Origin of the sequence: Sporosarcina sp. P26b (assembly GCF_002743245.1) — a bacterium.
Classification (GTDB): domain Bacteria; phylum Bacillota; class Bacilli; order Bacillales_A; family Planococcaceae; genus Sporosarcina; species Sporosarcina ureae_C.
On the sequence record NZ_PDYW01000004.1, the window covers coordinates 1 to 57,671 of the forward strand.

At 41.7% G+C, this 57,671-nt stretch carries 64 protein-coding genes and 5 tRNA genes (1 of these 69 running past the window's edge); 15 read left to right on the forward strand and 54 right to left on the reverse strand.

Annotation, left to right across the window (positions count from 1 at the left end):
- Window positions 1-132: 132 nt before the first annotated feature.
- The 20 genes from CSV69_RS05495 to acpS all read right to left on the reverse strand — a co-directional run bounded on the left by CSV69_RS05495 (window position 133) and on the right by acpS (window position 12,296).
- Window positions 133-206: transfer RNA gene (locus CSV69_RS05495), tRNA-Gly, on the reverse strand.
- 38 nt (window positions 207-244) lie between these two features.
- Window positions 245-331, reverse strand: a tRNA-Leu gene (locus CSV69_RS05500).
- Between the two features lie 77 nt (window positions 332-408).
- Window positions 409-484, reverse strand: a tRNA-Lys gene (locus tag CSV69_RS05505).
- Window positions 485-556: 72 nt separating this feature from the next.
- Window positions 557-631 (reverse strand) — tRNA-Gln (locus CSV69_RS05510).
- A gap of 51 nt (window positions 632-682) precedes the next feature.
- Window positions 683-754 (reverse strand) — tRNA-Glu (locus CSV69_RS05515).
- A gap of 256 nt (window positions 755-1,010) precedes the next feature.
- Complete coding sequence (locus tag CSV69_RS05520; RefSeq protein WP_099692931.1) at window positions 1,011-1,463, reverse strand: SprT family protein; 453 nt, start codon at window positions 1,461-1,463, stop codon at window positions 1,011-1,013.
- 14 nt (window positions 1,464-1,477) lie between these two features.
- Window positions 1,478-3,619, reverse strand: coding sequence for a Tex family protein (locus CSV69_RS05525; protein ID WP_099626194.1), 2,142 nt, complete (start codon window positions 3,617-3,619; stop codon window positions 1,478-1,480).
- A 111-nt stretch (window positions 3,620-3,730) separates the two neighbouring features.
- Entirely contained in the window at window positions 3,731-4,327 is a 597-nt protein-coding gene (locus CSV69_RS05530) for a PP2C family serine/threonine-protein phosphatase (RefSeq protein ID WP_085427343.1), read from the reverse strand.
- On the reverse strand, window positions 4,327-5,112 hold the full coding sequence (sigB, locus tag CSV69_RS05535; protein ID WP_085427344.1) for an RNA polymerase sigma factor SigB: 786 nt from the start codon (window positions 5,110-5,112) through the stop codon (window positions 4,327-4,329). Before sigB ends, CSV69_RS05530 begins: the two co-directional genes overlap by 1 nt.
- A complete protein-coding gene (gene rsbW / locus CSV69_RS05540) occupies window positions 5,087-5,560 on the reverse strand; it encodes an anti-sigma B factor RsbW (RefSeq protein WP_085427345.1) in 474 nt (157 codons plus the stop codon). Before rsbW ends, sigB begins: the two co-directional genes overlap by 26 nt.
- Window positions 5,547-5,888 (reverse strand): STAS domain-containing protein, encoded by a 342-nt coding sequence (locus tag CSV69_RS05545; protein WP_085427346.1) that lies wholly within the window; start codon window positions 5,886-5,888, stop codon window positions 5,547-5,549. The genes rsbW and CSV69_RS05545 overlap by 14 nt, the downstream gene beginning before the upstream one ends.
- A 102-nt stretch (window positions 5,889-5,990) precedes the next feature.
- A complete protein-coding gene (locus CSV69_RS05550) occupies window positions 5,991-6,995 on the reverse strand; it encodes a PP2C family protein-serine/threonine phosphatase (protein WP_198166242.1) in 1,005 nt (334 codons plus the stop codon).
- Between the two features lie 13 nt (window positions 6,996-7,008).
- The gene (locus tag CSV69_RS05555; RefSeq protein WP_085427347.1) at window positions 7,009-7,410 is read right to left on the reverse strand and encodes an anti-sigma regulatory factor; all 402 of its coding nucleotides are present in this window, start codon (window positions 7,408-7,410) and stop codon (window positions 7,009-7,011) included.
- A gap of 2 nt (window positions 7,411-7,412) precedes the next feature.
- A complete protein-coding gene (locus CSV69_RS05560) occupies window positions 7,413-7,775 on the reverse strand; it encodes an STAS domain-containing protein (RefSeq protein WP_083034138.1) in 363 nt (120 codons plus the stop codon).
- Between the two features lies 1 nt (window position 7,776).
- The gene (locus CSV69_RS05565) at window positions 7,777-8,604 is read right to left on the reverse strand and encodes an RsbT co-antagonist protein RsbRA (RefSeq protein WP_099692932.1); all 828 of its coding nucleotides are present in this window, start codon (window positions 8,602-8,604) and stop codon (window positions 7,777-7,779) included.
- Between the two features lie 187 nt (window positions 8,605-8,791).
- Window positions 8,792-9,142, reverse strand: a complete 351-nt coding sequence (locus tag CSV69_RS05570) for a type II toxin-antitoxin system PemK/MazF family toxin (RefSeq protein WP_029054722.1) — start codon at window positions 9,140-9,142, stop codon at window positions 8,792-8,794.
- Between the two features lie 4 nt (window positions 9,143-9,146).
- Entirely contained in the window at window positions 9,147-9,452 is a 306-nt protein-coding gene (locus CSV69_RS17370; RefSeq protein ID WP_099626193.1) for a transcriptional regulator, read from the reverse strand.
- Between the two features lie 156 nt (window positions 9,453-9,608).
- Window positions 9,609-10,721 carry an alanine racemase gene (gene alr, locus CSV69_RS05580; protein WP_085427349.1) on the reverse strand — a complete coding sequence of 371 codons (1,113 nt, stop codon included), beginning with the start codon at window positions 10,719-10,721 and terminating at the stop codon, window positions 9,609-9,611.
- Between the two features lie 88 nt (window positions 10,722-10,809).
- Entirely contained in the window at window positions 10,810-11,844 is a 1,035-nt protein-coding gene (locus CSV69_RS05585) for a LolA family protein (RefSeq protein ID WP_099692933.1), read from the reverse strand.
- Between the two features lie 95 nt (window positions 11,845-11,939).
- Complete coding sequence (gene acpS / locus CSV69_RS05590) at window positions 11,940-12,296, reverse strand: holo-ACP synthase (RefSeq protein WP_099692934.1); 357 nt, start codon at window positions 12,294-12,296, stop codon at window positions 11,940-11,942.
- Between the two features lie 68 nt (window positions 12,297-12,364).
- On the opposite strand from acpS, the gene CSV69_RS05595 reads away from it, so the two are divergent.
- Window positions 12,365-12,970: a rhomboid family intramembrane serine protease gene (locus CSV69_RS05595; RefSeq protein ID WP_085427352.1), complete on the forward strand. Its 606-nt coding sequence runs from the start codon at window positions 12,365-12,367 to the stop codon at window positions 12,968-12,970.
- A gap of 192 nt (window positions 12,971-13,162) precedes the next feature.
- Here CSV69_RS05595 and CSV69_RS05600 read toward each other — a convergent pair whose 3' ends face one another.
- The 6 genes from CSV69_RS05600 to CSV69_RS05625 form a co-directional block, all read right to left on the reverse strand.
- Window positions 13,163-14,698, reverse strand: a complete 1,536-nt coding sequence (locus CSV69_RS05600) for a PH domain-containing protein (protein WP_099692935.1) — start codon at window positions 14,696-14,698, stop codon at window positions 13,163-13,165.
- Window positions 14,691-15,170: a PH domain-containing protein gene (locus CSV69_RS05605; protein WP_085427354.1), complete on the reverse strand. Its 480-nt coding sequence runs from the start codon at window positions 15,168-15,170 to the stop codon at window positions 14,691-14,693. Before CSV69_RS05605 ends, CSV69_RS05600 begins: the two co-directional genes overlap by 8 nt.
- 133 nt (window positions 15,171-15,303) lie before the next feature.
- Entirely contained in the window at window positions 15,304-16,815 is a 1,512-nt protein-coding gene (cshA, locus tag CSV69_RS05610) for a degradosome RNA helicase CshA (protein WP_099692936.1), read from the reverse strand.
- 430 nt (window positions 16,816-17,245) lie between these two features.
- Window positions 17,246-17,938 carry an alpha/beta hydrolase gene (locus CSV69_RS05615; RefSeq protein ID WP_099692937.1) on the reverse strand — a complete coding sequence of 231 codons (693 nt, stop codon included), beginning with the start codon at window positions 17,936-17,938 and terminating at the stop codon, window positions 17,246-17,248.
- Entirely contained in the window at window positions 17,935-19,305 is a 1,371-nt protein-coding gene (locus CSV69_RS05620) for a UDP-N-acetylmuramoyl-tripeptide--D-alanyl-D-alanine ligase (protein WP_233192331.1), read from the reverse strand. Before CSV69_RS05620 ends, CSV69_RS05615 begins: the two co-directional genes overlap by 4 nt.
- A 14-nt stretch (window positions 19,306-19,319) precedes the next feature.
- Entirely contained in the window at window positions 19,320-20,381 is a 1,062-nt protein-coding gene (locus CSV69_RS05625) for a D-alanine--D-alanine ligase (protein WP_085427358.1), read from the reverse strand.
- A 227-nt stretch (window positions 20,382-20,608) separates the two neighbouring features.
- Here CSV69_RS05625 and CSV69_RS05630 point away from each other — a divergent pair, with 227 nt between their 5' ends.
- Window positions 20,609-21,796, forward strand: coding sequence for an FtsW/RodA/SpoVE family cell cycle protein (locus CSV69_RS05630; protein WP_085427359.1), 1,188 nt, complete (start codon window positions 20,609-20,611; stop codon window positions 21,794-21,796).
- Window positions 21,797-21,867: 71 nt separating this feature from the next.
- Entirely contained in the window at window positions 21,868-22,212 is a 345-nt protein-coding gene (locus CSV69_RS05635) for a zinc ribbon domain-containing protein YjdM (protein WP_085427360.1), read from the forward strand.
- A gap of 67 nt (window positions 22,213-22,279) precedes the next feature.
- Here the strand turns inward: CSV69_RS05635 and CSV69_RS17005 are convergent, their stop codons facing one another.
- A complete protein-coding gene (locus CSV69_RS17005) occupies window positions 22,280-22,420 on the reverse strand; it encodes an Lmo0850 family protein (RefSeq protein ID WP_198166243.1) in 141 nt (46 codons plus the stop codon).
- A 221-nt stretch (window positions 22,421-22,641) separates the two neighbouring features.
- Between CSV69_RS17005 and CSV69_RS05640 the strand changes: the two genes are divergently transcribed.
- The 5 genes from CSV69_RS05640 (at window position 22,642) to cls (ending at window position 29,055) form a co-directional block, all read left to right on the forward strand.
- On the forward strand, window positions 22,642-22,992 hold the full coding sequence (locus CSV69_RS05640) for a metal-sensitive transcriptional regulator (RefSeq protein WP_085427361.1): 351 nt from the start codon (window positions 22,642-22,644) through the stop codon (window positions 22,990-22,992).
- A gap of 12 nt (window positions 22,993-23,004) precedes the next feature.
- On the forward strand, window positions 23,005-23,214 hold the full coding sequence (copZ, locus tag CSV69_RS05645) for a copper chaperone CopZ (RefSeq protein WP_085427362.1): 210 nt from the start codon (window positions 23,005-23,007) through the stop codon (window positions 23,212-23,214).
- Between the two features lie 20 nt (window positions 23,215-23,234).
- Window positions 23,235-25,640, forward strand: coding sequence for a heavy metal translocating P-type ATPase (locus tag CSV69_RS05650; RefSeq protein ID WP_099692939.1), 2,406 nt, complete (start codon window positions 23,235-23,237; stop codon window positions 25,638-25,640).
- 688 nt (window positions 25,641-26,328) lie between these two features.
- Window positions 26,329-27,504, forward strand: a complete 1,176-nt coding sequence (locus tag CSV69_RS05660) for an MFS transporter (RefSeq protein WP_099626186.1) — start codon at window positions 26,329-26,331, stop codon at window positions 27,502-27,504.
- A 99-nt stretch (window positions 27,505-27,603) separates the two neighbouring features.
- A complete protein-coding gene (gene cls / locus CSV69_RS05665) occupies window positions 27,604-29,055 on the forward strand; it encodes a cardiolipin synthase (RefSeq protein WP_099626185.1) in 1,452 nt (483 codons plus the stop codon).
- Between the two features lie 38 nt (window positions 29,056-29,093).
- On the opposite strand, the gene CSV69_RS05670 is transcribed toward cls, so the two are convergent.
- On the reverse strand, window positions 29,094-30,011 hold the full coding sequence (locus tag CSV69_RS05670; RefSeq protein WP_085427367.1) for a M15 family metallopeptidase: 918 nt from the start codon (window positions 30,009-30,011) through the stop codon (window positions 29,094-29,096).
- Window positions 30,012-30,182: 171 nt separating this feature from the next.
- Here CSV69_RS05670 and CSV69_RS05675 point away from each other — a divergent pair, with 171 nt between their 5' ends.
- Complete coding sequence (locus tag CSV69_RS05675; RefSeq protein ID WP_099692941.1) at window positions 30,183-31,343, forward strand: MFS transporter; 1,161 nt, start codon at window positions 30,183-30,185, stop codon at window positions 31,341-31,343.
- 37 nt (window positions 31,344-31,380) lie between these two features.
- On the opposite strand, the gene CSV69_RS05680 is transcribed toward CSV69_RS05675, so the two are convergent.
- The 4 genes from CSV69_RS05680 to CSV69_RS05695 all read right to left on the reverse strand — a co-directional run bounded on the left by CSV69_RS05680 (window position 31,381) and on the right by CSV69_RS05695 (window position 33,882).
- On the reverse strand, window positions 31,381-31,629 hold the full coding sequence (locus CSV69_RS05680) for a hypothetical protein (protein ID WP_085427369.1): 249 nt from the start codon (window positions 31,627-31,629) through the stop codon (window positions 31,381-31,383).
- 62 nt (window positions 31,630-31,691) lie between these two features.
- Window positions 31,692-32,474, reverse strand: a complete 783-nt coding sequence (gene yidC, locus CSV69_RS05685; RefSeq protein ID WP_085427370.1) for a membrane protein insertase YidC — start codon at window positions 32,472-32,474, stop codon at window positions 31,692-31,694.
- 57 nt (window positions 32,475-32,531) lie between these two features.
- The gene (locus CSV69_RS17375) at window positions 32,532-33,347 is read right to left on the reverse strand and encodes a helix-turn-helix domain-containing protein (protein WP_099692942.1); all 816 of its coding nucleotides are present in this window, start codon (window positions 33,345-33,347) and stop codon (window positions 32,532-32,534) included.
- Window positions 33,348-33,489: 142 nt separating this feature from the next.
- Complete coding sequence (locus tag CSV69_RS05695) at window positions 33,490-33,882, reverse strand: hypothetical protein (protein ID WP_232319612.1); 393 nt, start codon at window positions 33,880-33,882, stop codon at window positions 33,490-33,492.
- A gap of 273 nt (window positions 33,883-34,155) precedes the next feature.
- Here CSV69_RS05695 and CSV69_RS05700 point away from each other — a divergent pair, with 273 nt between their 5' ends.
- Window positions 34,156-34,653, forward strand: coding sequence for a GNAT family N-acetyltransferase (locus CSV69_RS05700; RefSeq protein ID WP_099626182.1), 498 nt, complete (start codon window positions 34,156-34,158; stop codon window positions 34,651-34,653).
- Between the two features lie 104 nt (window positions 34,654-34,757).
- Here CSV69_RS05700 and CSV69_RS05705 read toward each other — a convergent pair whose 3' ends face one another.
- From CSV69_RS05705 to mntR, 5 genes are all read right to left on the reverse strand, one after another.
- On the reverse strand, window positions 34,758-35,231 hold the full coding sequence (locus CSV69_RS05705) for a DUF4064 domain-containing protein (protein WP_099626251.1): 474 nt from the start codon (window positions 35,229-35,231) through the stop codon (window positions 34,758-34,760).
- Window positions 35,232-35,346: 115 nt separating this feature from the next.
- Complete coding sequence (locus tag CSV69_RS05710) at window positions 35,347-35,664, reverse strand: GNAT family N-acetyltransferase (RefSeq protein ID WP_233192332.1); 318 nt, start codon at window positions 35,662-35,664, stop codon at window positions 35,347-35,349.
- Between the two features lie 55 nt (window positions 35,665-35,719).
- Window positions 35,720-36,607, reverse strand: coding sequence for a DUF1002 domain-containing protein (locus CSV69_RS05715; protein WP_085427375.1), 888 nt, complete (start codon window positions 36,605-36,607; stop codon window positions 35,720-35,722).
- Window positions 36,608-36,670: 63 nt separating this feature from the next.
- Window positions 36,671-37,525, reverse strand: coding sequence for a CvfB family protein (locus CSV69_RS05720; RefSeq protein WP_085427376.1), 855 nt, complete (start codon window positions 37,523-37,525; stop codon window positions 36,671-36,673).
- Window positions 37,526-37,539: 14 nt separating this feature from the next.
- Window positions 37,540-37,947 carry a transcriptional regulator MntR gene (gene mntR, locus CSV69_RS05725; RefSeq protein WP_029054749.1) on the reverse strand — a complete coding sequence of 136 codons (408 nt, stop codon included), beginning with the start codon at window positions 37,945-37,947 and terminating at the stop codon, window positions 37,540-37,542.
- Window positions 37,948-38,066: 119 nt separating this feature from the next.
- Between mntR and CSV69_RS16610 the strand changes: the two genes are divergently transcribed.
- On the forward strand, window positions 38,067-38,222 hold the full coding sequence (locus CSV69_RS16610) for a lmo0937 family membrane protein (RefSeq protein WP_143560391.1): 156 nt from the start codon (window positions 38,067-38,069) through the stop codon (window positions 38,220-38,222).
- 31 nt (window positions 38,223-38,253) lie between these two features.
- Here the strand turns inward: CSV69_RS16610 and CSV69_RS05730 are convergent, their stop codons facing one another.
- The 9 genes from CSV69_RS05730 to CSV69_RS05770 form a co-directional block, all read right to left on the reverse strand.
- Window positions 38,254-39,351, reverse strand: a complete 1,098-nt coding sequence (locus CSV69_RS05730; RefSeq protein WP_099692943.1) for a GNAT family N-acetyltransferase — start codon at window positions 39,349-39,351, stop codon at window positions 38,254-38,256.
- A gap of 48 nt (window positions 39,352-39,399) precedes the next feature.
- Window positions 39,400-39,762, reverse strand: coding sequence for an ArsR/SmtB family transcription factor (locus CSV69_RS05735; RefSeq protein ID WP_232319613.1), 363 nt, complete (start codon window positions 39,760-39,762; stop codon window positions 39,400-39,402).
- Window positions 39,763-39,861: 99 nt separating this feature from the next.
- A complete protein-coding gene (mnhG, locus tag CSV69_RS05740) occupies window positions 39,862-40,227 on the reverse strand; it encodes a monovalent cation/H(+) antiporter subunit G (protein WP_085427378.1) in 366 nt (121 codons plus the stop codon).
- Complete coding sequence (locus CSV69_RS05745; RefSeq protein ID WP_085427379.1) at window positions 40,205-40,489, reverse strand: Na(+)/H(+) antiporter subunit F1; 285 nt, start codon at window positions 40,487-40,489, stop codon at window positions 40,205-40,207. The genes mnhG and CSV69_RS05745 overlap by 23 nt, the downstream gene beginning before the upstream one ends.
- The gene (locus tag CSV69_RS05750; protein ID WP_085427380.1) at window positions 40,486-40,968 is read right to left on the reverse strand and encodes a Na+/H+ antiporter subunit E; all 483 of its coding nucleotides are present in this window, start codon (window positions 40,966-40,968) and stop codon (window positions 40,486-40,488) included. Before CSV69_RS05750 ends, CSV69_RS05745 begins: the two co-directional genes overlap by 4 nt.
- Before the next feature lie 15 nt (window positions 40,969-40,983).
- On the reverse strand, window positions 40,984-42,468 hold the full coding sequence (locus CSV69_RS05755) for a Na+/H+ antiporter subunit D (RefSeq protein WP_099626255.1): 1,485 nt from the start codon (window positions 42,466-42,468) through the stop codon (window positions 40,984-40,986).
- Complete coding sequence (locus tag CSV69_RS05760) at window positions 42,461-42,793, reverse strand: Na(+)/H(+) antiporter subunit C (RefSeq protein WP_085427382.1); 333 nt, start codon at window positions 42,791-42,793, stop codon at window positions 42,461-42,463. Before CSV69_RS05760 ends, CSV69_RS05755 begins: the two co-directional genes overlap by 8 nt.
- Entirely contained in the window at window positions 42,793-43,218 is a 426-nt protein-coding gene (locus CSV69_RS05765; protein WP_085427383.1) for a Na(+)/H(+) antiporter subunit B, read from the reverse strand. Before CSV69_RS05765 ends, CSV69_RS05760 begins: the two co-directional genes overlap by 1 nt.
- The gene (locus CSV69_RS05770; protein ID WP_199170395.1) at window positions 43,205-45,619 is read right to left on the reverse strand and encodes a Na+/H+ antiporter subunit A; all 2,415 of its coding nucleotides are present in this window, start codon (window positions 45,617-45,619) and stop codon (window positions 43,205-43,207) included. The genes CSV69_RS05765 and CSV69_RS05770 overlap by 14 nt, the downstream gene beginning before the upstream one ends.
- A 287-nt stretch (window positions 45,620-45,906) precedes the next feature.
- On the opposite strand from CSV69_RS05770, the gene CSV69_RS05775 reads away from it, so the two are divergent.
- Window positions 45,907-46,581 carry an adenine nucleotide alpha hydrolase family protein gene (locus tag CSV69_RS05775; protein WP_085427384.1) on the forward strand — a complete coding sequence of 225 codons (675 nt, stop codon included), beginning with the start codon at window positions 45,907-45,909 and terminating at the stop codon, window positions 46,579-46,581.
- A 698-nt stretch (window positions 46,582-47,279) separates the two neighbouring features.
- Here CSV69_RS05775 and murB read toward each other — a convergent pair.
- Window positions 47,280-48,200, reverse strand: coding sequence for a UDP-N-acetylmuramate dehydrogenase (gene murB / locus CSV69_RS05785; protein WP_085427386.1), 921 nt, complete (start codon window positions 48,198-48,200; stop codon window positions 47,280-47,282).
- Window positions 48,201-48,366: 166 nt separating this feature from the next.
- Here murB and CSV69_RS05790 point away from each other — a divergent pair, with 166 nt between their 5' ends.
- On the forward strand, window positions 48,367-48,906 hold the full coding sequence (locus tag CSV69_RS05790; RefSeq protein WP_158232614.1) for a YceI family protein: 540 nt from the start codon (window positions 48,367-48,369) through the stop codon (window positions 48,904-48,906).
- Between the two features lie 178 nt (window positions 48,907-49,084).
- Here the strand turns inward: CSV69_RS05790 and CSV69_RS05795 are convergent, their stop codons facing one another.
- Window positions 49,085-49,795 (reverse strand): DsbA family oxidoreductase, encoded by a 711-nt coding sequence (locus CSV69_RS05795; protein ID WP_085427388.1) that lies wholly within the window; start codon window positions 49,793-49,795, stop codon window positions 49,085-49,087.
- Between the two features lie 99 nt (window positions 49,796-49,894).
- Between CSV69_RS05795 and CSV69_RS05800 the strand changes: the two genes are divergently transcribed.
- Window positions 49,895-51,274 (forward strand): FAD-dependent oxidoreductase, encoded by a 1,380-nt coding sequence (locus CSV69_RS05800; protein WP_099692945.1) that lies wholly within the window; start codon window positions 49,895-49,897, stop codon window positions 51,272-51,274.
- Window positions 51,275-51,324: 50 nt separating this feature from the next.
- Here the strand turns inward: CSV69_RS05800 and CSV69_RS05805 are convergent, their stop codons facing one another.
- The gene (locus tag CSV69_RS05805; RefSeq protein ID WP_085427390.1) at window positions 51,325-52,251 is read right to left on the reverse strand and encodes a manganese-dependent inorganic pyrophosphatase; all 927 of its coding nucleotides are present in this window, start codon (window positions 52,249-52,251) and stop codon (window positions 51,325-51,327) included.
- A 44-nt stretch (window positions 52,252-52,295) separates the two neighbouring features.
- Entirely contained in the window at window positions 52,296-52,751 is a 456-nt protein-coding gene (locus CSV69_RS05810) for an RrF2 family transcriptional regulator (protein ID WP_085427391.1), read from the reverse strand.
- Between the two features lie 214 nt (window positions 52,752-52,965).
- Here CSV69_RS05810 and hmpA point away from each other — a divergent pair, with 214 nt between their 5' ends.
- Window positions 52,966-54,153, forward strand: a complete 1,188-nt coding sequence (gene hmpA / locus CSV69_RS05815) for an NO-inducible flavohemoprotein (protein ID WP_085427392.1) — start codon at window positions 52,966-52,968, stop codon at window positions 54,151-54,153.
- Window positions 54,154-54,193: 40 nt separating this feature from the next.
- Here hmpA and CSV69_RS05820 read toward each other — a convergent pair whose 3' ends face one another.
- The 4 genes in view from CSV69_RS05820 to CSV69_RS05835 are tightly spaced (at most 51 nt apart) and all read right to left on the reverse strand, a layout consistent with a single transcriptional unit that may run on beyond the window.
- Entirely contained in the window at window positions 54,194-55,243 is a 1,050-nt protein-coding gene (locus CSV69_RS05820) for a YkvI family membrane protein (RefSeq protein ID WP_085427393.1), read from the reverse strand.
- Between the two features lie 51 nt (window positions 55,244-55,294).
- Window positions 55,295-55,891, reverse strand: a complete 597-nt coding sequence (locus CSV69_RS05825) for a DNA-3-methyladenine glycosylase (RefSeq protein ID WP_099624812.1) — start codon at window positions 55,889-55,891, stop codon at window positions 55,295-55,297.
- A gap of 21 nt (window positions 55,892-55,912) precedes the next feature.
- A complete protein-coding gene (locus CSV69_RS05830; RefSeq protein ID WP_085427395.1) occupies window positions 55,913-57,649 on the reverse strand; it encodes an ABC transporter ATP-binding protein in 1,737 nt (578 codons plus the stop codon).
- Window positions 57,650-57,669: 20 nt separating this feature from the next.
- On the reverse strand, window positions 57,670-57,671 hold a 2-nt sliver of the coding sequence (locus CSV69_RS05835; RefSeq protein WP_085427396.1) for a uracil-DNA glycosylase. The gene runs 661 nt beyond the window's last position; just 2 of its 663 coding nucleotides fall inside the window; its start codon lies off the right edge, out of view; the stop codon is cut by the window's right edge — 2 of its three bases fall inside, at window positions 57,670-57,671.

Here is a 57,671-nt window from a genome sequence, read left to right on the forward strand (position 1 = left end):
AGCTCGAGTTTCATTTGCTGGCATCAATTAAGATACTCATTTTGTTTGTGTCACTGGCAAGCCAGGCACAAACTGTATTTCGTTAACGTTTTGCTGTTCAGTTTTCAAGGTTCATTTGCTTTTAAAAAATAATGGAGCGGGTAGGGAGAATCGAACTCCCATCATCAGCTTGGAAGGCTGAGGTTTTACCACTAAACTATACCCGCGTGTAAGTTGTATTTTAAATTGTTATAGTGAGAACGTTTGGTGCGGTAAAGAGGATTTGAACCTCCACGGGGTTAACCCCCACTAGGCCCTCAACCTAGCGCGTCTGCCATTCCGCCACTACCGCTTTGTTTCAGCGACAATTACTAGTATACACCTTCAGTTTAATAAGTCAAGAACTTTATCAAAACTTTTTAAAATGAATGGTGAGCCGTACAGGATTCGAACCTGTGACCCTCTGATTAAAAGTCAGATGCTCTACCAACTGAGCTAACGGCTCGTATTATAATGAAAGGAACAAACTGTCCTACATACCTTTGATCTCTTTATCGCGTACACTACGTAATAAAAATGGCTGGGGTAGCTGGATTCGAACCAACGAGTGACGGAGTCAAAGTCCGTTGCCTTACCGCTTGGCTATACCCCATCAATGATAACCTGTTATCAAGTCTCCAGGGATTTGTTCATTTTCTAAAAGTGACCCCTACGGGATTCGAACCCGTGATACCGCCGTGAAAGGGCGGTGTCTTAACCGCTTGACCAAGGGGCCGTAATTACATTGACGCTTCATCAAGCGAATCGTTTGTTGCGCTTGTCTTAGTCGACTTTTACTATTATAGACAGGGTTCTCTTATCCGTCAACCTTTTTCATCAATCTTTTTTAAATAACTTTTCTATAGTCTATTAAACGTTGGTATAACAGCCTTTTACCATATCTACTTTATTATTAAAAAGCCGTTCACCGCTACCATATCTCAATAAATACAAAAGGTATGCAATCGCAACGATTGCATACCTTTTGCGTTTCATTTAACCTTTTCTATCTTCCCTGCACATTTCCCACAGCGATATTTCGTGCAATCCATTCTTCTGCGCCTTGGATAATCCAATCCGCAAGCCGTACAACGATATAAATGGATAATCGTACTTTTCGCTCTGCGTTCCGCAAGCGGCTTACAATGTCGAGGTGAATTTGTCTCTCTAAGTAGCTCTTTAAAGTCTGGATCCCCATGTTTATATCCCTTACCTTCTATATGAAGGTGATAATGGCAAAGTTCATGTTTAATGATCCCGATTAATTCTTCCTCATCATGAAGTTCAATAACTAACGGATTAATCTCTATAAAATGATTGCTTAACTTATAGCGACCACCCGTTGTCCGCAGTCTGCTATTAAAAATTGCTTGATGGACAAACGGTTTATAAAAGATTTCCAATGAGATTTGCTCAACCAGCTGCTGTAAATATTCTTCTGACATGCTGATTCTCTCCTTTATTTCTTAAGAGGAAGCATAGATAACGCGATACGTCCTTTTTTACGATCTACAGAGTCTATCCATACTGTAACAATATCTCCGGATGCTACTACGTCTAAAGGATGCTTTACAAAGCCATTTTTCATTTTAGATATGTGTACTAATCCATCTTCTGAAACGCCAATATCTACAAATGCACCAAAGTCCACTACGTTACGGACAGTTCCTTGTAGTTCCATACCTTCATGCACGTCTTTGATATCGAGGACATCTGCTTTCAGTAAAGGCTGAGGATAATCATCACGTGGATCGCGATTTGGACGCTGCAATGTTTGAATAATATCTTGAAGCGTGATTTCCCCTACATCCAACTGTACAGCAAGTTGTGCAATATCCACTTGTCCAAGTGCAGTTGTCGCTTCTTCAGTACCTAACTGAGACTTAGTAAGTTTCAGCTCTTTCAATACCGCTTCTGCAACTTTATAGCTCTCGGGGTGAATCCCTGTCGAGTCAAAACGTTCTTTTGATTCCGGTATACGCAAGAAGCCAATTGCCTGTTCATAAGTTTTCGCTCCTAGTCTTGGGACCTTCTTCAATTCTGTGCGTTTTGTAAACTTCCCTACTTCTTCTCTCGCTTTGACTATATTCTCCGCCACTGTTTTAGATAGGCCTGAAACATATTGCAACAACGACGATGAAGCAGTGTTGACATTAACCCCAACTCGGTTAACCGCTGTTTCTACAACAAATGAAAGTGAGTCCGTTAGATTCTTTTTTGCTACATCGTGTTGGTATTGCCCAACGCCAATAGATTCTGGATCTATTTTCACAAGTTCTGATAACGGATCTTGTAGTCGGCGCGCAATGGATACCGCACTTCTCTGTTCCACTTGTAAGTCTGGGAACTCTTCCCGCGCTTTTGCAGAAGCTGAATACACACTTGCCCCCGCTTCATTAACGATTACATACGAAACCGGCTCTTTCACTTCCTTAATTAAATCCACGATGAACTTTTCCGTTTCCCGTGACGCGGTACCATTACCGATCGCGATGATGGAAATCGGATACTTTTTAAGCAAATCCAGAATTACTTTCTTGGATGCATCTTTCTGAGGTTTCGGCGGATGCGGATAAATAACAGAGATATCTTGGAGTTTCCCTGTTTCATCTACCACGGCTAGTTTACAACCTGTTCTGAACGCTGGATCTACACCGAGTACTGTTCTACCCTTTAGCGGCGGTTGCAGTAATAGACTACGCAGATTCTCGGAAAATACATGAATAGCTTGTGTTTCAGCCTTTTCAGTCAGGGCTGTACGAACTTCTCTTTCTATTGAAGGTGCGATTAGACGTTTAAATGAATCTTCAAGCGCTTCTTTTATATAAGTTGCTGAAGTAGAAGGGTGTCTTTTAAGATACGTACGTTCTAAATCACCGATAATGCGATCTGTAGGGAAACTTACGCCTACACGCAATACATCTTCTTTCTCCCCGCGGTTAATAGCTAGAACGCGATGAGGTACGATCTTGTTAAGAGGTTCTTCATATTCATAGTAGTTTTCGAAGACTTTTCTTTCATCTTCCGCATCCTTTTTCAAGATTGCAGTTAACTTCCCAGATGCCCATGTGATTTTACGTATTTTCTCACGCATCGTTGCGTCTTCCGATACTCTTTCTGCAACGATAAACTTTGCTCCTTCTAGAGCATCTTCTATTGAATGGATTTCTTTTTCAGGATTAATATAAGTTTGCGCAACAGTCTCAATGTTCGCAGACGACTGTTGCATGAGTTGGTCAGCCAGTGGCTCTAGACCGTTTTCAATCGCAATCATTGCCTTCGTACGTCTTTTTTGTTTATAAGGGCGATATAAGTCTTCGATTCGTTGCAATACACTCGCACGCTCTATCTCAGCTTTTAACGTATCGTCCAGTTTACCTTGTTCTTCTATTAAACGAAGAACTTCTTCTTTTCGCTGTTCAAGCGATTTTATATAATGATAAGCATCTTCAATATCTTTGATCTGCACTTCATCGAGTGAACCCGTTGCTTCTTTTCTATAACGCGCAATAAAAGGTACTGTGTTGCCTTCTTCCAACAATGCGATAACGCTTGCAGTTTGGCGTTTACCAATTCCTGCTCTGCTTGCAGTTGCTTCCATAAGATCTCTTGACAATTTAACCACCCCTTCTTCTTTCCATATAATAGCATGTTTCGAAAACAGTTTCCTTCTGCAACCTTTTATTTTTTGACACAAAAAAGCCGCTTCAATTTAATGAAGCAGGCTAGCTGAGATGAATGTGGCATCATCGTTATCTTCAATTGTACCTTCAACTTTTTTGTACAATTGGTACGGAGTAGAGTTTTCTTGTAGATACTTTTTAGGACTGCGTAAGTTTACGCCATCAGAATGAAGGAAGAATCGATCATTCTTATTATAAGGATATCTTTGCGTACGCGGTGATTGTGGTCTGCCCGATAGATATCCCATGACTGGCAAAGGATAAATCATCTGACCACTTGATTGCAGGATATAGATACGGATGTTACCAACACAACTATATTCCAGGGTTTGTTGTTCGAAATACACTTTTACAATCCCAACTGCAGCACCTCGTTTATGCAACATCTTTTTATTGCAGCGGTGCAACAAATCGTCAGGTGATTCATGATGATAGAGTTTTAAGACTTGTGGAATTATTTCAGCTGATTCTTTCGCTTCTGTTCCACTACCCAAACCGTCTGCAATAGCACAAATGAAATAATCTTCTTCTGAATGAATGTAGTATGCATCCCCAGAATCTTTATTACCCTTTTTGGACTGTTGATATATATATGCCTCTACATAGTCATTCTCAAAAGTTTCCACTAATTTGCACCACCACTCGTTAAGATTACTTCTTGTAGCTTTTTAATCGCTTTACGTTGAAGACGGGAAACGTGCATTTGGGAAATATCCAGTAATTCACCAGCTTCTTTCTGGCTCATCTGATCGATATATGTATACTGGATAATCTGACGTTCCCGTTCACTTAGAACGTTTAGGGCGTTTAATACAAGCATGCGTTGATCTGTTTTTTCAAAACCGTCATCCGTCTCACCAATAATATCAAGCAGTGTGATCGTCCCGCCCTCTGAATCCGCATCCAAAGTATGGTCAATTGACAGAGCTTGATAACTTCTGCCCATTTCCATCGCTTCAAGAACTAATTCTTCGTCGGTACCTAGATATTCTGCTATTTCATAAACCATTGGTGAACGTTGAAATTCAGTCGTTAATATTTCCACGGCTGCTTTGATTTTCGGACCCAATTCCTTAATTCGGCGCGGCACGTGAACAGCCCATGTCTTATCACGAAGAAATCGTTTGATTTCCCCGATGATTGTCGGCACAGCAAACGCTTCGAAGTTACGTCCTTGCTCAGGATCGTATCTTCTAATTGCGCCTAAAAGTCCAAGCATTCCTGCTTGTACAATATCCTCATGGTGTGATTGCCCGCGTGAATATTTGCGCGCAATAGAGTGCACCAGTCGCTCATAATGCAGGACTAGTTGTGTTTGTGCATGGTCGTCATTATTCTCCTGATAGTCATGTATCCATTGAATGACCTGTTCCTTTGTTTCGTTATCACGAGAAGACTGTTGATTTGACATGGTCTTCTCCCCGCTCTCTGCCCAAATATTTGGTCATGAAAACAATGACACCCTCCCCGTGGTCAACTTTGACTTCGTCCATTAAAGTCTCCATCAAATATAGTCCTAAGCCACCTTCTCTAAGAGGTGATTCTTCATTCCAATCTTGATAGGGACCGACCTTTTTCTTCGTTTCTTCAAAATCGAAACTTTGACCATGATCCGTGACGACAATTTCTAGGCGATCTTTATAAAGGGCGCAGCCTAAAATTACTTCACCTGTTTTTTCGTCATTGTACGCGTGCTGGACAGCATTTGTTACTGCTTCACTTGCAGCAATTTTCAAATCTTCAATTTCATCGTATGTAAATCCAATGCGGCTTGCAAGCCCCGATATGGCTAATCGAGCTACACCAACGTATTGAGGTTTTGCCGGAACTTTTATTTCGATGTAATCAAACGCTTGCATTATCTTCGCCACCTTTAGACTGTTCTATCTCCATAATCTCACTAAGGCCAGTAATTTCAAACAATCGATAAAGGCGTTGGTTTAATCCTTTGATAACCAATTTTCCATTGTGCGCTTTTACTTCCTTATAAAATCCAACAAATACACCTAGACCAGTACTATCCATATAGTTGACTTCAGACAAATCCAATTCAACTTCAATTCCTTCAGCCAAGTCTAAATTAGTCAAATGCTCTTTTAGCTTTGGTGCTGTATATATATCGATTTCACCGATAACCTTAAAATTATGCACAAGATCTTTATCCACTTGCTCAACTTGTAAATTCATTTCGCCACCCCGATCGATTTCTCTATTTTCTTAGAATGTAAAGCGTAACCTAACTTGCTATACACTCCTTGTTTTATACCCATTCCCTTATTTTCTAAACCTTTATTTTGTTTTTTTCAAAATAACTAGAGTAAAGTCATCATGCAATTCATAATTCTGCATTTTAGAGAGCTCACTAAATAAATGATCTACCATGGTTTGAGCACTTTCCGCGCGTACGTCACATAGCAAATCCTGGATGACATCCATTTCTATAAATCCTTTTTCCGTTCTCGTTTCTGTTACGCCATCTGTCATGATTGCGACGAAGTCACCATTTTCAAGACGTACTGTACGTTCTTCGTACTTTGCATCTTCTTGTACTCCTAGCAATAACCCTTTGCTCTCAAGCAAACTGAAGTTATTCTCGGATGCGCGATAAAATAACGCAGGTTCATGACCAGCAGATGAATGGCGGAACACAGAGCTTTCCGTGTCATATTTTCCATAGAACATAGAAATAAACATCGTATCGGCAATACTTCGCTCCACCATTTTATTGATGAAGCTTAGCACTTCGGAAGGACTTCTCTGTTCATATCGCAAACTGTCCATCCCAAACTTGACCATGGACATATGCATAGCAGCGGACATACCCTTTCCGATAATATCTGCTACCGCTAGACATACCTCATGTGTATTATCATTCAGGAAGTAGACATAGTCCCCATTCATTTGCTTAGACGGCTTTGACGTCCAGCCTATATCTAGACCCTCGACTTGGGGGGTCGTTGTCTGCAACAACGTATTTTGTACACGAACCGCAATATCCATCTCTGTTTGAATGATTTCCTGTTTGCGAATCAAACTCTGATGTTCTTTTAGTGCTAGTCCATAATGAATCATCATTTCAATTAAAAAGTCGAACGAAACACTCACGTCAGATGGCAGATCCTTAATCAGTTGTTCAATTGACGTCTTATGAATACTGATAACATCTTCTGGCGCGATATCCTTTTCTATGAAGCTGCGGCTGAATTGCTGTCCCAAATAGAGATCTTCTTCTCCTTTGGAGTGCAGATAATTCTCCAGCATTTGTTTATACTGCTTACCCGCCTCCTGTGGCAATACCCTTCAACTCCTAGTGCAACCATTTCGTCGCTGTAATAGTGGTTCCTATGCCCACTTCTGTTTCCACACTAAAATCATCCATTAACCGTTTGACCCCTGGCATACCTGCACCCAGTCCTCCTGAAGTCGTATACCCATCTGTCATAACTTTTTGCAAATCAGAAATTCCCGGTCCATCATCGGAAGCTGTAATAATTAAGCCTACACGTGGACCTACTTGAACAGACTCTATTTCAATTCTGCCTTTTCCTGCATAAAGATATATATTCCTTGCCAATTCACTAATAGCCGTCGTAATTCTAGCTTGGTCAACTGTCCCAAAGCCAGTGCTCTTCGCCTCATTACGGCCCAATTGTCTAGCAGCAACTATATCCCATTCTGTATTGATCTCTATAGAAGACCTGTGTTCCATGGTCAGGCCTCCAATTCTCTAGTTAATTTCTCTAGCCCATTCTCTAGATCTAATGCTGTGGTTACATTCTCTAAACGTATACCTAATTCAATTAGTGTAATGGCTACAGAAGGCTGAATGCCTGTGATGACAACTTTTGCACCCATAAGACTCGTCATATGAATAACATCCCCAAGAACTTTTGCGATGAATGAATCAATGAAGTCGATTGGTGTCAAATCGATCACAACGCCGCGTGCAGATGTTTTATGCAATTGATTCAGTAAATCTTCCTGGAATTGTAAAGCTGTCTGATCATCAAGCTCCACTTGGATAGATACAATCAATGTGTCTTTTAGCTTTAGAATCGGGATTCGCATCTTCATACTACTTTTCCTCCTCCACAATTGTCCGCCCTGTCATTTCAAGCGCTTTTTGCATGCCTCTGCGTAACGTACTCGTTGTTGAGAAATCTGTCAGATTAATGCCTAGCGTGACAATAGTCTGCGCAATCTCCGGACGGATTCCGACTAGCATACATTTCGCACCGACTAAACGAACGGCATCAGCCGCTTGAATAATATGGTGTGCAACCATCGTATCTACTACTGGAACACCCGTGATATCTAGCAATACGACTTCAGCACGTTGCTTGACAACGCCCTCTAGTAGGTTCTCCATGATCAGTTTCGCACGTTCCGTATCAATCGTACCCACTAACGGCATGACAGAGATCTTGTCAAATACAGGAATCAACGAAGCCGAAAGCTCTTGCAATGCAATCTTCTGCAAAATATCTGTGCGCTCCCACTTTGTAGAGTATTCATCGATGATGCTTTCCCTTAATGGATTAATCCAGTTAGAGAAGATATTTACACCTTCGCGTAGATTGGTATCTTTCAAAATCCCCGTTTCAAAAAATAAGTTATAGACTACTGAAGAAAACGTATCAATAGCACGGTTGATAAATTTAATAGACCAACCAAAATGAATGATCTTTTCCGTGAACTCGTCCAATCGTGCCTTGTCCACTTTTTCGCGGGTAGCTAGATTGGAAGTCATAAGTTCAGTGAATTCCCTACTCGTCGTTGCCACCACCGCAGCTGGCATTAAGTCCAAAAAACGCTCATCAGCATTTTCTTTCATTTCTTCTACCCAGCGCATTGTAATTGTATCTATATTCCCGGTTATTCCTTTTCTCATGACTTCATTCATCGTTATTTGTTCCTCCCTACATCTTCAATTATCTCTATTGTATCGAATTTCTCTACAAACTACATGTTTTTACTCATTTTTTTTAAAATCAAAAAAGTAAAAACACTATAACCGGTTGGCTATAGTGTTTTTAAGCAGCCATTGGTTACTAGCACCATCTGCAATAAAAGTTATTAGAATATGTATGCTAAAATTTAATAAGCCCGAAGCTTACTTGCAATGCTTCGTCGACTTGTTTCATTAACGCATCGTCTAAGTGAGTTATTTTGTCTGTGAGCCTTGACTTGTCGATTGTGCGGACTTGCTCGAGCAGAATGACTGAATCCCGCTCGAATCCATGTCGTGCCGCCGTAATTTCGACATGTGTCGGCAATTTTGCTTTTTGTATTTGTGCAGTAATGGCTGCTACAATAACGGTGGGACTGAATCGATTACCGATATCATTTTGGATGATCAGTACCGGTCTAGTTCCACCTTGTTCAGAACCGACTACAGGTGACAAATCTGCAAAAAAGACGTCTCCGCGTTTAATTGCCAACTTTTCATCCTCCGCTGACGCAACGTTCCACGGTATGCTGAGCCTCAAATTCCGCATATAAACATTCTGCCGCTATGTTGAGGTTGATCTGCGACATTTCCACATAACCTCTAATCATGGCTTCACGCAATAAGGAAGCTTCACCATTTTCGATATGTTTCACATCTGTCATATAAACGAAATCTTCTTGCACTTGCTCCCATTGAAAGATTGCGTCTTCATTTTGCTGTTGCAATCTGGTCGAGGCTATACTAAGTATTCTTTTATCGTTTTTATCCGTACGCAAATCGAGCACCTCCGACAAACCCATCCCTTTATTTCTATATCATTTCTATCTTACCATTTATATTGGAATATGAAAAGACAAGGATTTGAGTGTTCTGACAAGAAATACTAGTTTGGTCAGTAGAATGTCGAATTGTATGGACATTGCGTCATATATTAAGCCAGATAGTTTCGACCTTTATTACGTATAGACTCTAGGTATTCGTGTGGAAAACGTTACAGCTATTTCATAGGGTATTGTGTGTAAGCGTTCAGACCATTCTTCTATAACTATTTCTTCGTTGCCTTGTTTGCCTATCAATACCACTTTTTCACCTTCAGGATATTCACAAGGTAATCGGATCATGCATTGGTCCATACAAATGGTTCCGACAATAGGTACCCTTTTACCGTCAATTAGTACTTCCTGACCATTTAACGAACGCTTCAATCCATCTGCGTAGCCTATTGGCAATGTAGCAATCCATTCTCCTTCAGCTGCTTCATACGACCCACCGTAGCTAATTTTTTCACCAGCCGTCATTCTTTTCACATATGCTACTTCAGTTTCAATCGTCAATGCCCGCTCGAGTTTAAATGGTAGTTGCTTTGCTACCGTATCGGAAGGCGGGATGCCGTATAAACCTATGCCAAAACGAACAGCATCTAGTGCATAATTAGGAAACAGTAATGCCCCTGCACTATTTGACGCGTGAACGAGACGCGGCTTTTCAGGCAAGCGATTCACAAGGTGCATAAATCGTTCAAACTGTCGCCGCGTTGGCTCCCGATCATCTTCATCAGCACGTGCAAAATGAGTAAAAACGCCATCTATAGTTAGACTAGACTGTTGAATGCATTTCACTAATTGAGCAAGTTCTTCTTCAGTTCGTACTCCAATTCTACCCATTCCACTGTCGATTTTTACATGAATTCTACATTTATTATCAAACGGTTGCTGAGCGTTTACTTGTTTTACCCAATTCGCACTTGTGACCGTTAAAATAATACGTTGTTGTGCCGCTATCGCTGCAAATGAAACTGGCGAAACCCCTAGCACAAGTATATCGGCAGTCGGTTGTGTTTTTCTGAGCGTCATCGCTTCATCTGGCGTGGCAACAGCGAACATTTCTGCTCCCGCCTGCAATGCAGCGGAAGCAGCCTCCGCTACTCCATGCCCGTAACCATCTGATTTAACGACTGCGATCAGCTTAGTTTCTTTAGGTAAATAAGAAATGAGGTGTTTTGCATTATGCTTAATAGCCGCTGTATTAATAATCGCACGTGTTGGCCGATATTCCGTTTCGTTGAACATTACTTTCCACCTCGTTATAGGATAGACTGTCGCATAAAATAATTATCTATCCAAAGGCATAGCCAAGTCAATTGATTTCAGTTGTTGATTATTTCGATTCTGTTGCTGTCATCGAGTTTGCTACAGTAATCAATTCTTCCTTGCTTAACATATCCGATGCCACAAAGAACGCCATACCATTTGCTTCCCAGTGAATCGATTGTTCTGTCAATGCCGCCACTGCAAATCCTAGATCAACAGGATCACCTTCTATGGATACAGGCATTTCATTTAATGGTTTTTCAGCTGGTTCCTGAATAACGACATACTCCTTATCCCCACTGAATGTCATGATCACACGCTGCCCATTCTCAATCTCTACACTCTTCTCTTCTGACAGTGTTGTACCTTGTAGATTTGCAACTGGATAGTAGGTTTGTTGATTTGCCTTAGCTTGGTCTTCCCCATCACCTTCTGTTGCTCCTTCATCAGTATCCGCTTTGTCACCGTCCGCTTTCGGTTTATCCATTTTCACCTTATATTCAGCAACTTTATGCTCTACACCCAATGCAATTTTATCGAACTTAATGGAGATCTTTTCTTCACCATTTTCATCGTGAATCGTCACCTTGCTTGGCAACAATGTCTTTTTATCAATATGAATCTTCTGAGTTGGTAAAAGTGACTTATGATTATTGCGTGTAGCCGTTTCAAAGATATACTCTTTTTCCTTTTCTTCCATGACCGCTGCTTTGTCTGCCTTAATATCTTCAGCAAGGGTTCCGATTAAATATCCTTGACTGTTCTGGGCAGGCCAATCACTTTGAAACTTATACGTTTTGCCTAGTGATGGTGTAATGACGAATACACCTTCTTCGTTACGAACAATCATTTGTGACTCGCCATTACCCGATTGCGTCACATTTACTTTGTAAAACTCCGGCTTGGTATGCCATACTTCTACATTGTACACCCGAGGTTCTGAACCTGTTTTGATTTCCATCGAGGCATTTAATTCATACCCTTTTGTTTCATTCCACTTATTGCTGAGCTTCTTCATGACATCTTCTTTGGAAGGCTTACCGCATCCTCCTAGTACCAACATAACTGCGACGACTGTTAATAACATAATCTTTTTCCGCATTCTTTTCATCCTTTCTCCAATCAATTCGGGTAGCTTATCTTATGAGAGGGATGAATCGAATATGCGAGCTTGTTTTAATTTCTATTTGACTGTCTTCAGGATTCTATCAAAACCACTTGCGCCGCAGCTACTGTTTGAGTATGTGTAATGCTGACGAACCCTTGAGCTAGCTGTTTACGGAAGTACAGTACAGGACGTCCGCTTGCTTCCGAAATGACTTCAATATCGAGAAAATTGCAATCTGTTCCGATTCCAGTGCCGCGAGCTTTGGAAAACGCTTCTTTCGCAGCAAAACGACCTGCCAAGTATTCTATTTTCCGGTGACCACTTAAAGTTTCATACACGTATAATTCCCTTTCAGATAGTATGCGCTCTCGAAACTTACTATTGCGACCATCCAAACGAGCTACGCGATCCAATTCCACGATGTCTAATCCAATTCCTTGAATCAAAATGAACAACTCCTTTCCCTTCAAGTTAAATACTATGTATAATCAGTAAAGAAGATTGAGGTGAAACCATGTTTATACGAACAGAAAACTTTTCACAATATGTTCGCGCCTATCCCGTCGTGACATTTTTGTTAGCCTTGAATATCGGGATATTTATCTATACACTGATTCCCGGCATTGGAGATCAACTCTTTTTACTCGGCTTGGGGGATAACTTCCTCATTGCGAATGGAGAGTATTGGCGCCTAATAACACCGATGTTTTTGCACGGCGGTTTCATGCACCTGTTATTTAACATGTTCTCGCTTTTCGTTTTCGGGCCAGAGCTTGAAAAGATTGCAGGGAAAGCACGTTTTATTACGGTGTATATGTTAGCCGGCTTGTTCGGTGATATCGCAACATACTTCGTGCAGCCTGCTGCTTATACCCATGTCGGTGCAAGTGGAGCGATTTTCGGTGTGTTCGGTGCGTTTGGTGCACTTGTGTATTACACGAAGCATGCATTCCCGCAGTTGAGACAGGTTATTTTACCGATTATCGTCATTAGTATTGTGATGACATTTGTCGGGACGAACATTAACGTGACAGCGCATATTGCTGGGCTGATCACCGGCTTCCTGATTGGGCTGAGCTTCTTCAATCCGAAGAACATCGTCAGTTGGAGAAAAAAATAGTGTGATGCAAAGTCAGATAAGGAATAGTCCTTGTCTGGCTTTTTGCATTGAAACAGAGAGTTTTACACATGTGTTGGGGGTGGGGATTTGCGTTCTAGACGGACGCGTTATGGAGGGTCCGCAATGAAAATCCCCTATCTAACACCAATGCCAGCCTTTCTAATTTCATTAAGCCACAAAAGCCAGACAGGTTTAGTTGTCTGGCTCTGTTTGTGTTTCTGGAATTTCTGGATGATATTCATACCAAGACAGGAACTTTTCCGCATCTTCCTGTGGCATGTGGCGAATCGCTGGAGCGTCGAGTGTCATGCCAGATTTGACGTTGGCAGTGATGGTTGCGACTCTTTTTCTCCGGTGGAAATAGTTCTGATCTACTTCCATCGACTGAATACGATTCTTCTCAGTGAACACCGTCTCCCGACTGATTGCGCGGAAACGCATCGTCAATTGCTTTGGCAAGATCGTGTATGCAGCTGTATTGTATTGCCAAATGCCCAGCAATCCAACTAGCGGTAAGAGCAACAATGTCAGCAAGCCATACGGGAAAAAGTTATACGAGACAATCGCTATTGGAATCAATGTCACGAGTAACTTAAAACGGTAATAAAAACGCTTACCCCTGCTTCCGATTTTCTCTTTTGGCTCACTAAAGTCTATATTTGGAAACAGCTCCTGCAACGGTTCTATAATGCGGTTTCGTTTTGCTAAAGGAAAAAGTTTGATTCGTGAACCTTCCCCTACTCCTCCCGCACTGTTGATAATGACCGCCCCATAGCCGAATAGTTGGCGTAAAGGATTTTCAGCTATAGTAATATTTTGTACACGTTTCAACGGAACAGTTACTCGCTTCTTCTCAAGCAACCCTCTCGTTATGATTAGATCATCTTTCTCAAGCATGACTTTGAAATCATAATTCGCAAGGAATGTCATCGCAACGGATAGTAGCCAAACGATCAGAAAACCGAGTACTATTAAAATCGTGATGACGAAGACGCCAATACGGATGAACGATTCTAACTCTCCAAACAACCAGTCGTACGGTATAAGTTCTTCGATTTGTGATAAAAACACGAGAGCACCGGATAAAATAACCCCAATGCCCCCTGACGTTGTCGCAAGCATGAGCAAGTCGCCTGTCGTCATAGAGAAAATCACGGGTGCTGGTTGATGCACAGTTTGAATTTCTTCTTCAGTTTCTCGAAACAACTGCCATTCCTCTTGATCAGACAAGTCAGGCATAGGTCCGATTATCTTCACTTTTTTCGCTTGTTGAATTTCACGTTCAATCTGTTCGGCTGCCTCTTTCGTGATCGCAGTCAATTCCGCTTCAGCATCTTTACCGGAAGAAGACCCCGCCGTTTCGATTTTAACCTTTACTAATTGAAATGGACGGTGAAAAATACCTTCTGTGTAATCTAAGCTTTGAATGCGGTCAAAAGGGATATAACGCTTTTTCCTGACAAACAAACCCGATACGATGCGCAGTTCTTGGTCCTCGAACCAATAGTCGAAGCGACGCCATTTCACAATACCTGATACGAGCGTAAATACGATTAATACACCGAATAGGAGTAACGTCCAATATTGGATATACCAAGGCGCTGTACTTTCTCCTTTGAAGCCATTCACAAAGACTAAAATAATGAATGGACCAATTAAATCTTTCAGTGTTTTCGCAGTCTCGACGACAGCTGTGATCCAATGAAGTTTATAGCGTTGTTCAGACATCGTCTTTCGCCACCCTTGCAAACGTCGATATCCGATTGCGCAGTTCATCCGCCTCTTCCGTTACCAATGCAGGAATGGAATGATTTGTTGCTGCAGTAGAAATCGTGATGGACGCTAGACCATATTTGCGTAGAATTGGCCCTTCTGCTGTATCCACGTGCTGAACACGCACCATCGGTATAAGCGTGCGATTGACGATGAATAAACCGTGTTGTAGCTCTATCTCCGCTTCACGCACTTCGTAACGCCAGCGTTGCCAACGTATTTTCGGAAATAAATAAATTGATAAAAATGCATACAATAGTACGACTACAGAAACGACAATCATAATCCAAACAGGCCAATCAAAAAAATACGATAAAAAACCAACGCCGACTGCGATTACCAGTATAATAACACTTTGAATCGTTCCATATAATCTCCATACCGTTAACCCTTTTCTGGAGATTTGATTTGAAGGTTGTTGCCTCACTAGATCCACCTCTTTTCGAATACCTACACATACATACGTAACAACATGAAAAATGTTTCATTTAATCGATCATATCATATTCACGACAAAAAAATCCGGGCTGCTATAATGCAGGCCCGGATTTTGTCTATTCTTATCTTTCTGAACGATTACTGCTGCTGCGTCTTGATGCGCCATCTCTTCTTGCGCCATCACGAGGCCCACTGCTACGTCTATTAGATCCGCCAGCTGAACCACCGCTTCTGCCACGTCCGCCTTGTGAACGTCCGCCGCCGCTACGATTGCCGCCTTTATAACCGCCACCTGAACGTGAAGAACCACGTGAAGGTAATGGACGCTCTTCAGAAATACTAACAGGCGTCTCATCAACGTCTTTAGTCAATGACTTAAGAGCAGCTGACAAAATTTCTTTTGCATCATATTTCTCAAGCAACTGTGCTGCTAATCCAGCATAATCTTCTGAATTGTGCTGATTGATTGTTTCTTCCAATGCTTCCACAGCATTTTTCTTCTGTTCAAGCAAAGCCTCATCAGAAGTTGGTGGACGTAAAGGAGTCATACGCTTCTTAGTCGTTTCCTCAACGATTCGAAGGTAACCCATTTCACGTGGCGTTACGAATGTAACTGCAACTCCACTTTTACCAGCACGGCCTGTACGACCGATACGGTGAACATAGCTTTCTGGGTCTTGTGGAATATCAAAGTTGTAAACGTGTGTTACGCCTGTGATATCCAATCCACGTGCAGCTACGTCTGTCGCTACAAGTACGTCGATTTTATTGTCTTTGAACTGACGCAAAACTGACATACGTTTCGCTTGTGTCAAGTCACCGTGGATTCCTTCAGCAATATAGCCGCGAATACTTAGTGCGTGAGCCAACTCATCTACCCGGCGCTTTGTGCGTCCGAATACGATAGCCAATTCAGGTTGTTGAACGTTCAACAATCTTGATAACACATCAAACTTCTCACGTTCATGAGACTTTACGAAGAACTGTTCAATGTTCTCAACAGTCATTTCTTTTGATTTGATTTTAACCATTTCTGGGTTTTTCATGAAAGTTTCTGCAATTTTACGGATCGGAGCTGGCATAGTTGCTGAGAATAGCAACGTCTGACGCTCAGCCGGTACGCTCGCAAGAATTGTATTGATATCTTCGATGAATCCCATGTTCAACATTTCATCTGCTTCATCCAAAACAAGTGTTTGAACGTGATCAAGCTTCAATGTTTTACGGTTAATATGATCCAAAATACGTCCCGGTGTACCGACTACGATATTTGGATTATTACGAAGTGCACGGATTTGACGCCCGATTTCCTGTCCGCCATAAACGGAAAGTACTTTCGCACGGCTGCCGTAGCCTACTTTGTAAATTTCTTCGGATACTTGGATTGCCAATTCACGTGTTGGTGCGATGACCAAAGCCTGAACTGCAGTGCTTTTAGGATCCAATTTCTCAATGATTGGAATACCGAATGCTGCCGTTTTACCAGTACCTGTTTGTGCTTGCCCGATTACGTCGCGGCCTTCCATACCAAAAGTGATCGTTCCCTCTTGGATAGGTGTTGCCTCTTCAAACCCCATGCGTAGCAAAGCGTTTTGTGTTGTTTCACTAATGTTCAATTCTGAAAACTTCGTCAAAATATTCAATCTCCTTTATTTCTCCATTTGACAATTGGTTACATCTGCAAATGAAAGCGCGGCAAATTCGAGCCATGTACTTTGAAAGTTGGGAGCGTTTCCGATATATCCATCTCTGGTTTATAAAAAGAATCTTCTAGAAGGATTCTTGTGGGTGCAGAGGGGTCATATCAATTACACCTATCGTAATTGCGTCCAGATTTTTATACAGCACAATGTAAAACCCGTGACATACAAGGAAAGCTCGGTCCTTGCCGAGCGGTGAAAACAGCAAATCATTGCTAGTCTGCCTACTAATCACCGTTTTATTCAAAAAAAAGTACTCTCCGTGTAGTATAACGGAAGAGTGCCGTGTAAATGTATCCAATTCCTTTCATCATTCTACCATGGCTTACACAAGACTGCAACGAATCCGCTTAAGTTCCATTAATCAGTCTTCGCCCATGAACTTCAGTACTTTTGGAAACCACACATGGCGGTCTTCGCTATAACAAATATGGTGTTTGCCATGTTCAGAATAAATCAGATGTTTTTCTTTTGATCCGAGCTGTTCGTACAGTAAATCTGCTGTGACTGCAGGAACGATACCATCTTGCTTCCCCTGCACGATACAAACAGGCGTTTTGACTTGATGGTGATACGGTCGCACTACGCGTACTACGCGCAAAAACTCTAACGCCACACGCACTGGGGTATTTGTCAGCTTATAGTTATACAGATGATAGAACGAGTCAGGAGGAAAATCCCTATGTCTTAAGGAACTTATCATGATTCTAGCGTCCTCCAATAAAATACGCGGACTAATATATTTTGCCGCAGCACTTAATAGCACAAGTTTTTTTATAGGATAGCGCAGAGCCAAATACATAGCGATCAAACCGCCCATGGAGAAGCCAACGACTATGATGTCATCCACTTCTTTTTGCAGCCTTCTTAATTCTAATTCTGCGACCATCATCCATGACTTGGCTGAGCCTTTCTGGATACCCCGGTCCATTTCATGCCCGGGTAAAACCGGCACTACTACTTTCCAATCGGTATGATTCTGTAGAAACCTTTTGAACGGAGCGACTTCAAAAGGACCGCCCGTGAATCCGTGAACGATGAGAACACCTGTCGTCACAACTGTTCCTCTGTAAGCATCGCGATGATTCGTTCTAACTTCATTCCTCTAGATCCTTTAAACAGTACTACTGTCTGCTCTGTTAGTTTCGGGCGCAATGCCTCCGCCAGCAAGTCCGTATCATTCGCTGTCCACATGACTTCTCCCGGATAATCCGTCAATTGATCAGCCAACCACTTCATGCGTGATCCAAAGAGCGCAATTCCCTTCACGTTCATTTTCTTTAAATCCTCCGCCAGTCCTTCATGATAGTGCCGTTCATCGGTGCCAAGCTCCAACATATCGCCAAGGACGAGCCATTTGTCTTCTTTGACGGACGTTTCATCTATAAAACGGAATGCCGCACGCATAGAAGTTGGCGCTGCGTTATAAGCATCATTAATAAGTAATGATCCGTTTTTTCCCACCATTGGTTGCATGCGCATATCCGTTAACAACGTTCCACTTAGTGACTCTTCGATTTGTTTTTCGCTTAGCCCCAACTCTTTTGCGATCATTACCGCGGCCAGTGCGTTTTTCACTTGATGGGACCCGTAAACAGGAATCGTAAACTGACCTTCAAGTTTACCCGTCACAGTGAATGAACTGCCTTTATCGGTAGATAAAATATGTTGCGCAGTCAAATCTGCTTGTTCATAGCCGAATGACACACTATAGAAATCCGGTTGCTGGCGTACTAGCTCTTGCAGCAATGGTTCGTCACCGTCGTACAATAGCATGCCGCCACTCGTCAAACCGTCGGTAATTTCAAACTTTGCTTTGGCAATCCCTTCACGAGAACCAAGATCTTGCATATGCGCCTCACCAATATTTGTTATGACAGCAAACTGCGGTTTAGCAAGTGTTGACAAGAAAGAGATTTCTCCAAAGCCACTCATCCCCATTTCAAGAATGGCAACTTCTGTGTCGTCTTCAATAGATAATAATGTTAACGGCAAGCCAAGCTCATTATTGAAGTTGCCTTCCGTCTTTTTCACTTTGCGATAAGGTGATAATACTCCGGCAATCAGATCTTTTGTCGACGTTTTACCATTCGATCCGGTTACTCCGATGACAGTACACGTCAATTCACTTCGGTAGCTACGGGCCATTTGCTGTAATGCGAGCTCTGAATCCTCGACGAACAACAGTGGTATATCTGCGGGCGGATTCGGTTCATCTTTCAGCCATAGTGCTGCGATTGCACCTTTCTCAATCGCCCCTTTGACGTATTGATGGCCATTTACTTGTTCCCCTCTAAAAGGGATGAACAAATCCCCTGCTTGCACATTCCGTGAATCGATGCAGACGCCTGTCACTTGTTGCGCTGCGATATGCTGTCCTTCTGCTTGAAGCCATTGCTGGATCGTTGATAGATTTCGTTTCACGATACTTCCTCCACTCAGTCCATTGTATATTGTAGTTGTTGCTTTTCTATATGACGTTCTACTGCCAGTTCAATTAGCTGATCGATTAATTCAGGATAGGTCAATCCGGATTTTTGCCACAGCAATGGGAACATACTAGTTGGCGTGAAGCCTGGTAATGTATTCACTTCATTGATCAATACTTCATCGTCTGCTGTGACGAAAAAGTCTGCGCGTACGAGCCCTGAACAGTCGAGAACTTTAAATGCACGGATCGCCATATCGTTCATATGCTCTGCGACAGTATCTGGCACTTCAGCGGGAATCGATAACTCTGTGCTTTGATCTTTGTATTTGGCTTCATAATCGTAAAAGTCAGCAACTGGACGAATTTCTCCTGCAATCGACACTTTAGGTTGATCGTTTCCAAGGACTGCCATTTCGATTTCACGTGCCACGATGCCTTGCTCAACGATAATTTTGCGATCGAACTTCAACGCTAACTCAATTGCTGTTTTAAGCGATTCACGATCGTCTGCTTTACTGATTCCGACACTCGATCCAAGGTTAGCCGGTTTGACGAACATCGGATACGATAGTTCTTGTTCCGCCTGATCTAATAATTGCTCAGCGTGTTCTTTCCACGCACTACGTATAAAGTGGACATATGCAACTTGCGCTAATCCGGCTTGAGCAAATAATTGTTTCATTACAACTTTATCCATGCCTGCTGAAGAAGCAAGCACCCCATTACCCGCGTATGGGATGTTTAAAACTTCAAATAATCCTTGTACGGTTCCGTCTTCCCCATTTGTTCCGTGAAGAAGTGGCAAAATAACGTCGGGCATATCTCCTTGTAAAAAGCTACTGATGTCATCCGACTTCGGTTGTTCACTTTTTAGACGTAATGTCTCGATCTCCGACACAGGTCCAGTCAACGGTTCACCCTTCAGCCACTCACCTTGCATCGTAATATAGATGGGTAACACCTCATACTTATCTAAATCAAGCGCTTGTGTAACCGCGCGCGCTGTGGATAGTGACACTTCATGCTCTGCGGATTTCCCGCCATATACTAAACCTAATCGTCTTTTCATGTAATCTCCTCGCATTCCGTAGTTTTCATTCATACAGTTTACCATGAACGGAGCCAATTCATGAATGAAAAGCCAACGTTCTTCATTCTTTTTACTTCTTTTTACTTCTAATAGAAACCAATCATTTCACAACTCGTCTAGTAATGGGTGTACTTCTTAAAAAGTTTTGCGATATAATAGGTGATTATAGTAAGAGAATACTAGCTTAAGAAAAGGTGAGTTCATAATTGAAGCAATCAAACAGGCTAGGTGAACGATTTGACTGGACACTTGCCTTTATCATTTTACTTTTCGCGATCATCAGTTTTTTCGTCATTGGATCTGCTCAAACCTCTGAGCAATATACACAGAACTTCGTTTTAAAACAAGTGAGGTGGTATATACTCGGTTCCTTCATCGTCGCAATGGTGATGTACTTTGAACCAGAACAGTATAAAAAGTTCGCTTGGTATTTCTATGGTTTCGGTATTTTTCTATTGGTTTTTCTTATGTTGGCGCCCGGTGGACCAGGTCAAATTGCAGAAATGCGCTACAGTGCAAAGCGATGGTTGCATTTACCTGTCATCGGAACCATTCAGCCTGCTGAGTTCATTAAAACGTTCTTTATTATTGGACTTGCCAAGATGGTCAGCACGCATAACGAACGTTCTTTAAACAGGACCTATACAACCGATTTACTGTTGCTTGGTAAAATTGCGCTAATGCTAGTCGTTCCGTTATTCCTTATCATGAAGCAACCCGACCTCGGAACTTCACTGGTATTTATATCGATTACGGCAGCTATCGTCATCGTTTCGGGTATTTCATGGAAACTGCTCGTGCCTATCTTTTCGTTGGGCGCTGCAGCCGCGGGCGGAATATTATGGATGTCATTATTCGCACAAGACTTACTCGATAAATTCGGCTTCTCACCTTATCAGTTTAAGCGAGTGTATTCATGGCTTGATCCGTACTCTTACCCGACCGACGAAGGGTATAACCTGATTACAGCAATGACAGCAATAGGCTCAGGAGAACTGACAGGAAAAGGGTTTCTAGAGCGCGTCGTTTACATCCCCGAGAATCATACCGACTTCATCTTCAGTGTAATAGGTGAAGAATACGGTTTTATCGGTGCATGTTTAGTCATCACCTTGTATTTCATTTTAATTTATCATTTAACAAAAGTAGCCCTTTCACTACATGATCCGTTTAGCGTATATGTATGTACGGGTATCATTGCGATGATTGCGTTCCATGTGTTCGAAAACATCGGCATGAATATTCAACTATTGCCGATTACAGGAATCCCATTGCCGTTCATCAGTTACGGAGGAAGTTCCTTATTCAGCAATATGCTGGCCATCGGTTTAATCTTTAGTATGAAGTTCCATCAGCGGACCTATTTATTCGATGCGGATGACGATGATTTGTAATGAATGAATGCCACGCCCCCTTTTCGAGCAGTCACAAATTGTGTAGACTGTATAGGAATGGGGGTTTTTTTATGTCAACTTTACCAAATTGTCCAAAATGCCAATCGGAATATACGTACGAAGATGGAAACCTTCTTGTTTGTCCGGAATGTGCATACGAGTGGACTCCAGGGTCAGTGGAAGAATCCGACTCATTAGAAACGCCAGAGATCAAGGATGCTAATGGCAATGTGTTGCAGGATGGAGATTCTGTAACAGTCATCAAAGATTTAAAAGTAAAAGGAAGTTCCAATCCACTGAAAATGGGAACGAAAGTAAAAAGTATCCGTTTAGTAGAGGGCGACCACAATATCGATTGTAAAATTGATGGATTTGGCGCTATGCAACTAAAATCGGAGTTTGTGAAGAAAATTTAACACTTCACCTAACGCGAAAAGCTCACCCTCGAATATTCGAGGGTGAGCTTTTCGTATGATCTGATGTTTAGTTGGTTTGAACAGGCGGTACTTGTACTGCAGGCGTCAACGCTTGCAACATATCGCTTCTAGATTTTGTGAGTTTTGCGGAAACACCAAGCTTTGCCAAATTGGAAATAATCTTCTTGAAATCCATCTCTTTAGCCACTTCTTCCACCTCAACCTTCTGGGTTAATTATATAGACGTTTTATCACTTATGAAGTTCTCGATTTTTTAAAAAATTATTGATTACTTATATCATACCACTTTACTTGCATTTTAAATCTTTCATTTATGTTACATTTTCACTTTTTTTGCAAGTTTTAAACCTTTTTTCAAAAAACAGATGTTTTGACATACCCCCCATACGTATATTACGATGAAAATATATGAAAGGTGGTGGACAACCAGTGACATTATTACCCGAAGACCCTTTGCTAGAAGAAGTAGAAGTTTCCTGCCGCAAGAGTCATCATTCAGAAGAAATTAAGACGAACTTGACGCATCGTTTAAACCGTATCGAAGGCCAGATCCGTGGCATTAAGGGAATGGTAGAGCGCGATGTCTATTGTGATGATATTATTACCCAGCTGTCCGCTACACAATCTGCTTTGAATAGTGTCGCCAATGTTTTATTGGACGGACACTTAAAAGGCTGTGTCAAAACCAGATTAGCTGAAGGGGACGAAGAAGTATTAGATGAACTGGTCAAAACCATAGCTAAATTAATTAGAAAATAGGAGGAATCATACATGACAGAAACAACATTGAAAGTATCAGGAATGACATGCAACCATTGTGTACAAGCAGTTGAAGGTGCTTTAACAGAATTAGCAGGAGTAGAACGTGCTTTGGTTGATTTAAAAGCCAATAACGTAGTAGTTCAGTACGATGAATCAGCGTTAAACGTAGCTCAGATGACAGAAGCAATTGAAGATCAAGGATATGACGTCGAAGCGTAACGAAAGAGGTGTCCTGCATCATGAGTGAACAAAAATCAGAATTCGCTATTACTGGTATGACGTGTGCAGCTTGTGCTAATCGCATTGAAAAAGGTCTACAACGATTAGAAGGCGTATCTACTGCTAACGTGAATTTTGCGACAGAAAAAGCAGCTGTTACATTTGATTCCGAACAAATCGGATTAACTGACGTAGAAGAACGAATTCGCAAGCTAGGTTATGATGTGCTGATGGAAGAGGTAAATCTTAATATTAGTGGCATGACATGCGCGGCTTGTTCCGCACGGATTGAAAAAGTATTGTCACGTACGTCTGGCATTCAATCCGCTTCCGTCAACTTAGCACTTGAAACAGCTCATGTAAGCTATGACCCTGCCGCTTTAGATTTGACGGATATTTTACAAAAGATAAAAAAGATCGGTTATGAAGCGGCACCTCGTTCAGAGGAATCCGCTGAACAAACTGATCATCGGCAGAAAGAGATAGATGAAAAGACGCGCAAGCTGATTATTTCCGCTATCCTGTCCTTGCCGCTTTTGTGGACGATGTTCGCACACTTTTCCTTCACTTCTTGGATGTATGTGCCGGAAATATTTATGAACCCTTATTTCCAATGGGCATTAGCTACACCCGTACAGTTTTGGATTGGGGCTACGTTCTATAAAGGCGCGTATGCTGCGCTACGTAATGGCAGTGCCAATATGGACGTACTGGTTGTACTCGGTACGTCTGCCGCCTATTTCTATTCGGTCTATCTTGTATTGACCGGTTTTGCACTAGAACATGGGTTGTATTTCGAAACAAGTGCCGTGTTAATCACATTGATTTTATTAGGTAAAGTATTCGAAGCACGCGCTAAAGGTCGTTCATCAGATGCAATAAAAAATCTGATGAAGTTGCAACCACAAGTGGCTATTTTAGAACGCGATGGTGAAGTCATCGAAATACCTATTCACGAAGTAGCTCACGGAGATATTCTAGTTATTCGTCCTGGAGCTTCTATTCCAGTGGACGGAATTATCTTGTCAGGAGCTTCCGCAGTGGATGAGTCGATGCTAACAGGCGAAAGCTTACCTGTTGACAAACAAAACGGTGATGAAGTATTCGCCGCTACAGTGAATGCTAACGGTTCATTACGCGTAGAAGCATCGAACGTAGGTAAAGACACGATGCTATCAACGATCATTCGGGTCGTAGAAGAAGCACAAGGATCAAAAGCACCCATCCAACGACTGGCTGACCGAATTTCCGGCGTGTTTGTACCTGTCGTTGTCGGAATTGCGATCATTACGTTTCTCATCTGGTATTTCGTAGTCGCACCTGGTGATTTCGAAGCTTCTCTAACAAGCATGATTGCCGTACTGGTCATCGCATGTCCGTGTGCACTAGGTCTCGCTACTCCTACTTCTATAATGGCTGGTTCAGGACGAGCTGCAGAAGAAGGCGTGTTATTTAAAACAGCTGAAGCAATGGAGCAGACCCGTTCTATTGATACGATTGTATTCGATAAAACAGGTACGATCACAAAAGGTCTTCCAGAACTGACAGATTTCCATATTCGCGATGAAAAACAGCGACTGTCTTTGTTATCACTTGCTGCGGCTTCCGAAAGTGACTCTGAGCACCCTGTTGCAAAAGCTATTACATCTTATGGATTGGAGCAACTTTCTACATTACCAACGATTGATTCATTCGAAGCGATTCCAGGTTACGGAATTCGTACAGTGATTGATGGACAGACTGTTTTACTCGGTACAAAGAATCTACTCTCTCGCTATGATGTGGATTTTGATCCGACAATTGCTTCTGTAGAACAAATGGAAGGCGATGGAAAGACGGTTATGTTCATGGCGTTAGACGGTGTACATGAAGCGGTCATTGCCGTTGCTGATACGATAAAGGAAACATCTAGTCAGGCCATTGCTGAGCTACGGGCTATGGGTCTCGATGTCATCATGTTGACTGGCGATCAGCAAATGACGGCACAGGCTATTGCGAATACGGCTGGAATCGATCATGTAATTGCAGGCGTATTGCCGGACCGTAAAGCAGAAGTCATTCGTTCGTTACAGGCTGAAGGAAAGCGTGTCGCGATGGTCGGTGACGGTATTAACGATGCACCTGCCCTCGCAGTTGCCGATATCGGTATGGCGATGGGTACTGGAACAGCGGTCGCGATGGAAGCGGCTGACGTGACGTTGATGCATGGTGATTTATTGCGCGTTGTGGATACAGTGAAGATGAGTGGGTTGACGGTCCGGAACATTAAGCAGAACTTGTTCTGGGCACTTGCGTATAACTCGATCGGCATTCCAATTGCCGCAGCCGGTCTGCTAGCACCATGGCTAGCAGGCGCTGCGATGGCATTCAGTTCGGTGTCAGTCGTGTTGAACGCCTTACGTCTACAGCGTGTGAAGTTGCATTAAAATTATTAGGCTACCCCAGAAGTCGGAACATACGACTTTCTGGGGTAGTCTTTTTTGTTTTTGAAGTGAAGGTTAAATAAGCTAAACAGATAGGCTGGCAGGAGTGTTGGGGTGGGGATTTGTAATGTAAATAGATGATACCTTTTGTTGCTCATTAAAATAAGTATTGTAATCGATTTTGAACTGTAGAACTTGAATCTAAAGAAGTTAAAACAAAACAATAATTCACACACTACCTACAGTGAGTGATCTAAGTACCTGCACTATAAAAGTAGGATGGAAGCGGAAGTTGGGGGCGAAGTGCAAAGATGTGCTCCTAACGCTGCGCTTTTACTCGCAAAAGCCGTTCTTCGTTACGGCTCTTCCCCGCAGGATCAGCCCGATCAGGTGAGACAACTAAGAGAGCGCAGCGAACAGTTGGCTCACCGCGGGCCCATGGGAAAGCGTCCCCCAACTGGAGCTTCCATCCCGAACCACTCACAAACTCACTCACTACTCCTAAGACTTTGACTTTGACTTTGACTTTGACTTTGAATTTGAATTTGAATTTGACTTTAAATATTTCAAAAACCATCTACAATCTGCTTCCGTCCCCTCACGTATACCAATTCCCTCACTCCTACTTGAACGCTCCCCCTTTTCATCGTACGATAAGAAAGAAACTATTCAGACAGAAAGCAGGTTACATATGAAGAAAACGATCTTATTATTGATGTCCGTCCAGTTCTTCGTTTACCTCGGATTCGGCATCATCATCCCTATTTTACCCGAAGTCATCCTAGCTGAAGGCTTTTCAGAAGTGCATGTCGGTGGTCTGCTGACGATCTATGCCTTGTCCTCATTCTTCACCGCGCCATTATGGGGCGCGCTGTCTGATCGTACAGGTAGAAAAAAACTGATAATGATCGGCTTGCTCGGTTTTAGCGTAAGCTTCTTCTTATTCGCAGCGTTTATGCACCATATAGTTCTGCTCTATGTTTCGCGCGTAGTAGGAGGTATCTTCTCAGGTGCGTTATATACCGCAGTGACTGGGTTTGTTGCTGATATCACGACAGAAGAGAATCGGAATAAGTACATGGGTCTACTCGGCATGTCAATCGGTCTCGGATTCATTTTCGGACCAGCAATTGGGGGTATTCTTGGTGACGTCCATTTACAACTACCATTCTTCGCTTCCGGTTCATTGACTCTGCTATTAACCGTGTACGCTATGATTATCCTCAAAGAGCCTGACCGTCATAGTGAAGGGAATAAACGAGCTATTATCCCAAAAGGTGCTTCTACCTTATGGACGTATCGTATTCGCTATCTATTCATCACATCATTCATCATCACGTTTTTACTTGCTGGCGTCGAAGCGACATTCCAGCTGTTTCAAATCGATAAAATTCAAATTACACCATTGCAACTTGGCTATTTATTTATGGCAAGTGGTCTTGTGGATGCCGCCATTCAAGGTGGTGTGGTACGACGGGTGAAGAATGGTACAGAAACTTCGTGGATTATTGTCGCGCAAGTCGTTACAGCAATCGGCCTAATACTCATTCCATTTTCCACGAGTTTACTATGGGCAGGTTTTGCAATGAGTGTATTCACTGCCGGTAACGCGCTTGTCAGAACAGTACTCGTGTCACTCACAACTAAAGAATCGGGCGGTATGTATGGAACTGCCGCGGGTCTCTCCTACTCTATGGATAATATGGGGCGAATTATTGGTCCGTTGTTATTTACATGGGTATTCACCTTGCAAGCAGGTAATATGTACTTTATTTCTGCAATTATCGCCTTACTCTCTATAATCTTAGTATTTATTTTCCGTAAATCAACACGGTCTTTACGAAGCACTGCAGAACCTGCTGCTTGATACCATACGGATGGAATTTTATCTTGCTATGTAAACAGGTTATTTTTTCACAACTCCGTTATACTAAAGGAATAGTATATATCCCGTGGGAGGAAGCTTATGACGCAAGTGATTAGTTTGATTATCACAAGTACGTTGGTTATTAATATATTTCTAGCGGTCGCTTTGATATTTTTAGAGCGTCGAGATCCTACCAGTACTTGGGCATGGCTTCTCGTGCTATTCTTTATTCCAATTTTAGGCTTTGTTATTTATTTATTACTCGGTCGACAATTGCGACAGAAGCACTTATTCCGCTGGGAAGGCAGGAATAAAATCGGTATTGAAAAGCTGATTAATTATCAACTTGAGGCAATAGAAAATGAAACATTCGAGTTTCTAAAGACCGATACAGAAGAATATGGCGATATGATCTATTTGCATTTACGCAATAATCATTCCGTACTAACACAGGATAATGATGTGCAGATATTCACAGACGGTCAAGAGAAGTTTGAAGCACTACTCGAGGACTTGGAACACGCTCGTGATCATATCCATATTCAGTATTATATTTTCCGTCTCGACGGAATAGGGAAACGAATTGAAGAGCTTCTAATCCGTAAAGCGAAATCTGGCGTGAAAGTACGGATGTTGTTTGATGATATTGGCTCACGTGGTTTGCATGTGAGGCACTTTCGGGAATTAATTACTAGTGGTGGTGAAGTTGCTGCATTTTTCCCTGCCTTGCTACCACTGATCAATCCACGTTTAAACTACCGGAATCACCGAAAAATCGTTATTATTGACGGAAGAATCGGATACATCGGTGGTTTTAACGTCGGCGATGAATATTTAGGACTCAGCAAAAAGTTCGGTTATTGGCGCGATACACATCTTCGTATTGAAGGAAGTGCAGTTCATCCCTTACAGACGCGCTTTATACTCGATTGGAACCAGGCATCACCGAGAACAAATATTCAGTATGATGAACGATTCTTCCCTGCCATTCCCCGTAAAGGAACTGTAGGAATGCAGATTGTATCTAGTGGACCCGATTCCGAGTGGGAAGATATTAAAGATGGCTATTTGAAGATGATATTCTTGGCGAAAGACTATATCTACATTCAGACGCCTTATTTTATTCCTGACACAAGTATGTTGGACGCTCTTCGCATTGCATGTTTATCAGGTGTGGACGTTCGGATCATGATCCCTAATAAGCCGGATCACATGTTTGTCTACTGGGCGACCTATTCGAATATCGGACTGTTACTAAAAGCTGGAGCGAGAGTATACATTTATGAAAATGGCTTTATCCACGCCAAGCAAATTGTAGTAGATGATCAAGTATCGTCTGTCGGAACAGCGAATATTGATGTTCGCAGTTTCCGCTTGAACTTCGAAGTGAATGCTTTTATTTATGACCGGGAAAAATCTCATGAGTTGGCGGAGATTTTCGAGGAGGATATTCAGAATTCAACCGAGTTAACACTAGATGCGTATTTGGAGCGTGAGCGATTGATCAAAGTTAAAGAATCGATTTCCCGCTTACTTTCTCCAATCTTATAAAAACAGCCGACAGAGAATATATCTTCTGTCGGCTGTTTTTATCGTACTTCTAAATATTCTTCCAATGTAATGTTACGTTTGAATATTTGTTCCGCCATGTCTTTTCCAACATAACGATAATGCCAGGATTCATGCATGTAGCCAGTCATTTCTTCTTTTCCTTCAGGATAACGAAGGATAAATCCATATTGATGAGCGTTAGCAGCGAGCCACTTAGCCGCTTCTGTATCTCCAAACGAATTCGACGCCCAATGTTTTTCATGATTCACTTCCCCGATATCAAACGCAAGCCCTGTCTGATGCTCTGAATAGCCTGGACGCGCACTATACCGGTCGGCTGCTTCCTGTCCGTCTCTTTCTACATATCGGTTATATAAAGTCACTTGATAGTCATACGAACGATAGGTACTGAACGCTTGCAAATTAATACCAGATGTTAAAGCTGAAGCCGCTAATTCATTGAATGCCTCTCTCGCTTCTTCGCTTTCTCCAGGTGCGTAATCTTCCGGTAGAGGATATTGTTTATTAGCAAGTAAAACGCCATGTATAAGCATCGGTTCTTTAGGTAATTTCTGTCCTTTGATATAGCTAGTCGGGTTAGAAGGTTTCACTGGTTTTTGAGGTACCGCTTTTTCCACGGACGTTTCTTCTTGAGTTTCATTGATCAATGGCTTATCTACGTCACGAAGTCGTTCTTCACTCGGTAAAGGAGCTTTTTCTTCGTCATGACGTTCTGTTGTATCCGTTAGGCTAGAATCCACTGACTCTTCTATTTCTTGAAAGTCGGTAGATGATTCTGTTTCACTTTGAATACTATCTAGCGCCTTCTCCACACTCCATTCATTCGTCCCAATCCATATCACACTACCCGCAAGGATAATGAAGATCAAAATGATACCTCCATCTATCCATTTATTTTTCCTCTTACGCTTTTTATCGTCTCTATTGTTTCTCATACAATACCTGCTTTCTTTCTGAAACGCTTATTAAATATCTACTCTCTTTTTAATATAGCGTAAGCTTTGTTTCAAACTATGTATTCTAGTGTATCATTATTTTTCTTTTTCGTCTGTCTATGATAATATTTACCTAACTTAAGATTCAGCTATTATTGTGAGGTATTGCATTTGAATAATCAACGTTGGCTCTCTATGAGCTTTTTTGTGTTTTTCTTTACGTGGGGCATCTTCTTACCTTATTGGACAGGTTGGTTGACTTCAGCAAAAGGCTTAACGGTGACGCAGGCTAGCATTGTTATGGGGGCCGGTATGATTGCTAGATCCTTTTCAACGTTTTTTCTATTTCCATACGCCATGCGAAACTTGTCACTTTTGCGCGTTATACGCTGGACTACGCTATTATCATTCATTGTCGCGCTAGCTTATCTTCCGGAAAGTCCATTTTCGGTGTTATTTGGTTTGACGGTTTTGTTCAGTGCTGTATATCCTATTATCCTTCCAGGCGTGGAAAGTGGTGCTTCCTTATTGATGCAACATGAACGCATTCATTATGGGAAGAGCCGTTCATTCGGTTCGATCGGCTACACTGTCGCACTACTATTAATCGGTTCTGTAACAGCTATCTGGAACGAGCAAGCCATTTTATATATGATGATCATCGGACTCGGTATGGCATTGCTATTTTTCTATCAACAGGCTCCGGAAGTGGTCCAACAATCGCCTGTTGCAAAATCGACTGCACAAAAAGGACAATTACGCGCTCTGTTTGCTGATAGACCTTTTGTTATCGTGCTATGTATTGCGATTTTACTACAAGGCGCGCATGCTTCCTATTACAACTATGGTTTTATCTTTTTAGATGACATGGGTATCAACGGGTTTTATATCGGAGTTATACTCAATATTGCTGTATTGTTTGAAATTATATTTTTCACACAGGCCGACCATCTTCTGGTCGGAGTCAAGACATCCACTATTTTTTTAATGGCCGCGACAGGTTCTACAATTCGTTGGATTTCCATCTTCTTATTTCCTGTAGCAAGCGTATTTATCGCAACGCAGGTGCTCCACTCCGTATCATTCGGCATGGCACATTTTGCATTCGTTCAATATATCTCAAAAAACGTACCGAATTATCTAATCGCTTCTGCCCAAGGCATCTATGCTGCAGTCGCAATGAGTCTAAGCATAGCGATTCTGACATTCCCCGCAGGTTATCTATACGATCAGTCACCACGCTTTGCATTTCTTAGTATGGCGGCTTGTTCTATTGCTGCTTTAATTTTAATTTTATGGACGAGACAGCGCATTTCTCATAAAAATGACTAAAAGGAAAGACCGCAATTATATGCGACCTTTCCTTTTTTCAAACTAACAAAATATACGCCAGTGTAGCAAGTGATGCTATCCCGAAAAACAACGCCATCCAAAGCATCCATTTCGCTTCGCGCAGCAGACCTTGATTTCTATACATAAAGGTTCGTGCGGTATTTGTGAAAGTAAACATTATCAACATGAACAAAATGGCAAACTCCAAATTCAGCTTGATGATAAAGTACAGTGCTGCGGCAGCAGAGGCTGTAATGGCCAAGCCCATGATCCATTTCAATTTCATGCGACTCTTCCTCTCTATTGTTAGAAACAAAAAAAGCTGGTATACACCAGCTCTTCTGTATCTTACTTTTCTTCAATGACTGCTGGCTTTACTTCTTTAAAATAAAATTTACGTCCAAGATACGTCTGGAAAATTAACAGTAATCCCCCGACTGCCCAATAAAGTGGCAATGCAGCCATCACAGTATACGAGATGAACATAATCATAATTGGAGACATGTAAATGAATAACTTCATTTGTTTCTGTTGTTGCTCAGGCATTGTCCATAATGATACGCGCGCCTGCACAAAGTATACAGCACCGGCTACTAACATCATGATGATATCCGGTTCGCCTAGTTTGAACCACAAGAATTCATGGTTTTTCACTTCAGGTGGTGCGTAAAGAATGGCGAAATACAAGCCCATAATGATTGGCATTTGAATCACAAGTGGTAAACAACCCATATTTAATGGATTGACGCCATGCTTGGAATACAGTCCCATCATTTCCTGCTGGAGCTTCATTTGCTCTTCTTTGTCGTTGGATTCTTTAGATATTTTCATTCGTTTTTGGATGTCATCCATTTCTGGCTTTAATCCATCCATCTTTACTTTCATCTCTTGTTGAGCTTTATAGTTCTTTAACATCAATGGCATCAAAACTAGACGAATTGCTACAGTAATCAGTATAATTGCAAAACCATAATTACCATTGAAAGCTTCACCTAGATAATGAAGTAACCAATCCATCGGCCTAACAAACGTACTGTAAAAAATACCTGTTTTGTTTTCCACACCAGAACAACCGCTCAAAAACACAGCAGTAATTGCCAATAAACTTACAAGCCCTATTCTTTTCTTCAATGATTTCACCTACGCTATCTCAAACTAATGAAAAGTATACAGCAAACAGCGATAAATTTACAGTGAATCACCTTTATTTATAGTAAAACGAAAGTAATTTCCGTCCAGATCCTTACGAAAGCGTCTAGGAGTTAACCCCGTATACTTTTTAAAGACACGTGTAAAATAACTTTGGTTACAAAAATGAAATCTTTCCGCTATTTCCGCTATTTTTTGATCAGAAAACCGCAAATAATACTGTACTTCTTCTATTTTACGAATTGTAATGTATTCAACGAGCGTAACTGAAGTATATTCTCGGAATATGCGGGAAAGGTGACTAGTACTCACATTAAAACGCTTGGCAATGTCTTCAACAATCAATTGCTTTTCAACATTTTTATTAATATATTGAATCACTTCATTAACTGTTTCATGTGAAAGAGAGGGTTTTACTCTTTCTTTCAAGATGTAACAGTAAAACTCGATTAGTTCATCACCGATTTCCTTCATATTGTCTTCATGCAAATTGTTTTCAATCATTTCGATACAAGCTGTGCTGAATGTAAAAGCATTTTCATCAGTTAAAATACACTCAGTTTGTAACCGTCTAGTGACAAGGGAAGAGATGATGATAAAATAGTATTTCACGACTATAAATGTAAATCCAGGCGTATTCTTGTATAAATCATCTTGAATTTCCTTAAGAGTAGAACGTGCATTGTCTTTCTCTAAGTTGAAGATTTGTGTGAGGAGTTCTTTTTCCAGATTAAAAATCGACTTTGCCTTTTTTGTGCTCCTCTCTTCTTCAATTGCATTAATCAATTCCAGATTAGAACCTTCTGTCTTTTGGCCAGTCATGAGTCTCACCCCACTCATTCTCTCTGTATACATCTAACTATGCTGGGCACATTACTATATGTATATCATTTTACCTTATTCTCCAAGATTATCTACCTCATCTGCATTTAACGCTATATATGTATTAAAGCGCCCCTTAATAAGGGACGCTTTTAGTATTTTATTCTTATTTAACTTAATTGGTTTTATTGTCTTTTTCTGCTTCTTTAGTTGTTTCATCTTTATTGTATAGGGGCTTATTATCTTGAGCATCTTCATTTTTCTTATAAAGACCATCTTTTTTTGATGCCTTTTTATCTGGATCTTGTACTTCTTGGTTGTAATAATGAACACTTGTCTGTGCTCCCTCGGAGACCATGTTGTTGTCGCCTAAATCCGTTGGGTCTGAATAACCCATTTTTTCAGTCGCTTGATCAACCAGCTTATTGTTATTAACGAAAGTATCTACTTTTTCTTTTAGCATACCTACTGTTTCCATTGCCTTATCACGATTTTCTTTTTTACTGAAATATGCGTACGCACCAGCTGCAAGTGTTGCGAATAATAATCCATTTGATTTTTTAGCCATATTTACCATCCTCCGTCGTTATACTATTAGTAATTTTCTACTTACTGCTTAATATACCCCATGAACGTACTTTCAAACGTCTTCAATATGGTTAGTTATTTAGTTATCGTAGATCTAAGTTGTATATGTCTTTTCTATGTCAATTCAATAATCGAAGTATATGGGGCCGTTTTTTAAGTCGTCAACAGAGTAGTCCTCACTCTTACGGCATAGTAGTTTTGTAAAGCGTAATTTGTTATACTATGTAGAAAGAGAACTAGAGGTGAGATCACTATGATTCGTAAAATGACAGTAGAAGATATTCAAGATGTTCAACAGATTGCACTTACGTCTTGGCAACATACATTTCAAGAACATATACCTGAAGAAGTGATCGAGGTGTTTATTGAACGAACCTATTCCGACTTAATGCTGAAGAAGCAATTAGAAAAAACGATGGTATTGCTTGCGATAGATGATCAGGGCAAGTCGATTGGATATTTAAGTTATACTCCGATTGATGTAGACGGTGAAAGTGAACTGACAGCACTTCATATGCTTCCAGAATATTTGAATAGCGGGCATGAGGAAGCGTTGTTAAAAGAGGCGCTAGGTACGTTGCAGGAAGCTGTAAATATAGATGTGTATGTGGATCAGAATGATATGGCGCTTCAAGATTTCTATGCTAAACAGGGATTTAGATTTGTCGAGTCATTTCCGGAGTTGTTTGAAGGTATTGCTGTGAATACTCTTCATTATTCATTGCCTATTACGCAACCTGCACATACTTAAAATAATGTGCTGAAAGTGTTTTCTCCAAGCGCTGAGAGAGAAGCAATTTAAAAGATATAACAAAGACCCTTTTCTATAGGAAAAGGGTCTTTGTTTATAAATATTTAGCTCATCCAATTGGACTGTGTTGAGACATATTCGTCAGGTGAAGGTCCTGGTGCCATCGGGGGTTTCTTTGTGAAGCAAAGAATGGCCGCGATATAGAGTAGGATGGATGGTAAGGATAGAATTCCACCTAGTAAACCTGCAATAATGAATAATATTCCCGCTGTTTTCGGACTTTTATTATTCCAAACTTTCACTAATCCGATAATGTTCAATACTAACCCTATAAACGCTACTGCTACTAAAACCCAAATGACGGTGGAAAATGAGCCCATGAACGACATGAACATATCCACTTCGTCTGTGTTTAATACACCTTCATTCACTATTTCCATTCGAAACTCTTCCATGAATGTCGGATCCGTGCTTGCCATATTCCAAAAGAATGCAATTAGCGCGGTACCTACAACACTCAATGTTAATAATATCAATGATATGATACCGAGTATGCGCTCTGCTGTACGATTAATCATTCCACATCACCCTCTTCTGCTAATTTGTTTCTCTATTACTTATACGCGAGTAAAGCGAGAAAAGTTTCAAAAAGTGATGTGGAACATTCATCACGTATCTATTCCATCACAATACTTATGCTTTCACGTCGTTGTATTCATCACTTCGATCAAATGCATTCACTACGTATGAGCAGACCGCTTTCATCTTCAATCCTTTATCACGTGCATTATCAGCTGCTTGGTCAAGTAGTTTTTTTGCAACCCCTTGACCACGCAAGGATTCGTCTGTATACGTATGTGTCATCGTCATAATACCATTCTCTTCAGACCATTCGATTTCGGCTTTTACTTCGCCAGCTACTTTATACTGATACGCGTATTTAGTGCCGCCTAACTCCGCAAGCTCAAAATCAATACCTTCACGCTGTTCATTGTTTTTGTTTTCACTCATGCAGATCTCTCCTTTGTAGTTGTACTTCTACCCTATAACGTACCACAATGGCATCTTAACTAAACAAAGATTTGAGCGAATCCGCCATATTTCTGAAAAATTCTTTTACCTTCTCCCAGAAGCTCGGATCGATATCACCTAACTTATCTTTGATTTTCAAGGCCATATCGGACAGTTGTTCATTCAGCTTCGTGAAGTCGATGTCTAGTTTCGAAATTCGATCCATTAAATCGATTAACAATTGGCGATCTGCATCATTCAATTCGATATTAAATTTCTTTAATTGGTCTTGGACAATCTGTTCTACGTCTTCTTTGGTCGCAGGCTTCTGTTCTGAAATCTGCTTTTTGATTTCCGTCAGCAACTTAGCAACTTCGTCTTGATCGACACCTGCTTTTTCTGAAAGCTTTGTCGCCAAACTCAATTCATCATTTGCTACATCGGTACGCTCCGTATCCAGAACCTCTCCAGATACTTCATACGCCTTGTAGATTCCAACAAGAGCTGAGTGGCCTGTTACTTTTTTGGGAGCCGCTACTTCTACGACCGCATCTTCTATACCTGCTGTTAACATTGCAGTTGCATACATATCCGCTGTTACTTGTGTAATATTGTCTGGTGTTACAATATTGATGACAATACCTTCACCTTCTTCTTGTCTGGTGATTTTCGCAGAAGAATACATACGCGCATTGCGGTCGCCGCCAGGAATGTATTTAATTAAATCATTGCCGTCCACTGACAGCTCTTCCACTTCAGCTTCCTCAGCCACTTTTAGACTTTCTTTAACACTCGCTTTTTCATCATCCGATAAATTAGCACCATACACTACAATTGGAACTCCAAGTTTTTCATTAATGACATCATCCGCTGAAACAGCAGAGGGCGCTATGATTGCAACCATCATCATGAAAGCCAATAGAGAGGCTAATCCTCTTTTCATACAGTCACTCCTCCTTGTTCTATATGTATAGATACGTTGAGGTTCATGGAAAAGTTGCGTTTGTTACACTATTAAAGTCGTCCAGCCATCTTGTTGTGTAATTCTTCGCTCTCTCATCAACGTGCCTAATGCCCGTTTGAAAGCACCTTTACTCATCTGGAACATCTCTTCGATTTCTTCAGGAGTAGATTTATCGGTAAATGGCATTTTACCACCTGATTGTTGTAAGTACGCTAGTATTTGCTCTCCATCTGTTTGCAAGCGATCTTGTTTTCTCGGCAACAATGAACCATTCATCGTTCCATCTTCATGGACATCGATAATACGAACATCTACTTCTTCGCCTAATCTAGGTTCTTCTTTACGCTCTGTCTCGTGAACAAAAATACGTTGTATATCTTCCGTCAACAAGAATGTGCCGATTGGCAACAAGCGGTAAGCTCTTGCTTTAACATTCTGATTGTACATGTCTGATTCCGCCATAGTATAGTGCTCCAGAATTCTTTCTTCTGTAACTAGACGTCCGAATAAATTACCGCCAGGATCTGTGCGAAGCGTCATATACAATTCGTCGCCCGGCTGTGGCCATAATTCTTTAATCTGCGGGAAGTCGGCCCGATTGATCAGTACTTCAAATGATGCACCAATATCTACATAAACCCCTTCACTTCTTTCCAAACGAATAACTTTCGCCCATCCGAATGAATTCATCGTAACTGTTGGTATTTGTGCAGTGCCGGTCAGTTCGCCTCTTCTATTGATATAAAGAAAGACTTCAATGGTCGATCGTTCTTGTGCATCGGGCGCTTCAGATTCATTCATATAAATCTCTTCTCCAGCAGCGTCCAATACAAAGCGCGAACCTTCTTTGCGAAGGATTTCAAGTGTTGCAAGTGTACCTGGTTGTAATAATGTCATATGGATAGTCCTCTCTAGAGTGCTTTACTTTTTAGTTTTTTCACGAATTCAGGATCAGACTCGAGTGTCTCCACCAAATCAGTAATGCGATCCATCGCATTCCAGCTTAGGTGATGTTCAATCCCTTCTACATCTCCGTAGATATTTTCTTCTTCCACGCCAATGATACGCAAAAATTGTTCTAGTAATTCATGGCGATGTACAAGTTTTTTACCAAAGCGTAAACCGCGATCAGTTAATGCCAATCCTCTGTAGCGCTCATAGTGCACGTAACCTTCACGATCAAGACGCTGAGCCATTTTCGTTACGGAGGACGGAAGGACAGAGAGTGCCTCTGCCACGTCGGACACACGCGCTTCTCCTCTTGCTTCTAGCTGCAAATAGATTTGTTCAATATAATCTTCCATACTGGGTGTAGCCAAACTATCGCCTCCTCATTTGACCGCCAACATCTACAAATTATTATCTTAAAAGTTTAAGATTTGAAAGCGTGGGTAAAATACTTATATAGCAAATAACAATGAAAAGGAGTTGATTCACTATGGGTCGTATATTATGGCTTGTTATTGTAGTACTAATAGCATTATGGGTAATTGGTTTAGTAGCGAATATTGGCGGTGGGTTAATCCACACACTTTTAGTAATTGCCGGCATTATCTTTGTTATTCAATTAATAACTGGAAGACGATCGGTATAGTGAAAACTACCGTATAGTGCTCCTTTTGTGATCAGGTAATTCTTGCGTATACACATGTGTTGCGTAAGCATTGCCCATTCGCAGAAGGGGCATTTTTGCGTAAAATACCTTCCAGTTCAAACCCAGTTCTCTTTGCTACTGCGCGACCTTTACTGTGATTCTCATCACAGAAGAATTCCACCCGTGCGGCCGATAAATCGGCAAACGCAAATCCCACAAGTTCTTTGAGTGCTTCCGTCATATACCCTCGACCTTCAAACTTTGTGTCCAACCAATATTCCACTTCAAATTTCCGAATACCCCAGTCGATTCTATGGAATCCTGCACAGCCAATAAACTCACCTGTTTCTCTTAAGAATAAGTGAAAGCTTAAAGACTTCCTGCCAATAAATTCTGAAACATACTGACGAACATATTCTTCTGTCGACTCAATTGTCATTTCTTTTTGTGCCCATTCAGTCCACTTTCGTAACGTAGGCATTGAATGCGAAACAGCACCCCAAACATCCATCGCGTCATTTAATTCAGGTGCTCGTATATATAACCGTTCAGATTGCATCTGCTCTCTAAAGCCGGGTATACTTTTTTCGAAACGCTCTCTGTCTTCCCAACGTACAGGAGTTGTCGTACCCGCCTCGTAATCTTCTCTCGTCATACCATAGGTTACCGCATCATAATACGTGTTTTCTTTCGGTAAGAACCATGCTTGACGCAAATGTGCTTCCTTTACAAAGCCTGCCCGTTCAAATGCTTTGCGCATTGCAGCATTGTCGTGGCGTGTATGTCCTTCAATACGAATCTTGTGCTCAGGTAACTCAAATACATACTGCGTGAGCTTTTTTAATGCACGAGAACCATATCCGTAGCCCCTGAAGTGATCAGCAATCCGAAGGTCGAATAAGGGGACATCTTCTTGTAAGTCATAGACTTTCACGATTCCCACTTTTTCATTTTCATTATTTTCAATCCAGAACGTTTTTACGTCATCAGATGCATAGCCGCCCTCTTCGATCGACTTTTCAAGTAACTCGCGACCAGGCTGACTAATATCATGGTAGGGCCATGAGTTTGTTGTCATAAACTGAATTAGTAAATCTTGTTCTTCTATTGTCCATTCTTGTAAACGCATTAAAACTCCTCCATCATGCCTGCCTGTATGCAAGCGCCACACGTGACGTTACATCGTTTGCTGGGCTTCAATTGCGTGTTCGTAAGCAATCTTCACCAGGTCTGCAACATGTTCATCTGCTAAAGAATAGTATACCATTTTTCCACGTCTTTCTGATTTGGCCAATGAATGATCCCGTAAATAACGTAAATGATGGGAAGCGGTAGCGGATGAAGATTGAATCACTGCCGCTACATCACAGACACACATTTCTGATTCCAAAGTCAGTGAATAAGCAATACGCAAACGTGTTTCATCAGCCAGTGCTTTGAATATTTGTACCATCTCGGTTACATCTGGAAGTTCTTTACGAATTTTACGAACAACATCTTCGTGCACAATCGTTACTTCACAGGCATCTTGGTTTACCACTTTTTCACCTCATTCAATAGACTGTAGATTACGGTCATTATATAGAATATTATTCAGAAAATCAATTTGATCAAATGGTCGTTTGAATCAATATTCTAATCATTTATCCGATCTTTCCCCGTGAATCTTTTCATATAATTCATCTTCTGTAGAAATATCCGCGAGCTTCACTTTCGACCGATACGCAGCACGAATAATTACATGCCCAGCTACCGGCGCTGTCAAAAAGACAAAGCCGATACCTAGAAGAAGACGTACACTTACAAAGTTTTCCGAGAAGAGAAAATAGATGAACGCGCCCGATAATGTCAATAACACGGCCAACGTTGAACTTTTCGTTGCAGCATGTGATCGAGTATAAACATCTGGCAAGCGAATCAAACCAAAGACACTCAACATACTGGCAACAGCGCCTGTCAAAATCAATAAAGCCCCTATAAATTCACCAATCCCGCTTACGTTCAACGATTTTCCCCCTCTCAATAAACTTGGAAAATGCAATGGTTCCGATAAAGGATAGAATACCAAGAATCAAAATCGCTTCCAAAAATGCTTTTGTATTTAAAATCACAGACACGACTGCAATCGTAGCAATCAAATTCACTCCAATGACATCGAGTGCTACGACGCGATCCGGCAGCGAAGGCCCTAGGATAATCCGGATGACGGCGACCAAAATAGTCAATGCGAATAGTATGACCGATATAGTAAGCATACCTGCTATCATCGTGTCACCTCCATAATCGCTTTCTCGAAATTCTTCAGTTGCTTAATCAATCCGGCACGAGACTCTTCGACATCCATTGCATGGATATATAATTCGTTGCCTTCAGGTGATACTTCCATCACAACCGAACCCGGTGTCAGAGTTAGCAACATGGACAGCACGGTCACTTCAACATCACTCGTCAAGATCGTCTCGTACTTAAAGATACCCGGCTTGATTTGCAATGTAGGTCTCATGATTTGGGAGATAACCACAAAACTTGATTGCGTTAGCTCTCTTATAAAGATCAACAAAAGCTTGCAAGCAGCGTATACTCTGCGTAAATAGAAATGGGTGCCAAAAAAACGACTCATGGCGAAAATGATTCCGAGTCCGACTAAAAAACCCATGAAAAACGTATTGAATCTCAGCTCGTCTTCATCCATTAATAACATCCATAAAAACGCAATGAATAAATTCAGCAGAAGTTGTATTGGCATGGCCATTTCTCCCTTCTATTTTAAATCGTCGCCCAGAACGGCACGAATATATTGTTCGGGATTGGCCAGCGTATCGGCTGCGTCTTGTATATAAGGTGCTATTAACTCTGCACCGATACCTAATCCCACTACTAGTACCGCAAGTAATACTAGCGGTAACCCCATCTTCTTCTCAAATGGCTTCTGATCATCTTCGCTGATCGTCGTTTCTCCCCAAAAGCTGTTGAGGAAAACACGCAGCAATGAATATAACACACCAATACTCGACAAAAATGCTACGACCAGCAGTACATACGATCCCTTTTCAATTGCACCCAAGCCTATATACACTTTTCCAATAAAACCGCTTAGGGGTGGAATACCTGCAATGGCAAGCATCGTCATGAAAAACAACCAGCCGGCAAGCGGATAGTTCCGGATCAATCCACTGATCTCATGAAACTTCGTACGACCTGTTAAATACACGACTGTGCCTGCCAATAAAAACAGCAATGCTTTACTTACCATGTCATGGACTAAATAATAACTTGCTCCCTGAAATGCTGTATACGTACCAATCGCCAAACCTGTCAGCACAAAGCCGACGGAAATGATCACGTTATATGAAACGATCTGACGCACGTCTGTATAGGCAATAGCTCCGAGACAGCCCGCTACCATCGTCAAGACCGCCAGCACACCAATGATTGTATAAATTAATGGATCATGTATGAATATTAACGTGAACATCCTGTATAGCGCGTAAATCCCGACTTTCGTTAATAATGCGCCGAACAGAGCAGCAACCGCTGTAGGTGGTGCGGAATAGGAACCAGGCAACCAGAAATACATTAACAAACCCGCTTTTAAACTAAAGACAATCAAGAAAATGATCGCAATTAAGGTTAGCAGCGGTCCTTGTCCCGTTTCCGCCACGCGGACTGCGACATGTGCCATGTTTAACGTACCAAGAGCACCGTATAAATACGCAATACCCAGCAAGAAAAACCAAGATGCCAATACATTGATCAAGACATATGTAATACCTTCTTTCAATTGCATCTTGCGTCCACCAAGAGTTAGCAATACATAGGAAGCTAGTAACATTACTTCAAAACAAACAAAGAGGTTAAATAAATCTCCAGTCAAAAACGAACCGTTGACACCCGCGACCAAAAACAGGAAGAACGGGTAGAAAAACATGGTCTCTGTCTCTACTCCTGTCGAAGCGAATGAATACAGTAAAATAATACTTGAAACAACGCATGTGGTAAGTACTAGCAACATAGCGAATGAATCGCCCACAAACAAAATACCATGTGGTGGTAGCCAGCCTCCAAAATCTAGTCGCATAATGCCGTGCAGATGAATTTGCTGCAGACAATACGCAGCGATCCCAGCAGAAGCAATTATCGTTAGAATACTCAGCACACGTTGCAAACGGATATAGGGGCGTAAGAACACTAAAATCACACCTATCAAAATAGGCAGAATCATAGGCAATACTAATAAATTATTCATCTTGTCGTCCTCGCAATCCAGGTCCCCGGTTAGACTCCTGATACAAACGGTAAGATAATACGAGCAAAAATGCCGTCACCGCAAAGCTGATGACAATCGCCGTTAAAATAAGCGCTTGTGGTAAGGCATCCGTATATTCAGCCGCATTTTCTGTCAGCAAGGGCACATCCCCTTTTTTCAAACCGCCCATCGTCAGTAATAATAAGTTAATGGCATGCGATAGGATTGCGGTCCCTAAAATGATTCTCAACATCTCTTTTGACAGAAGTAAATAGACGCCTACAGTCACCAGCACTCCAACCAGAAGGGTAATTAATGTCTCCATTACTCCACGTCCTCACTGATTCCTAAAATAATGGTCACGACGACACCGAGCACAGTCAACGCGACGCCCGCTTCGAAAATCGTCATCGTTCCAAGTTCCGTCTCACCGAAAACCGGTAAATCCACTAGCCACGTTGTCTGGGTCAGGAAAGGCTCGCCGAACACTATCGACAACATCCCCGTCCCTACCGCCAGCAACACACCAAGTGCCGCCACTCGCTTAAAATCAAACGGTGTTCCGCGGTGAACGGTTTCTATGTCATAAACCAAGTACAATAATACAAACGCCGAAGAGAGTACAAGTCCGCCAATAAAGCCACCACCCGGACTATTGTGTCCCGCTAAAAACAGCTCCACGCCAAACGTCAAGATGATGAAGAAAACAATCTTCGTGACTGTTTGTAAGATCACATCATTTTTCTTCAGAGTGATCCGCTCCCTTCTTGCGACGCAGTTTGACTAATGAGTAAACGCCAAGACCTGCGATGAACAATACCAATACCTCAAGCATCGTATCGAACGCACGGAAGTCCCCAAGTATCGTGTTGACCACATTTAGACCGCCAGCAATCCTTGATGCCGTTTCATAATAAACTGAGATAGATGGATAGATGGAATGACCTTGCACGAGTAGAGCAACCACTGTGACGGCTATTCCCGAAGCGATCGCGATCAATCCATTACGCACTCGCATGGAAATCGATTTATGTTCAGGCTTCCACTCCGGTAAGTAATAGAAGCAGAGCAAGAACAACACTGTTGTGACCGTCTCGACAACTATTTGCGTCAATGCCAAGTCTGGTGCGCGGAATACGACAAATAGAATCGCAATCGAATAGCCCAATACACCATTAAGAACAATAGCAGCAATCCTTGATTTCGCATACAAAATCGCCACACTTGAGCACATCATGACGAAGATAATAATGCCTTCATTGATCTCAATTGGGGCATCATTCGAAAAGTCGAAAATGAATTGTTGAAAACCTAGTAACCCTACTCCGACAAGTGCAATGAAAACTAACATGATGTAAGCAACATAGTCACGTACCGATCCAGTCATGTAGGCTTTCGTCACAACAGAAGCGATTCGTTCAGTGCGAATTAAAAACGCATTATAAAAGCGGTCGAGTGTCCATTGTAAAAAGCCTAATCTGTAAATGCCTTTCCAGTAACGCAAGAAACGATACAGTAAGATTCCGGCGACAATCAAACCAATCGTCATAAAGATTGGCATCCTCCATCCATGCCACACATGAATTTCAGGTACTAGACCGGTCATTCCTTCAAATTTTGGATACACGGCATTCATTGCGGGCCCTAAAATATACGTACCGAGCAGATTCGGGAAGAAAAATATCAGTACGACTAGACTCCCAAGAACTATCGGTGAAATCAGCATTTGAATCGGTGCTTCATGTGCTGGTCGCTGTCCCGACATCGGTGGCGGTACTTTGCCAAAAAACGTCTGAAACACAATAATCATACAATAAATGAAAGTGAATATACTTCCGATCCATGCAACGATCGGGAACAACAACACCATCGAATCCATCGTCAACAGATTCGCATCTTTCAATGACAGCATGGCTTCAAAAAAGAGTTCCTTACTTAAGAAGCCGTTAAATGGTGGAAGGCCCGCCATGGAAAAACTACCGATCAGTGCGATGGTAAACGTGATCGGCATAATAGTAGCTAATCCACCGAGCCGTTTAATATTACGTGTACCTAGCTGATGATCTAAAATACCGACGACCATAAATAAAGCGCCTTTAAAGGTAGAATGATTGATTAAATGAAATAATGCAGCGAACGTCGCAGCAGTAAATAATGCAATTTGCGCACTCTCAGAAGATGCGAATGCCAGTGAACCGATGCCTAACAAACTCATGATCATTCCGAGCTGACTCACTGTAGAGAACGCGAGTAGAGCTTTTAGATCCGTTTGCTTCACTGCATTTACAGACCCCCATAGCATCGTCAATAATCCTACACATGACACAACATAGAACCATGTCGCATCACCTGCGAAAATTGGTGTGAAACGTGCCACTAAATAAATTCCTGCTTTAACCATCGTCGCGGAGTGTAGATACGCGCTGACGGGCGTAGGTGCTTCCATTGCATCAGGCAACCAAATATGGAATGGAAACTGTGCAGACTTAGTGAACGCACCGAGCAAAACAAGTAGCATAGCAGGGATGAATAACGAATCCGCTGCAATCACTTCCCGCATAGCGATTAATTCCTGCAAATTAAATGTCCCTGTGATCGTATAGAGCATTAAAAATCCAACTAACATGAAGACACCGCCCGTGACGGTAATGAGCATGGATTTCTTCGCTCCGTATCTGGATTGTTTTCGGTGATACCAAAATGCAATCAATAGAAAGGAGGAAATACTCGTTAATTCCCAAAATACGTAAAGAACGATCAAGTTATCAGATAAAACGACTCCCAACATAGCGCCCATGAAAAGCAGTAAATATGTATAGAAACGCCCGATCGCTTCTCGCTCTGAAAGATAATAAATGGAATACAACACAACTAAACTTCCAATACCCGTAATCAATAAAGCAAAAATCATACTCAATCCATCTAAATGAGTGGAAAAATGTACACCCGCAGAAGGTATCCAAGGGAATGTATATAAATAAGAAGCTCCATTTGAAAGCGATGGAACTAGGCGGAGTAATAAAATGAATAAGAAGAGCGGAATTGTAATCACGAACCAACCAATCCGTCGACCTGTCAGGAATTTATGTATAAATGGCACTAAACATGCTGCGATAAATGGTAAGAAAATTGCTAGCAAGACAGTTATCAATCTAACACCTCCAAAAAATATTTTTTTATATAATACTGAGGGACTCTTGACTGAACCCTATACGTTATGCATAATGGGACTCTAAGTATAGAATATATTCTCTACTGAAAAGTATACACTACTTTATCAAAAACCGCATAGCAAGCGCGGTCAGCATACTGTAAGGCCAAGTTCGTAATCCCGTCTCTGGGATGAGGTTCTCTGGCGGAATTGCAGCGGAAAGCATTCCCCTAATATGTGAACCGAATACACGTAGTTTATAGAATTCAAAGAGGTGAAGAGTCATTATGGGCAAAATGAAAAGCCGTATGGACGAGAGCATTCTCGTTTGTGTGTATTACGGTCCAAATGGTGAACGTCTCATTAACAGAGGATATAAAATTGCTGCAATCATGGACTGTCCACTCTATATCCTGACCGTCGACCCTGCTCCACTAGATGATTTCGATGTGGAGAAGTCAGAGTATGTAGACCGTTGGAAAGAACTTGCGGAAGAGTTGGATGTAGAAGCGTTCATTATTCGCGATGATGAGAAGCGCCCTACTGCAAAAGTCATCAAAGAAGTGGCTCACCAGTACGGTATTACACAGATTATTATCGGACAGACTGCACAAAGTCGCTGGGAAGAAATCACAAAAGGTTCATTCATGAACGTTCTGTTGAGAGAAATTCCATTTGTGGACTTTCATGTCGTGTCGGTTGATCGTGCGATTAAGGTTGAGACGGAAGGGACGTTTGAAAAGGGAGTACGTGCCTATCTGGTTCCAGATGGCGATAACTTCCGCATAAACTTCACGCTTTCGAAACATGCGCAGTACGAGGGAATTTTCTTTAAGGAGATCGGTACGGATTTCAATAACGGTCTTTTTAAGTTCATGCAGAATAATAAGATCTGCCAGGTACAGATAGAAGATGACCAGGTGATCGACTCAAGCAAGATCCAGTGCAAGATACAGAATTAATATCACTTGAGATGTCCCAGGATGGGGCATCTCTTTTTTTGTGTAGGGTTAGATTCAAATGCAAAGGTCTTGGAATGGGGTTCTATAGAAGTGAGTGAGTTTGTGAGTGGTTCGGGATGGAAGCTCCAGTTGGGGGACGCTTTCCCATGGGCTCTCGGCGAGCCAACCAGGTCGCAGGCTCCCTTTTGGTTGTCTCTCCTTTCGGGCTGATCCTGCGGGAAGAGCCGTAACGAAGAACGGCTTTTGCGAGTAAAAGCGCAGCGTTAGGAGCACATTTTTGCACTTCGCCCCCAACTTCCGCTTCCATCCTACGTTGATAGTGTGGTTACTTAGATTACTCACTGTAAGAAGTGTTTGAATTATTGTTTTGTCTTAACTTATTTAAGTTCAAGTATTGAAGTATAATATCGATTACAAGCCTAACTTCAATGTACAACGAAAAATATTATCTACTCACACTGCAAGGGATTGGAGCGAGAGCCGTAGCGAAGGACGGCTTTTGAGAGTAAAAACGTAGCGTTAGGAGCACATCTTTGCACCAGGGGGTAATTCACCGCGTCCGCTCCGAAGCGCAAACCCCCTACGCTATCACATCGCCAGCCTATCCGCAGCACTTTTCCTACCAATTCCAAACGTAAAAAAGCTGTCCAAATAAGTCATTAAAGCCCTGACATTTTGGACAGCACGTGCACCTCTTATTATTCCGGAAGCTCTTCCCCGACGATCTTCACTTCCATCTCTAGATCAATCCCGAAATTCTTCTTCACTTCCGCTTTCACCATCTCAATCGTACGAATATAATCTGACGCCGTAGCATCCTTCTTGTTCACGATGAATCCCGCATGCTTAGTAGACACTTCCGCTCCACCAAACCCTTTACCTTGCAATCCACTATCCTGGATCAACTTTCCGGCGAAGTAGCCCGGTGGTCGTTTAAACACACTACCCGCTGAAGGATATTCGAGAGGTTGCTTCGACTCACGCTGGAACGTTAAGTCCGCCACCGCAGAATCGATATCGTCTTGCTCACCTTGAGCGAGTGCGAATTCTGCTGATAGAACATAATAGCCTTCTGTAGTAATGATACTTTTACGATACCCTAGTTCCAACTCGTCTTTTGAAAGCACAAAAATCTTTCCTGTGCTATCCATTACAGTTGCTTGAAGAATGATGTCTTTGATTTCCCCACCATATGCACCTGCGTTCATTGCCATGGCACCACCGATTGACCCTGGTATTCCACATGCAAACTCAAGACCCGTTAAGCAGGCTTTTGCTGCTTCTCTAGAGGCTTCAATTATGTCAGCACCAGCTTCCGCTATCATTCTATTACCTTCAATCTTTATATGATTGAAGTTCGCCATATACATGACAATTCCTCGTACACCGCCATCACGAACGACCATATTCGAACCGTTCCCCAGCAATAAAATCGGTATATTGTGATCGTAAGCATAGCTAACAACCGCTTGCACTTCTTCTATTGTGCCAGGCGCGGCAACGACATCCGCTTTACCGCCTAGGCGTGTTTTCGTATATTTGTTTAGTGGTTCATCAAGTAACAACCAACCGCTTTGTATTTTCTTTTGAAGTTCTTCAAACCATCGATGTTTTGACACCTACATCAAGTCCTTTCAGTATACGTGTCTCCAATTTTACGGAAACAATCTTATCCATCTATTAGTATGCTTGCAATCGGCCTTTTTGACAAGGTATTTCATTTTGACTTTTGATGTTATTTCAATTACAGTTTAGCTAACTAAATATCCATAAGGAGGAGTGAAAGTGAATAGATGGAAAGTAGATCGCATAGCGTCCGCTGTCGGCTTTTCAGTTCCACATATGATGGTATCCACTGTAACGGGAACGTTTGAAGAGTTTTCAGGTGAATTACAAGGGAATATAGCAGATCTAACAAAGAGCAAGATTAGTTTTCAAGTAATTGTCCCTTCCATCCAGACCAAGAATAGAGACCGTGATCTACATTTATGCTCGGAAGACTTTTTTGATGCACAAATCTTTCCACAAATGACTTTCACTTCTCGCTCCATTTATAACGACATAGACGGCAAGTATCAAATGTCGGGCGATCTCACTGTTAAAAACACCACGAAGCGAGCAGTATTCTGTATCACTCCCAAAGAAGTCACCATATTCGGCGCCACTTATCTTGTCGAGGGTGAAATCAAAAGAAAAGACTTCGGTTTAATGTGGAATCGCGCAATCGAAGCTGGTGGTGTCATGGTCGGCGATGTAATTGATATTCGAATGACGATTGTAGTTTCTAAAGATGAAGAAAATATAAAACAGCAGCAACCTGAATAGGTCACTGCCTTAAAAGCTTGAAGACAACTCGAAAGTTTTTCTGAGTATATCTTCAAGCTTTTCTTTCATTATAGTGTGGATTCACTGCCTTAGGACAAGGTGCTAGTTAATCGTAAATGAAATGCGTCCACCAAGAGTGTAAACTATACCCTTTTAGCTCTTCTGTCTTCCAAGAAGGTTAGATATCACAAGAATCGTCGTCACATTGACCGCCGTTATCAGTGCCTAGTACTTGTAACGTTGGTTTCGTAATGCCTTCTTCTTCCGCAATCTTTTCTAACGCTTCGACAAATGCTTCTGTGGGCTGTGCACCGCTTATAGCATACTTCCTATTAATAACAAAGAACGGTACGCCTTTAACTCCAACTTCCTGCGCTTCGTCAATATCGCGTTTCACTTCGTTAGAGAAGTCATTACTATGAAGCATCGCCTTGGTTTTCTCTGCATCCAATCCAGCTTCCGTCGCGATCGCTACGAGTACTTGCTCCGTATCGATGCTCTCCCCTTCCACGAAGTAACTATGCATTAGCTGCTCTGTTACTTCCTTCTCGAGTCCGTGTTTTTCTGCGAATTTCGCAAGGCGATGTGCATCAAATGTATTGGATGTTTTCATTTTATCCACTTGATACTGAAGATCCACTGTTTTTGCTTGCTCTTCGATATTCTTCATCATATTTTCTGCTTCTTGTTTACTAACATTAAATTTAATAGCTAATCCATCCAATAATGATTGGCCAGAATCAATTGGTGTACTTGGATCCAATTGATACGCCTTGAATATGACCTCCGCTTTTTCGTCAAGTCCAGACTGTTTCAAGGCATGTTCCAAACGTCTTTTACCAATATAGCAAAATGGACAAACATAATCTGACCATACTTCAATTTTCATTTTTTTGCCCCACCTTTCTATCTTCTATTTTAGATTCAAGTAAAGTTGGCAACAATGTTAATGCTTACGTTATGTAAATTTATAGAATGAGGTGTCCAAATGAATGAATCATTATGGCTTGCTACTGCTTATCCGAAGTCTAGTTATCCAACAGTAGAAGATGATTTAACATGTGATGTGTTAATCATCGGAGGTGGTTTAAGTGGAATAGCGAATGCTTACTTTTTAGCGAAACAAGGAAAAGATGTGGTGTTGCTCGAAAAGAACAGCTTGTTGCACGGTGCAACAGGAAATTCTACAGGTAAATTAACCGCCCAACACGATTTAGTGTATGCGGATATGATTGAACAGTTTGATGTAGATAGTGCTAAACAATATTTCAATGTAAATGAACAAGCTCTTGATTTCGCACGATCCATTTCTGAAGCGGACCAATTGCAAGTTGCCCATTCAGCACTTTATTCTCAATCGGCTGAGGGTACAGAACGATTACTTGCGGAAAAAAAGGCTTACGAAGCGATCGGAATTCCATTTGTTCTTGCAGGAAGCGCATCCTACTTGCCATTTGAAACTGCTCATACATTACTAGTCGAAGACGAAGCACAAATACATCCCGTTCGTTTCGGGCAACAATTAGCGCAACTTGCTGTGAAAGAAGGCGCACGAATATTTGAACATGCACAAGTCGCTGCTTTAGATACCGATCGTCATTTCGTCAAGCTCTCTTCATCTAAAATAGTCGGTTACCGTCAGCTTGTCATCTGCTCTCATTATCCTATTGAAGCTCTAGAAGGGATGCAAATTCTCAAACTGGATGTGGAGCGATCTTATATCGCTGCGGCAAAGACCGAAACACCATTTGACCATCAATATATATCAGTGGACGAGCCGAAACGCTCCATACGAACCGCTACGATTGATGATCAATCCTATTTATTGCTATGTGCGCAATCACATCCTGCCGGTTCAGAAAAAGAAACACAGTTACATTATGATAGCTTGACCGAGGATATAAAAACGACTTTGGGACATCCTGATATTGTCTACAAATGGTCGGCACAGGATCCGTCTACACCTGATTTAGTACCTTATGCAGGAGCCATTTCAACTTCTTCTCCAGACGTTTATATTAGTACGGGCTATCGGAAATGGGGACTCTCCAACTCTTTGGCGTGTGCAGAAATCATCTCGGATGCAATTGTCGGACGATCGAATGCCGCAAGTGAATTGTTTTCTCCAGGCAGAACCGATTTTGGTTCATTATTCAATCGCGCTTTATTATTAGGTGGCCGTACAGTAAAAGAATTTACCGGTGGACATATCGCTCGAACCGACTCTCCAATCTGTACGCATATGGGTTGCCGCACTCGCTGGAATAAAGGAGATCAAACATGGGACTGTCCTTGTCACGGTTCCCGGTTCCGTGCAGATGGAACCGTATTAGAAGGGCCAGCCACCCAGCCTCTCGATTTAGGATAAAAAAACTGTCACAGAAATCGTTTTACCGATTCTCTGTGACAGTTTACTAATTATGAAAGTGCTTCAGTCAATACAGGAACAATTTGTTTCTTGCGTGAAACGATTCCTCTCAACAATGCAGAATTATTATTGAAATCTACATTAAACGCAGATCCTGCACGTTCCGCTTCTTTTCCAAGCGCAATGATAACCGAGTCACTATTAATGATGTCAGTCACAACAAATAGGAATAAATCCAATCCCTTTTGTTCGATCACTTCATTTAATACAACTTCTAGTTCATCTTGGCGCCCAAGGATATCTTGCAAGTCCACTGCGTTTACTTGTGCGATTTCCATTTTCACATCGCCGAAAATAAATTCTTTCGCATCTAAGTTAGCCAATTCTCTTACAGGCACTGAACTCAAGTCCGCCCCTGCTTTTAACATGTCTAAACCATACACAGCCGCATCTACTTCTGCAATAGCGGCAAGCTCTTCAGCTGCTGCCTGGTCTTGCGGTGTGAACGTTGGTGATTTGAACAGCAATGAATCCGACACGATTGCGGATAGCATTAAACCAGCAATATTTTTCGGTATTTCAACGCCATGTTCTTTGAATAATTTATTCAAAATCGTTGCTGTACAGCCTACTGGTTCCGCACGGTAATATAGCGGATCATTTGTCTGGAAGTTCGCAATACGGTGATGGTCGATCACTTCCAACACTTGTACATCATCCAAGTCATCCACACTTTGCTGCTTTTCATTGTGGTCGACTAAGATGACTTGGGATGTTTCAGTTGCCGCTTTTTCAATTAGACGTGGGGCTTCAAAGCCGAAAGTTTCAAGAGCGTATGCTGTTTCTTTCGTGATATTCCCTAGACGTACAGCTTCCGCATCCACACCAATTTGTTGTTTGAGATATGCATACGTAATCGCAGATGCGATAGAATCCGTATCCGGGTTTTTATGTCCAATAACCAAAACTTTTGACATTTTTTAATTCCTCCTATTTCACTATGTTTACTAACTATATTCTATCACACTAATTCTGATTGACTAGTGGGAAATAGTAAAGATTGTATTTCATCTTTATTATGAAGGAAGTCTGCAATCGTATAACGGTCGAGTACGGCAAAATAAGCTTGGAGTGCTTCATATAACACACCCCGCAACTGGCAGGCCTGAGACAACACGCACATGTTTTTATTTGGATCAAAACATTCGACTAAATGAAAGTCGTCTTCTGTTTTACGAACTAATTCTCCTACATTGATACTAATCGGTTCTACACTGAGACGGATTCCGCCACCACGACCGCGAATAGTTTCGATCAGTTCCAGCTTCCCTAATTCATGGACTATTTTGGTGAGGTGATTTTTTGAGATCTGATAAGCATCCGATATTTCTTGAACAGTGGATAATTCACCCGGTTTCTTAGTAGCTAAAAAAATCAGAACACGCAGCGAATAATCTGTATACATTGTCAAACGCATAATATCACCACTTTCTGCTCTCCCTTCATTATAGCATTTCCGATTGGAAAATCATCGATTTACGCTGGTGGTTATAAGTGGAAGCGTGGCTACTTTTTGAATAGAATGTGACAACCTTCACATTTTCTTTTTAAACATGTATTTAACATATAGCTTTTAAAACATAAATGATTTATGATAGAGATATCAAATACGGAGAGGTTGTGCATTATAAATGTTAGATCAAAAAACTATCGACGTTATCAAATCCACAGTACCAGTACTAGAGGAACACGGAACAGCTATTACTACAGCGTTTTACAAAAATATGTTTGTGGCTCATCCCGAATTACTAGATATATTCAACCATGCTAATCAGTCTCAAGGACGTCAGCAGACAGCTCTTGCAAACACAGTATACGCAGCAGCGCAACATATCGATAACCTAGAAGCAATTCTACCGGTTGTTGTACAAATCGCTCACAAGCACGTATCACTTGGAATCTTGCCGGAACATTATCCAATTGTCGGAGAGTATCTATTAAAAGCCATTAAAGAAGTACTTGGCGATGCAGCGACTCCTGAAATTATGGATGCATGGGAAGCCGCTTACGGTGTAATCGCTGGCGCATTCATCGGTGTAGAAAAAGATATGTACGAGAATACAAAAAAAGCTGACGGTGGATGGGAATTATTTAAAGACTTCGAAATCGTCGACAAAGTAGAAGAAAGTGATGTCATTACTTCATTTTACTTAAAGCCTGTTGACGGTAAAAAACTACCATACTATTTACCAGGACAATACATTACAATCCGCATGGAAATCCCAGGCGCGAAAAACATTGTTAACCGTCAATATAGTTTGTCTCAAAAATCAAATGATGAGACTTTCCGTATCTCGGTTAAACGTGAAGATACATTATCACCAAACGGCGTAGTATCTTGCTACTTGCATGAAAATGCAAGCGTTGGCGACATTGTTGAAGTCAGTGCACCAGCAGGTGATTTCTTCTTGGATCCAACAGGTACAGCACCTGTTACATTAATCAGTGGCGGTGTAGGTATTACACCTATGAAAGCTATGTATTCAACGATTGCAGACTTGTCTCCTGAACGTGAAGTAGCATTCTTGCATTCTGCACGTACACGCAGCCAACAAGCATTTGCGAATAAACTAGAGCAATTAAATGCAAAATTGCCAAACTCTACGTACAAAGCTCTTTATTCAGAAGAGGGAGACGGCATGTTCACTCGTAAGTTCCTTGAAGAAAACGTCATTGCAGGCAGTGATGTCTATGTATGTGGACCTACTGGCTTCATGGAGTTCGTTCTTCAGCAGCTTTATGCAATGGGTGTACCAGAAGAGAAAATCCACTTCGAGTTCTTCGGTCCAGCTGTAGCACTTCAATTACAATCAGTATAAGCACAAAATACCCTCGTGAATCAATTCACGAGGGTATTTTTTATATTTTATTCGGCATACGGAATGAAGCCATGATGAGTGCTGCTACTAAAAACAAACCCAAATAGCCAACAACTGGATATAGCGTACTGACCAATTTAGTAAATCCAAAGAAGCTAAGTACATAGCCAATTACTAGTGATAATGCTACAAACACTTTAAACTTTAGCGTGCCACTTTTGATGAACCGAGCACCAAATGCATAGAACATGCTAACTGCTGTATTGAATATCATGCCGTACAAAATACATGCCATGAAAATAGCAAAGATCGGTGAAATATTATTAATAACCGCAAGCATCGGCAATTCTGCCCCTGCTACGCTCTCTACTTGCGAGAAGATCGCCAAGTGACTTAACAGAATTAAAATACCCAATCCCAAGCCACCTGCAAATCCTCCCCATGCTGCTGTTTTTTCATTTTTCTCCGCACTCCCCATGACAATCGCCATCGGTGCACCTAGCGCAATATTAAACGATACATAATTAATTGCAGATATAAACCAGTTAGGCAATGTTGTGGGCAAGGCTTTTGCAATAGGGTCAAGAACAGCGAACGTTGTATCCATCGTGACGATACTATAAACAGATACAGCGACTACCGCAATAATTAAAAACGGCGTGACACTGCCGATTATCGCAACTACCTTATCTACGTTTAATAATACCGTCAAGAACACTAATACTATCATTAGTAAACTACCTACATACGTCGGCAAGCCGAATTGCTGGTGTAAATTGGCGCCTGCACCTGCAAGCATCACCACTCCAACGCCAAATAGCGTGAAGATAATAATGCCATCCACGATGACGCCTAGATAACGTCCGCTGATTTTGTAGATTACGTCTTTATGCGATGGTGTCTGCATTCTACTTCCAAGACGCGTTAATGTCATTCCTAAATACGCGAACAGGGCCGTACAAATTACTGCGCCAATCATGCCTAAATAGCCGAAGCTCGTAAAATACGTCATGATTTCATTGCCAGAAGCAAATCCTGCTCCTACAACGATTCCAATAAAAGCACTGCCCATTTTTAATAATTTCTTCATGATTTCCCCTATTCTTCTCTGTAGCTAGATACATCTAAAATGTTCGTTAGCCTATTTTCTATATTTCGAGACGAACGGATTGTCTTTTTCGTAAAAACGCCAAGGATAATGTACAGCTTCTCCTGTATTCCCAATCCCTACTCGTGGCCCGGCTTCTATCTCGCTTTGAGGTAAGCCCTCTGCGATATAGAGAGGCTTTTGCGTCCAATGATGCCCATAGTATGACATCGTCACTCCAAGCGCCTTGGAAAGCTTGCCTGGCCCATTCGTAAGATCCGTCACTTTCTTAATGTGTATGCCGCGCCTTGCCTGCATATGACTTACTCCCTCTATCGGCTCACCCGCACGTAATAAGACCGCATGAGGTGTACCTTCTTGTGCGCTCACGACATTCATCAGTACATGGGTGTGCATCTGATATGTATAGACGGATCCCGGCTCTCCGAACATCACTTCCGTACGTTTCGTTCTACGGTTACCGTAACTATGTGCAGCACGGTCTTCGGCCCCATGATACGCTTCTGTTTCCACAATCCTGACTACTGATAGTCCTTCGGGTTGTTCATGGACAATATATTGGCCGACTAAATTGCGAGCAAGCTCTAAGACAGGAGCATCAAAGAACGATGGATCTATCGGTTCATACATACTATCTTCTCCTTTCACTTCTTATGCCAAGCCTTGTCCTGTTGCGAATTCACGATAGAGATCATGTGTATTTAATAGTTCTGTGTGATTTCCTCTACCGGTGATCTGGCCATTCTCTAAAAATAATAGTTGATCTGCATGCAGCACCGTTGCTAACCGATGCGCAATAATGAGAGTCGTCCTACCGTACATTAAATGACGTAGCGCTTCTTGAACATGCGTTTCCGAACCACTATCTAAATTTGATGTCGCTTCATCCAATAATAAAATCTTAGGATTATGCAGTAACGCACGTGCAATCGCAATTCTCTGGCGCTGCCCCCCAGAGAGCTTCATGCCACGCTCCCCTACCATCGTATCGAATTGATCAGGCATATCTTTTATGAAAGTATAAGCATTGGCAGCTTTTGCAGCTTCAATAACTTGTTCAATAGGTGGTCTTTCTTCAAGACCATATGCAATATTGTCGAGAATGGTTCCGCTGAGTAACGGGCTTTCTTGTGAGACGTAGCCTATGCGCTTTCGCCAATCAGATAAAGGAATAGTATCGATCGGATTTTCTCCAACTCGTATTTCCCCAGATGTAGGTTGATAAAATCTTTCTACCAGTGAAAAGATCGTCGTCTTCCCGCCACCACTTGGTCCGACAAATGCCGTTACAGTGCCTGGCTCAGCTTTGAATGAAATTCCGTTCACTACGTTCTTTCCCTCTTCATATGAAAAATGAACATTTGAAAACGTAATGGCTTCTTCTGCTTTCGTTATACTGTTACCTTCTGCAGACTCTGAATCCATTCGCAAAATCCCTTGAATTCGCTCCGTTGCACCTACTGCTTTTTGGAATGAAGTGAAAAACTGAGCCATTTGTGCAAATGGTACGATAATCTGAAATAACAAGAATATAATTGCGACGAGCGTTCCGGCCGATAATGCGCCTTTTGCGACTTGGGCTCCACCGTATCCAAGAATCACTACTAGGATACCCATCATAGTCAACATCATAATAGGCGAAATTACTGCTTGGATTTTCGCTTCTTTCAACCCATATCGAAACAAAGACTGAATGGCGATTTTTCCCTTTTCACCTTCAGCAGGTTCTGCGCGATACGCTTTCACTAAACGTATATCTCCAAGCACACGTCCGAGATGCCCGGAAAACTTCGCCATTTCAGCTTGTGTTGCTTTTGCAACTTTATGCATTAACCGCCCAAGCGGATACAGAATCGCCATACTGATGGGTATACTGACTAACATAATAACTGTCATTTTCCAATCCAGTACCAATAGAATAATGACCGCTCCGATAATGGAGATCATACCTGAAATGAACGATACCAGATGCTCCGAGACAAGGGATTTTAATACAGTGGTATCTTGTGTGATGCGGCTCATCGTTTCTCCCGTTTCATTTTGATCAAAGTACGGTACAGGCAACCGGAGTACCTTTTGCCATAATTGATTGCGCAAGTCCGCAACTACCGTCTCACCTATGTAGGCAAGCATGTAGTAGGAAAATCCACCGGCAATTGCTTGCACTACAAATAAGACGAGCAAGAAGATACCCGTTTTCCAATTTAGTAATTCACTTGTGAAAGAGTCCACTAAATCTTTGGTAATTAACGGTACAGCCAGTCCTGCAGCTGTTTCAACTAGAGAAAGTATCAATGCGAAGACCGTCACGGCTATTGGCCAATGTAACATTTTAACTAAACTCATAAAGTTTTTAATGGATCCTTTTGGTTTTGCTTGAGCACTCATGATGTACCCTCTTTTCTACCTT

Excerpts from the sequence above, each read along its gene's own strand:
- CSV69_RS05520 (WP_099692931.1), bottom strand. The coding sequence starts at position 1,463 with ATGTCAGAAGAATATTTACAGCAGCTGGTTGAGCAAATCTCATTGGAA.
- CSV69_RS05525 (WP_099626194.1), bottom strand. The coding sequence starts at position 3,619 with ATGGAAGCAACTGCAAGCAGAGCAGGAATTGGTAAACGCCAAACTGCA.
- sigB (WP_085427344.1), bottom strand. The coding sequence starts at position 5,112 with ATGTCAAATCAACAGTCTTCTCGTGATAACGAAACAAAGGAACAGGTC.
- rsbW (WP_085427345.1), bottom strand. The coding sequence starts at position 5,560 with ATGCAAGCGTTTGATTACATCGAAATAAAAGTTCCGGCAAAACCTCAA.
- CSV69_RS05545 (WP_085427346.1), bottom strand. The coding sequence starts at position 5,888 with ATGAATTTACAAGTTGAGCAAGTGGATAAAGATCTTGTGCATAATTTT.
- CSV69_RS05555 (WP_085427347.1), bottom strand. The coding sequence starts at position 7,410 with ATGGAACACAGGTCTTCTATAGAGATCAATACAGAATGGGATATAGTT.
- CSV69_RS05560 (WP_083034138.1), bottom strand. The coding sequence starts at position 7,775 with ATGAAGATGCGAATCCCGATTCTAAAGCTAAAAGACACATTGATTGTA.
- CSV69_RS05565 (WP_099692932.1), bottom strand. The coding sequence starts at position 8,604 with ATGAATGAAGTCATGAGAAAAGGAATAACCGGGAATATAGATACAATT.
- CSV69_RS17370 (WP_099626193.1), bottom strand. The coding sequence starts at position 9,452 with ATGGGTTTGTCGGAGGTGCTCGATTTGCGTACGGATAAAAACGATAAA.
- alr (WP_085427349.1), bottom strand. The coding sequence starts at position 10,721 with ATGTTCAACGAAACGGAATATCGGCCAACACGTGCGATTATTAATACA.
- CSV69_RS05585 (WP_099692933.1), bottom strand. The coding sequence starts at position 11,844 with ATGCGGAAAAAGATTATGTTATTAACAGTCGTCGCAGTTATGTTGGTA.
- CSV69_RS05595 (WP_085427352.1), top strand. The coding sequence starts at position 12,365 with ATGTTTATACGAACAGAAAACTTTTCACAATATGTTCGCGCCTATCCC.
- CSV69_RS05600 (WP_099692935.1), bottom strand. The coding sequence starts at position 14,698 with ATGTCTGAACAACGCTATAAACTTCATTGGATCACAGCTGTCGTCGAG.
- CSV69_RS05625 (WP_085427358.1), bottom strand. The coding sequence starts at position 20,381 with ATGAAAAGACGATTAGGTTTAGTATATGGCGGGAAATCCGCAGAGCAT.
- CSV69_RS05635 (WP_085427360.1), top strand. The coding sequence starts at position 21,868 with ATGTCAACTTTACCAAATTGTCCAAAATGCCAATCGGAATATACGTAC.
- CSV69_RS05640 (WP_085427361.1), top strand. The coding sequence starts at position 22,642 with ATGAAAGGTGGTGGACAACCAGTGACATTATTACCCGAAGACCCTTTG.
- copZ (WP_085427362.1), top strand. The coding sequence starts at position 23,005 with ATGACAGAAACAACATTGAAAGTATCAGGAATGACATGCAACCATTGT.
- CSV69_RS05650 (WP_099692939.1), top strand. The coding sequence starts at position 23,235 with ATGAGTGAACAAAAATCAGAATTCGCTATTACTGGTATGACGTGTGCA.
- CSV69_RS05660 (WP_099626186.1), top strand. The coding sequence starts at position 26,329 with ATGAAGAAAACGATCTTATTATTGATGTCCGTCCAGTTCTTCGTTTAC.
- cls (WP_099626185.1), top strand. The coding sequence starts at position 27,604 with ATGACGCAAGTGATTAGTTTGATTATCACAAGTACGTTGGTTATTAAT.
- CSV69_RS05670 (WP_085427367.1), bottom strand. The coding sequence starts at position 30,011 with ATGAGAAACAATAGAGACGATAAAAAGCGTAAGAGGAAAAATAAATGG.
- CSV69_RS05680 (WP_085427369.1), bottom strand. The coding sequence starts at position 31,629 with ATGAAATTGAAATGGATCATGGGCTTGGCCATTACAGCCTCTGCTGCC.
- CSV69_RS17375 (WP_099692942.1), bottom strand. The coding sequence starts at position 33,347 with ATGTATACAGAGAGAATGAGTGGGGTGAGACTCATGACTGGCCAAAAG.
- CSV69_RS05695 (WP_232319612.1), bottom strand. The coding sequence starts at position 33,882 with ATGGCTAAAAAATCAAATGGATTATTATTCGCAACACTTGCAGCTGGT.
- CSV69_RS05700 (WP_099626182.1), top strand. The coding sequence starts at position 34,156 with ATGATTCGTAAAATGACAGTAGAAGATATTCAAGATGTTCAACAGATT.
- CSV69_RS05705 (WP_099626251.1), bottom strand. The coding sequence starts at position 35,231 with ATGATTAATCGTACAGCAGAGCGCATACTCGGTATCATATCATTGATA.
- CSV69_RS05710 (WP_233192332.1), bottom strand. The coding sequence starts at position 35,664 with ATGAGTGAAAACAAAAACAATGAACAGCGTGAAGGTATTGATTTTGAG.
- CSV69_RS05715 (WP_085427375.1), bottom strand. The coding sequence starts at position 36,607 with ATGAAAAGAGGATTAGCCTCTCTATTGGCTTTCATGATGATGGTTGCA.
- CSV69_RS05720 (WP_085427376.1), bottom strand. The coding sequence starts at position 37,525 with ATGACATTATTACAACCAGGTACACTTGCAACACTTGAAATCCTTCGC.
- CSV69_RS16610 (WP_143560391.1), top strand. The coding sequence starts at position 38,067 with ATGGGTCGTATATTATGGCTTGTTATTGTAGTACTAATAGCATTATGG.
- CSV69_RS05730 (WP_099692943.1), bottom strand. The coding sequence starts at position 39,351 with ATGCGTTTACAAGAATGGACAATAGAAGAACAAGATTTACTAATTCAG.
- CSV69_RS05745 (WP_085427379.1), bottom strand. The coding sequence starts at position 40,489 with ATGATAGCAGGTATGCTTACTATATCGGTCATACTATTCGCATTGACT.
- CSV69_RS05750 (WP_085427380.1), bottom strand. The coding sequence starts at position 40,968 with ATGCCAATACAACTTCTGCTGAATTTATTCATTGCGTTTTTATGGATG.
- CSV69_RS05755 (WP_099626255.1), bottom strand. The coding sequence starts at position 42,468 with ATGAATAATTTATTAGTATTGCCTATGATTCTGCCTATTTTGATAGGT.
- CSV69_RS05760 (WP_085427382.1), bottom strand. The coding sequence starts at position 42,793 with ATGGAGACATTAATTACCCTTCTGGTTGGAGTGCTGGTGACTGTAGGC.
- CSV69_RS05775 (WP_085427384.1), top strand. The coding sequence starts at position 45,907 with ATGGGCAAAATGAAAAGCCGTATGGACGAGAGCATTCTCGTTTGTGTG.
- CSV69_RS05795 (WP_085427388.1), bottom strand. The coding sequence starts at position 49,795 with ATGAAAATTGAAGTATGGTCAGATTATGTTTGTCCATTTTGCTATATT.
- CSV69_RS05800 (WP_099692945.1), top strand. The coding sequence starts at position 49,895 with ATGAATGAATCATTATGGCTTGCTACTGCTTATCCGAAGTCTAGTTAT.
- CSV69_RS05805 (WP_085427390.1), bottom strand. The coding sequence starts at position 52,251 with ATGTCAAAAGTTTTGGTTATTGGACATAAAAACCCGGATACGGATTCT.
- CSV69_RS05810 (WP_085427391.1), bottom strand. The coding sequence starts at position 52,751 with ATGCGTTTGACAATGTATACAGATTATTCGCTGCGTGTTCTGATTTTT.
- hmpA (WP_085427392.1), top strand. The coding sequence starts at position 52,966 with ATGTTAGATCAAAAAACTATCGACGTTATCAAATCCACAGTACCAGTA.
- CSV69_RS05820 (WP_085427393.1), bottom strand. The coding sequence starts at position 55,243 with ATGAAGAAATTATTAAAAATGGGCAGTGCTTTTATTGGAATCGTTGTA.
- CSV69_RS05825 (WP_099624812.1), bottom strand. The coding sequence starts at position 55,891 with ATGTATGAACCGATAGATCCATCGTTCTTTGATGCTCCTGTCTTAGAG.
- CSV69_RS05830 (WP_085427395.1), bottom strand. The coding sequence starts at position 57,649 with ATGAGTGCTCAAGCAAAACCAAAAGGATCCATTAAAAACTTTATGAGT.